Source organism: Paracoccus haeundaensis (assembly GCF_006239215.1).
Lineage (GTDB): Bacteria > Pseudomonadota > Alphaproteobacteria > Rhodobacterales > Rhodobacteraceae > Paracoccus > Paracoccus marcusii.
Genome location: NZ_VDDC01000009.1, coordinates 57672 through 115342, shown reverse-complemented (window position 1 = coordinate 115342; position 57671 = coordinate 57672). Strand labels below are relative to the sequence as shown.

At 67.9% G+C, this 57671-nt stretch carries 49 protein-coding genes (2 of these 49 cut by a window edge); 17 read left to right on the top strand and 32 right to left on the bottom strand.

Features of this window, described 5'->3' with window-relative positions; all coding sequences use genetic code 11:
- Positions 1-618, top strand: the 3' portion of a protein-coding gene (gene cysW, locus FHD67_RS05480; protein ID WP_045999726.1) for a sulfate ABC transporter permease subunit CysW. The gene continues 189 nt to the left of window position 1, outside the view; only the last 618 of its 807 coding nucleotides appear in the window; its start codon lies beyond the left edge, outside the window; the stop codon is at positions 616-618.
- Between the two features lie 66 nt (positions 619-684).
- Positions 685-1809, top strand: a complete 1125-nt coding sequence (locus FHD67_RS05475; RefSeq protein ID WP_139598092.1) for a zinc-binding dehydrogenase — start codon at positions 685-687, stop codon at positions 1807-1809.
- Here FHD67_RS05475 and FHD67_RS05470 read toward each other — a convergent pair.
- The 3 genes from FHD67_RS05470 to coxB are packed head-to-tail and all read right to left on the bottom strand — an operon-like array spanning position 1806 to position 5328.
- Positions 1806-2114: a hypothetical protein gene (locus FHD67_RS05470; RefSeq protein ID WP_139598091.1), complete on the bottom strand. Its 309-nt coding sequence runs from the start codon at positions 2112-2114 to the stop codon at positions 1806-1808. The two genes, FHD67_RS05475 and FHD67_RS05470, sit on opposite strands and share 4 nt — an antisense overlap.
- Positions 2111-4675 carry a cytochrome c oxidase subunit I gene (locus FHD67_RS05465; protein ID WP_246071238.1) on the bottom strand — a complete coding sequence of 855 codons (2565 nt, stop codon included), beginning with the start codon at positions 4673-4675 and terminating at the stop codon, positions 2111-2113. The genes FHD67_RS05470 and FHD67_RS05465 overlap by 4 nt, the downstream gene beginning before the upstream one ends.
- Positions 4672-5328: a cytochrome c oxidase subunit II gene (gene coxB / locus FHD67_RS05460; RefSeq protein ID WP_232303274.1), complete on the bottom strand. Its 657-nt coding sequence runs from the start codon at positions 5326-5328 to the stop codon at positions 4672-4674. The genes FHD67_RS05465 and coxB overlap by 4 nt, the downstream gene beginning before the upstream one ends.
- Positions 5329-5379: 51 nt before the next feature.
- On the opposite strand from coxB, the gene FHD67_RS05455 reads away from it, so the two are divergent.
- On the top strand, positions 5380-5904 hold the full coding sequence (locus FHD67_RS05455; protein WP_045983237.1) for a DUF2231 domain-containing protein: 525 nt from the start codon (positions 5380-5382) through the stop codon (positions 5902-5904).
- Between the two features lie 8 nt (positions 5905-5912).
- Here the strand turns inward: FHD67_RS05455 and FHD67_RS05450 are convergent, their stop codons facing one another.
- Together FHD67_RS05450 and FHD67_RS05445 are read right to left on the bottom strand one after the other, a co-directional pair.
- Positions 5913-6425, bottom strand: coding sequence for a CopD family protein (locus FHD67_RS05450; protein ID WP_218062276.1), 513 nt, complete (start codon positions 6423-6425; stop codon positions 5913-5915).
- Positions 6422-7150: a cytochrome c oxidase assembly protein gene (locus FHD67_RS05445; protein ID WP_139598089.1), complete on the bottom strand. Its 729-nt coding sequence runs from the start codon at positions 7148-7150 to the stop codon at positions 6422-6424. Before FHD67_RS05445 ends, FHD67_RS05450 begins: the two co-directional genes overlap by 4 nt.
- A gap of 121 nt (positions 7151-7271) precedes the next feature.
- Here FHD67_RS05445 and FHD67_RS05440 point away from each other — a divergent pair, with 121 nt between their 5' ends.
- A complete protein-coding gene (locus tag FHD67_RS05440) occupies positions 7272-8663 on the top strand; it encodes a ferredoxin reductase family protein (protein WP_052715147.1) in 1392 nt (463 codons plus the stop codon).
- Between the two features lie 87 nt (positions 8664-8750).
- On the opposite strand, the gene FHD67_RS05435 is transcribed toward FHD67_RS05440, so the two are convergent.
- Both FHD67_RS05435 and FHD67_RS05430 read right to left on the bottom strand, forming a co-directional pair.
- Entirely contained in the window at positions 8751-10040 is a 1290-nt protein-coding gene (locus FHD67_RS05435; protein WP_139598133.1) for a PQQ-dependent sugar dehydrogenase, read from the bottom strand.
- A gap of 89 nt (positions 10041-10129) precedes the next feature.
- The gene (locus FHD67_RS05430) at positions 10130-11944 is read right to left on the bottom strand and encodes a methyl-accepting chemotaxis protein (RefSeq protein ID WP_176695064.1); all 1815 of its coding nucleotides are present in this window, start codon (positions 11942-11944) and stop codon (positions 10130-10132) included.
- 132 nt (positions 11945-12076) lie between these two features.
- Here FHD67_RS05430 and FHD67_RS05425 point away from each other — a divergent pair, with 132 nt between their 5' ends.
- Together FHD67_RS05425 and FHD67_RS05420 are read left to right on the top strand one after the other, a co-directional pair.
- Positions 12077-13036, top strand: coding sequence for an acetamidase/formamidase family protein (locus FHD67_RS05425; protein ID WP_139598087.1), 960 nt, complete (start codon positions 12077-12079; stop codon positions 13034-13036).
- Complete coding sequence (locus tag FHD67_RS05420) at positions 13033-13599, top strand: pyridoxamine 5'-phosphate oxidase family protein (RefSeq protein WP_139598086.1); 567 nt, start codon at positions 13033-13035, stop codon at positions 13597-13599. The genes FHD67_RS05425 and FHD67_RS05420 overlap by 4 nt, the downstream gene beginning before the upstream one ends.
- On the opposite strand, the gene FHD67_RS05415 is transcribed toward FHD67_RS05420, so the two are convergent.
- From FHD67_RS05415 to FHD67_RS05355, 13 genes are all read right to left on the bottom strand, one after another.
- A complete protein-coding gene (locus FHD67_RS05415) occupies positions 13596-15398 on the bottom strand; it encodes an ABC transporter ATP-binding protein (RefSeq protein WP_218062275.1) in 1803 nt (600 codons plus the stop codon). The two genes, FHD67_RS05420 and FHD67_RS05415, sit on opposite strands and share 4 nt — an antisense overlap.
- Position 15399: 1 nt before the next feature.
- The gene (locus tag FHD67_RS05410) at positions 15400-17181 is read right to left on the bottom strand and encodes a gamma-glutamyltransferase family protein (protein ID WP_045999733.1); all 1782 of its coding nucleotides are present in this window, start codon (positions 17179-17181) and stop codon (positions 15400-15402) included.
- 17 nt (positions 17182-17198) lie between these two features.
- Positions 17199-18059 carry an ABC transporter permease gene (locus FHD67_RS05405; RefSeq protein WP_045999734.1) on the bottom strand — a complete coding sequence of 287 codons (861 nt, stop codon included), beginning with the start codon at positions 18057-18059 and terminating at the stop codon, positions 17199-17201.
- Positions 18056-19003, bottom strand: coding sequence for an ABC transporter permease (locus FHD67_RS05400; protein ID WP_045999735.1), 948 nt, complete (start codon positions 19001-19003; stop codon positions 18056-18058). The genes FHD67_RS05405 and FHD67_RS05400 overlap by 4 nt, the downstream gene beginning before the upstream one ends.
- A 54-nt stretch (positions 19004-19057) precedes the next feature.
- Complete coding sequence (locus FHD67_RS05395) at positions 19058-20566, bottom strand: ABC transporter substrate-binding protein (RefSeq protein WP_218062274.1); 1509 nt, start codon at positions 20564-20566, stop codon at positions 19058-19060.
- A gap of 22 nt (positions 20567-20588) precedes the next feature.
- Complete coding sequence (locus FHD67_RS05390) at positions 20589-21290, bottom strand: FadR/GntR family transcriptional regulator (RefSeq protein ID WP_198143093.1); 702 nt, start codon at positions 21288-21290, stop codon at positions 20589-20591.
- A 1059-nt stretch (positions 21291-22349) separates the two neighbouring features.
- A complete protein-coding gene (locus FHD67_RS05385) occupies positions 22350-22994 on the bottom strand; it encodes an NrsF family protein (RefSeq protein WP_139598084.1) in 645 nt (214 codons plus the stop codon).
- A complete protein-coding gene (locus FHD67_RS05380) occupies positions 22991-23536 on the bottom strand; it encodes a sigma-70 family RNA polymerase sigma factor (RefSeq protein WP_139598083.1) in 546 nt (181 codons plus the stop codon). The genes FHD67_RS05385 and FHD67_RS05380 overlap by 4 nt, the downstream gene beginning before the upstream one ends.
- A 77-nt stretch (positions 23537-23613) precedes the next feature.
- Complete coding sequence (locus tag FHD67_RS05375; protein WP_139598082.1) at positions 23614-24018, bottom strand: DoxX family protein; 405 nt, start codon at positions 24016-24018, stop codon at positions 23614-23616.
- A complete protein-coding gene (locus FHD67_RS05370; protein WP_176695063.1) occupies positions 24015-24761 on the bottom strand; it encodes an HvfC/BufC N-terminal domain-containing protein in 747 nt (248 codons plus the stop codon). Before FHD67_RS05370 ends, FHD67_RS05375 begins: the two co-directional genes overlap by 4 nt.
- A complete protein-coding gene (bufB, locus tag FHD67_RS05365) occupies positions 24751-25596 on the bottom strand; it encodes an MNIO family bufferin maturase (protein ID WP_139598080.1) in 846 nt (281 codons plus the stop codon). The genes FHD67_RS05370 and bufB overlap by 11 nt, the downstream gene beginning before the upstream one ends.
- Before the next feature lie 56 nt (positions 25597-25652).
- On the bottom strand, positions 25653-25898 hold the full coding sequence (locus tag FHD67_RS05360; protein WP_369799420.1) for a BufA1 family periplasmic bufferin-type metallophore: 246 nt from the start codon (positions 25896-25898) through the stop codon (positions 25653-25655).
- A gap of 90 nt (positions 25899-25988) precedes the next feature.
- On the bottom strand, positions 25989-26219 hold the full coding sequence (locus FHD67_RS05355; RefSeq protein WP_139598079.1) for a hypothetical protein: 231 nt from the start codon (positions 26217-26219) through the stop codon (positions 25989-25991).
- Here FHD67_RS05355 and FHD67_RS05350 point away from each other — a divergent pair.
- From FHD67_RS05350 to FHD67_RS05335, 4 genes are read left to right on the top strand one after another with little or no spacing between them, the layout of a single operon-like run.
- Positions 26218-28236, top strand: a complete 2019-nt coding sequence (locus tag FHD67_RS05350) for an HAD-IIB family hydrolase (protein ID WP_139598078.1) — start codon at positions 26218-26220, stop codon at positions 28234-28236. The two genes, FHD67_RS05355 and FHD67_RS05350, sit on opposite strands and share 2 nt — an antisense overlap.
- Positions 28229-29389, top strand: coding sequence for a glycosyltransferase (locus FHD67_RS05345; protein ID WP_139598077.1), 1161 nt, complete (start codon positions 28229-28231; stop codon positions 29387-29389). The genes FHD67_RS05350 and FHD67_RS05345 overlap by 8 nt, the downstream gene beginning before the upstream one ends.
- Positions 29386-30354 (top strand): glycosyltransferase family 2 protein, encoded by a 969-nt coding sequence (locus FHD67_RS05340; protein ID WP_139598076.1) that lies wholly within the window; start codon positions 29386-29388, stop codon positions 30352-30354. The genes FHD67_RS05345 and FHD67_RS05340 overlap by 4 nt, the downstream gene beginning before the upstream one ends.
- Before the next feature lie 26 nt (positions 30355-30380).
- Positions 30381-31517 (top strand): glycosyltransferase, encoded by a 1137-nt coding sequence (locus FHD67_RS05335; RefSeq protein ID WP_246071237.1) that lies wholly within the window; start codon positions 30381-30383, stop codon positions 31515-31517.
- Here FHD67_RS05335 and FHD67_RS05330 read toward each other — a convergent pair.
- Entirely contained in the window at positions 31499-33907 is a 2409-nt protein-coding gene (locus FHD67_RS05330) for an AI-2E family transporter (RefSeq protein WP_139598075.1), read from the bottom strand. The two genes, FHD67_RS05335 and FHD67_RS05330, sit on opposite strands and share 19 nt — an antisense overlap.
- 206 nt (positions 33908-34113) lie before the next feature.
- On the opposite strand from FHD67_RS05330, the gene FHD67_RS05325 reads away from it, so the two are divergent.
- A complete protein-coding gene (locus FHD67_RS05325) occupies positions 34114-34704 on the top strand; it encodes a phosphatase PAP2 family protein (protein WP_045999746.1) in 591 nt (196 codons plus the stop codon).
- A gap of 88 nt (positions 34705-34792) precedes the next feature.
- Entirely contained in the window at positions 34793-35458 is a 666-nt protein-coding gene (locus FHD67_RS05320) for a YciE/YciF ferroxidase family protein (protein WP_139598074.1), read from the top strand.
- Positions 35459-35497: 39 nt separating this feature from the next.
- On the opposite strand, the gene FHD67_RS05315 is transcribed toward FHD67_RS05320, so the two are convergent.
- The 5 genes from FHD67_RS05315 to FHD67_RS05295 form a co-directional block, all read right to left on the bottom strand.
- The gene (locus FHD67_RS05315) at positions 35498-36544 is read right to left on the bottom strand and encodes an extracellular catalytic domain type 1 short-chain-length polyhydroxyalkanoate depolymerase (protein ID WP_139598073.1); all 1047 of its coding nucleotides are present in this window, start codon (positions 36542-36544) and stop codon (positions 35498-35500) included.
- Positions 36541-36966, bottom strand: a complete 426-nt coding sequence (locus FHD67_RS05310; protein ID WP_045999747.1) for a CopG family transcriptional regulator — start codon at positions 36964-36966, stop codon at positions 36541-36543. Before FHD67_RS05310 ends, FHD67_RS05315 begins: the two co-directional genes overlap by 4 nt.
- A 76-nt stretch (positions 36967-37042) precedes the next feature.
- A complete protein-coding gene (locus FHD67_RS05305; protein WP_139598072.1) occupies positions 37043-38629 on the bottom strand; it encodes an FAD-NAD(P)-binding protein in 1587 nt (528 codons plus the stop codon).
- A 49-nt stretch (positions 38630-38678) separates the two neighbouring features.
- A complete protein-coding gene (locus tag FHD67_RS05300) occupies positions 38679-39752 on the bottom strand; it encodes a sensor histidine kinase (protein ID WP_139598071.1) in 1074 nt (357 codons plus the stop codon).
- 755 nt (positions 39753-40507) lie between these two features.
- Complete coding sequence (locus FHD67_RS05295) at positions 40508-41341, bottom strand: 4'-phosphopantetheinyl transferase family protein (RefSeq protein ID WP_139598070.1); 834 nt, start codon at positions 41339-41341, stop codon at positions 40508-40510.
- Here FHD67_RS05295 and FHD67_RS05290 point away from each other — a divergent pair.
- On the top strand, positions 41316-42155 hold the full coding sequence (locus FHD67_RS05290) for a glycosyltransferase family 2 protein (protein WP_246071236.1): 840 nt from the start codon (positions 41316-41318) through the stop codon (positions 42153-42155). The genes FHD67_RS05295 and FHD67_RS05290 overlap by 26 nt on opposite strands.
- A 409-nt stretch (positions 42156-42564) precedes the next feature.
- Positions 42565-43245 carry a sugar transferase gene (locus FHD67_RS05285; RefSeq protein WP_045999750.1) on the top strand — a complete coding sequence of 227 codons (681 nt, stop codon included), beginning with the start codon at positions 42565-42567 and terminating at the stop codon, positions 43243-43245.
- Between the two features lie 57 nt (positions 43246-43302).
- Here the strand turns inward: FHD67_RS05285 and FHD67_RS05280 are convergent, their stop codons facing one another.
- Positions 43303-44571 carry a glycosyltransferase family 4 protein gene (locus tag FHD67_RS05280; protein ID WP_176695062.1) on the bottom strand — a complete coding sequence of 423 codons (1269 nt, stop codon included), beginning with the start codon at positions 44569-44571 and terminating at the stop codon, positions 43303-43305.
- Positions 44572-44748: 177 nt separating this feature from the next.
- Between FHD67_RS05280 and FHD67_RS05275 the strand changes: the two genes are divergently transcribed.
- Together FHD67_RS05275 and FHD67_RS05270 are read left to right on the top strand one after the other, a co-directional pair.
- Positions 44749-45927: a glycosyltransferase gene (locus tag FHD67_RS05275; RefSeq protein ID WP_139598069.1), complete on the top strand. Its 1179-nt coding sequence runs from the start codon at positions 44749-44751 to the stop codon at positions 45925-45927.
- A 205-nt stretch (positions 45928-46132) separates the two neighbouring features.
- On the top strand, positions 46133-47329 hold the full coding sequence (locus tag FHD67_RS05270; protein WP_176695061.1) for a calcium-binding protein: 1197 nt from the start codon (positions 46133-46135) through the stop codon (positions 47327-47329).
- A gap of 56 nt (positions 47330-47385) precedes the next feature.
- Here FHD67_RS05270 and FHD67_RS05265 read toward each other — a convergent pair whose 3' ends face one another.
- On the bottom strand, positions 47386-48765 hold the full coding sequence (locus tag FHD67_RS05265) for a GumC domain-containing protein (RefSeq protein WP_139598068.1): 1380 nt from the start codon (positions 48763-48765) through the stop codon (positions 47386-47388).
- A gap of 60 nt (positions 48766-48825) precedes the next feature.
- A complete protein-coding gene (locus FHD67_RS05260) occupies positions 48826-49509 on the bottom strand; it encodes a P-loop NTPase family protein (RefSeq protein WP_139598067.1) in 684 nt (227 codons plus the stop codon).
- Between the two features lie 58 nt (positions 49510-49567).
- On the opposite strand from FHD67_RS05260, the gene FHD67_RS05255 reads away from it, so the two are divergent.
- Positions 49568-50563, top strand: a complete 996-nt coding sequence (locus tag FHD67_RS05255; protein ID WP_045999754.1) for a glycosyltransferase family 2 protein — start codon at positions 49568-49570, stop codon at positions 50561-50563.
- Positions 50564-50598: 35 nt separating this feature from the next.
- On the opposite strand, the gene FHD67_RS05250 is transcribed toward FHD67_RS05255, so the two are convergent.
- The 3 genes in view from FHD67_RS05250 to FHD67_RS05240 are tightly spaced (each overlapping or abutting the next) and all read right to left on the bottom strand, a layout consistent with a single transcriptional unit that may run on beyond the window.
- The gene (locus FHD67_RS05250; RefSeq protein ID WP_139598066.1) at positions 50599-55191 is read right to left on the bottom strand and encodes a MupA/Atu3671 family FMN-dependent luciferase-like monooxygenase; all 4593 of its coding nucleotides are present in this window, start codon (positions 55189-55191) and stop codon (positions 50599-50601) included.
- Positions 55188-56165 (bottom strand): glycosyltransferase family 2 protein, encoded by a 978-nt coding sequence (locus FHD67_RS05245; protein ID WP_139598065.1) that lies wholly within the window; start codon positions 56163-56165, stop codon positions 55188-55190. The genes FHD67_RS05250 and FHD67_RS05245 overlap by 4 nt, the downstream gene beginning before the upstream one ends.
- Positions 56162-57671, bottom strand: the end of a protein-coding gene (locus FHD67_RS05240) for a type I polyketide synthase (protein WP_139598128.1). 4796 nt of this gene lie beyond the right edge of the window; the window shows 1510 of its 6306 coding nt (coding positions 4797-6306); its start codon lies beyond the right edge, outside the window; the stop codon is at positions 56162-56164. The genes FHD67_RS05245 and FHD67_RS05240 overlap by 4 nt, the downstream gene beginning before the upstream one ends.

The following is a 57671-nucleotide window of genomic DNA, read 5'->3' as shown; positions in this document are numbered from 1 at the left end:
GCGCTGATCGTGGTGCCGATCAACATCGCCTTCGGCATCGCCGCCGCATGGGCGGTGGCCAAGCACCGCTTCTGGGGGCGCGGCATCCTGGTCACCATGATCGAGATCCCGTTCTCTATCTCTCCGATCATCGCGGGGATCTGCTATCTGCTGCTCTATGGCCGCCAGGGGCTGCTGGGGCCGTGGCTGCGCGAGGTCGACCTGCAGGTCATGTTCGCGCTGCCGGGCATCGTGCTGGTGACGCTGTTCGTGACCGCACCCTTTGTCGCGCGCGAGGTGCTGCCCCTGATGCAGGCGCAGGGGACCGATCAGGAACAGGCGGCGGTGACGCTTGGCGCGTCGGGCTGGCAGGTGTTCCGCCGCGTGACCCTGCCCAACATCAGGTGGGCGCTGCTGTACGGTGCGGTCCTGTGCACGGCGCGCGCGGTGGGCGAATTCGGGGGCGTGTCCGTGGTGTCGGGCAACATTCGCGGCCAGACCAACACGCTGCCCCTACATATCGAGCTGCTGTTCAACGACCTGAACGCGGTGGGCGCCTTTGCGGCGGCCTCGACCCTGACCCTGCTGGCGCTGGTCGCGCTGGTCCTAAAGGCGGTGCTGGAGGGGCGGCGCGGCTGAGGGCCCCGCTTGCCCCCGCGGGGCGCCGGGCATAGCGTGGGGTCCAACGCATCAGCCGAGGACATCATGACCCATCACGGCCAGGAACTGAGATCGACGATCACGCCCGACGGAACGCTGCGGGTGCATCTGGAGCCCGTCACCCATCCCGACCCCGGTCCCGGCCAGCTGCTGGTGCGGATCGAGGCGGCGCCGATCAACCCGTCGGACCTGGGGCTGCTGTTCGGGCCCGCCGACATGGACAGCCTCGCCGCAGGGGGCACCCCCGACGCCCCGGTCCTGACCGCCACGGTTCCCCCCGCCGCGATGCCCGCGATGAAGGCCCGCATCGGCCAGTCGCTGCCCGTGGGCAACGAAGGCGCGGGCACCGTCATCGCCGCCGGCCCCGACCTGTCCCATCTGGTGGGCAAGCGCGTGGCGATGATCGGGGGGGCGATGTATGCGGACCTGCGCCTGATCGGGCTGGAGGCCTGCATCGTGCTGCCCGACGGCGCGACCGCGGAACAGGGCGCGTCGCTGTTCGTGAACCCGCTGACCGCGCTCGGCTTTGTCGAGACGATGCGGGCCGAGGGGCACAGCGCCATCGTCCATGCCCCGGCCGCGTCGAACCTGGGCCAGATGCTGGTGCGCATCTGCAAGGATGACGGGATCGGGCTGGTCAACATCGTGCGCAGCCAGGACCAGGTCCGGCTGCTGCGCGATCTGGGCGCGGTCCATGTCGTCGACAGCAGCAGCGACAGCTTTCGTGCCGATCTGGAACAGGCGATCGAGGTCACCGGCGCGACGCTGGCCTTCGATGCCATCGGCGGCGGAGAGATGACAAGCACCATCCTGAACGCGATGGAGGCGGTGGCCGCGCGCAAGATGGACAGCTATGACCGGTACGGGTCGGACGTGATGAAGCAGGTCTATGTCTATGGCGCGCTGGACACGGGGCCGACGGTGCTGCGCCGCGGATTCGGGTTCAGCTGGCGCATCGGCGGCTGGCTGCTGTTCCACATGCTGCGCCGCACCGACACGGCGATCACCCAGAGGATGCGCGAACGGGTCGCGGCGGAAATGACCACGACCTTTGCCAGCCATTATTCCGAACGCCTGACCCTGCGCGAGGCGCTGTCGCCGGATGCGGCCCGCGCCTATGTCCGCAAGGCCACGGGGGCCAAGTACCTGATCACCGGCCCGCGCCCCTAGGCGCAGGTCGAGGTCGCGATCACCGGGAACAGCGTCACCAGGGTCGAGACGAACCCGATCCAGGCCCCCATGGTGATCAGCTGCCGCGGGCGCCCCCGGCCCGCGGGCATGACCCGGATCAGCACCAGGTGCAGGATCAACCCCGTGCCCCATGCCAGCCACATCGCCATGTGGTGCCAGTCGGCGATGGGGGCGGGGCGGTCGGTCCAGCCCAGGTTGCAGCCCGCGCCGTGCAGCGCATAGACCAGCAGGAACATCGCTGCCCACAGGATCGGCCCGGCCAGGGCGCGCCACAGCCAGTTCATGACAGCACCTCCTGCGCGGCGACCAGGGTCAGCGACACGGCCGAGGTGCCCAGCCAGAAGGACTGGAACAGCTGCCAGATCGGGGCGGCGCCTCGGCGCGCCCAGCTGGTGCGGCCACCGCGGGCATCGGCCAGGCTGCGCAGGGCCAGCATCGCCGTGACGACGCCGTGGAACACCGCAAAGCCCAGGATCACCGCGCGCAACGCGTCGCGTGCGTGCCGGCGCGGGTCATCCAGCCCCAGGGCCAGCCCCGCCAACGCCACCAGCGCGACCAGGCAGGCGGCCAGTCCGATCCCGGCCCATGTGGTGCCCGCCGCCCGGTCGCGCAGCGCCTCGGCCCGGTGGGCGGCGATCAGGCCGACCGCCATCGCCGCCAGGGCCAGTGCCGCCATGACCGCCATCGGCAGGGTCGACAGGCCGCTGGCCGGGGCCGGCCATGCGGGGGCCACGACCGACAGAAAGCCCACCCCGAACAGCAGCGATGCGTACAGCGTCCCGTCCGCCAGAAGCAGCGCCACCGTTCCCGTGCGGGCCAGTGTGTTGCGGGTCTGCCAATGCAGCGGCAGGGTCAGGCCCGGTGCCACCCGAACGTCGGGGTGATCGGTCGTCGATCCCATGATGTCGCCCCATTTCCATGCCGCGATCAGGGTCAGCACGATGCCCACGGGCGCCAGCCAGTAGAGCCCGGCCAGCACCGCCCCGAAGAAGCTGCCGATGGCGGCAGAGGTGAACAACGGCAGCATGGTGCTTTTGGCCAGGACGGCGACGTGGTCGGGCCGACCGCTGCCGGCGTCCAGGGCCAGTGTCTCTCGCAGGTCACGCGGCGCGCCGGGCAGCAACCCCTCGCCCCGCGCCAGGGGCAGCAGGGCCGAGGAATCGGGCTGGCGCGGGCCGGGCAGCGAGGCGAAGTTGTAGGACGGGGCGGGCACGGGCATCGCCCAGTCCAGCGTGGGCGCGCCCCAGGGGTTGCGCCAGCTGCGCCGCCCGAACAGCCACTGCATCACCACGTCGAAGGCGAACAGCGCAAAGCCCGCCGACATGATCATGCCGAAGATCGACGAGATCAGGTTCAGCCATTCCCATTCCGGGTTGTTGGGATAGACCGCGACGCGGCGCGGCATGCCCAGAAGGCCGGTCAGGTGCATCAGGAAGAACGTACCGTGAAATCCGATGAGGATCAGCCAGAACGCCGATTCCCCCAGGCCCCGCACCCGCCAGCGCCCGCAGATCAGCGGCATCCAGTAGCTGACCGCGGCCAGCATCGGAAAGACGAAGCCGCCGACCAGCACGTAATGAAGGTGCGCGGTGACGAAGGCGGTGTCATGCGCCTGCCAGTTGAACGGCACCATGGCCAGCATCACGCCGGTCAGCCCGCCCAGCACGAAGGTCAAGAAGAACCCCATGACATACAGCATGGGCAGGCGGAAGCTGACCTTGCCGTCCCACAGCGTGCCGATCCAGGCAAAGACCTGGATTGCCGTGGGGACCGCCACCAGAGCCGATGCCGCGCTGAAGAAGGCCAGCGCCATGTGCGGAATGCCCACCGTGAACATGTGGTGGACCCACAGGCCAAAAGAGAGGAACACCAGCCCCGCGATGGCGGCGACGATCGCGCCGTATCCCAGGATCGTGGTGCGCGACATGATCGGGATGATCGTGGACAGCGCGCCCGCGGCGGGCAGGAAGATGATATAGACCTCGGGGTGGCCGAACAGCCAGAACAGGTGCTGCCACAGCAGCGGGTCGCCACCCCGCGCGATGTCGAAGAACGGCCAGTCGAAGGCGCGCTGCACCTCCAGCAGGATCGACCCCAGGATCAGCGGCGGAAAGCCCACCAGCATCATCACAGCCGTGCCCAGCAGGTACCAGCCCATCAGCGGCATCCGGGTCAGCGGCATATGCGCGGCGCGGCAGCGCAGGATGGTCACGGTGATCTCGACCGCGGCGGCCATGGCGCTGATCTCGACGAAGGTCACGCCCAACAGCCAGACATCGGCGTTGATGCCCGGGGTGTGGGTGCTGTCGGCCAGTGGCACGTACATGAACCACCCGCCATCGGGGGCCACGCCCGCCACCAGCGACAGCACGATCACCGTGCCCCCGAACAGATAGCACCAGTAGCCCAGGGCCGACAGCCGGGGGAACGCCATGTCCCGTGCGCCCAGGATCTTTGGCAGCAGCCACAGGGCCAGCCCCTCCAGCATGGGGATGGCGAACAGGAACATCATGATGCTGCCGTGCATCGTGAAGATCTGGTTGTACAACTCGACATCCAGGAAGGCGCCGTCGCGGGTCGCCAGCTGTGCGCGGATCAGCATCGCCAGAACGCCGCCGATGGCGAAGAACACGAAGGACGTCGCCATGAAACGCAGGCCGATCGTGCCGTGGTTGACCGAGGTGAAGAACCCCCGCCATCCCGGCTCGTCCGACCAGGTGCGGTCCAGCTGACGGTGCAGGGCCAGCGCGCGCTGTGGCGCGTTGGGGGCCACGTCGCTGGCGGGGTCGAACATCGGGTCCATCGGGGCGATGGTCCGGCCGCCCTGCGGCTGCGGATCGGTCATGGGCGGGTCTCCGGGATCAGGGCGCCCGACATGTCGGGCATCGGGCCGTTCGGGTCATAGGCCACGACGGTGAAACGCATGAAGCTGTGCCCGGTGCCGCAGAATTCGGCGCACAGGCCCTCGTAGGTGCCGGGCTGGTCGGCGCGCAGGCGGTGGATGTTCTGGTGGCCGGGGATGGCGTCCATCTTGCCGCCCAGTTGCGGCACCCAGAAGCTGTGGATGACGTCCTGGGCGGTGATGACCACGTCGAAATCCTGTCCCGCCGGCACATACAGCGTATCGCGGGTCTGCACGATGGCGCCGTCGGGACCGGGCTGGTCGAACCGCCATTCCCATTGCGCGGCATGGGCCTGGACGCGGGGGACGTCGTCGGCGCGCGCCAGCATCCCCTCTCCCAGCCACAACGAAAACCCCAGGAGGACGACCAGCACCGACATCGAGAACCCGAGGCCCCAGCCCCAGATCCACGTCCGTTCCGACCGCCGCGCGCCGTTGTTGCGCACCGCCAGGACCAGCAGCCCGAAGACCAGGACGCAGATCAGCGCCGAGCCCGCCAGCATGATCCACCACAACAGCGCGATGTCGCGCGCCGCGGGGCCCGCCGGGCTCAGCGTGCTGTGCCCGCCGCCGCATGCGGCCAGCAGCGGAACCACGGCCCCCGCCAATGCCTTGTGCCAGAAGCCCCTGACCCAACGAGAGTGCCCATGCGCCAGAGACGCACCTGGAAACAGCGACGCCGCCTTGCCGACCCGATCGAGGAACATGTCGCCTTCAACGACACCGAGACCAAGATCGCCCTGTCCGGCCATCCGCTGCACGCGATGATGGTGGCCTTTCCCATCGCGCTGGCCTTCTCCACCTTCGGGGCCGACGCGATGTACTGGCTGACCGCCGACGAATTCTGGCCGCGCGTCGCGCTGTGGGCGACCGGGGCTGCCTTCGGCCTGGGGGTCCTGGCCGGGATCACCGGCACGATCGAGTTGCTGATGGTGCCCGGCATCCGCATCCGGGCGGCAAGCTGGACGCATTTCATCCTCGCGGTGATGCTGTTGTCCCTGCTGGGACTGAACTGGGGGTTCCGCCTGCCCGATCCGCAGGACGTGGTGCTGCCCTGGGGCATCCTGCTGTCGGCGCTGACGGCGGCCATGACCGGGATCACCGGCTGGCATGGGGGCAAGCTGGTCTTCGATTATCAGATCGGCACGAAAAGCGACGGGGCGGGCGGCTAGGCGGGCCGTCATGGCTGGCCAACCGACTGACCGCGGGGGGCCAGCATGAAATCGGGCATCCAGTCCGCGACCCAGGCCAGGTCCGGCTTGGCCAGCACCAGCCACAGCACGCCCATCATCAGGGGCAGCCCCAAAACCAGCGCCCACAGGGCCGACGGCATGTTCTGCAGCCCGCGATGTTCCCCAGATGTCAGGATCAGGTGACCGATCCAGGCATGGACCAGCGCCATGCCCGCGACCAGCGTCAGCTTGGCCACGAACCACAGGTCGAACACCTGATCGGCAAAGATCAGGCCGGTCCCGGCCGCGATGGCGATGACCGCCGCCGGCGTCGCAAAGCCGACATAGCCGAAATGCGTGATCAGCCGGAATTCGGCATAGCGGGCCTGGGTCTGGCTGCTGTCGGCCTTGCCGCGCCAGATCTGGCCATAGAAATGCAAAAGCAGCGGCAGCGCCACCAGCGATGCGCACCAACACAGCATGGCCGCCAGGTGCAGGTACTTCAGCCCCGCGACCATCATGCGGCGAACCCCCGCCGCCAGGCATGCCAGACCATGCGACCCGCGATAGCCGCCACGGGGACAAAGCCCGGCACCCACATGATCAGGCCTGCCAACTGCTGGTCCGCCAGGGGCGACATGCCCCAGGCCATCGCGCCGCCCACATGCGGGAAATACAGGATGTCGGGGGCAAAGGTCAGGATCGCGCCCAGAAAGCCCATGATGCCGGCCAGCCCGCCGATCAGCACGGCGCGGCGCATCGCCTCCTCGGCTCCGAAACCGGGGGCCAGGACCGCCGACCAGAACGCCCAGGCCGGAAGCAGCATTGCCGCCTGCATCACCCAATACAGCGTGTCCGAAGCCCAGATGGCGTCATAGACCCCGGGCAGGTGCCACGCGATCATCGCCGCGCTGACCACGGCCAGCGACAGCCCGGCCGGCAGTCGCGGCAGCAGCGGCAGCGCCGCGGCCAGCGCCGGCGCGGCCAGCGTGATCAGCACCAGATGATGCGCCGCCCGCGCCGAGAACAGCGCCACAGTCAGCGCACAAAGGGGCGACACGAACGCCACGACCAGCGCCCCCACCGCCAGGGCCGCGGGGCCGCGACGGTCGGGCACCGCCTTGCGCGCCAGGACCAGCGCCAGCGCCGCGATGCCGATCAGCACCCAAGGATCGAGGTTCCAGCTGGACCACAGCTGGTCCGGCGCCGGTGCCGGGCCGCAATAGGGCATCAGCGCCTGTGTCATCGTCTCTCCTTGGTTGCGGATCGCGGGCGGGCGCGCGCAATGTCGTTCCCCAACAATGGCCTGCGCCCCGGGTTCCATGCAAGCATTCGGAACTGCGTGCAAGCGGTGGCGTTGGCCCCCCATGACCGTCGCCCCAAGCCAGAATCCCGACGCGCATATCCGCCCCGGCGACCGCACAGGGGCCGTGCGGTTGCAGGCCGCAGTCTGGATCATGCTGGCGCTGGCGGCCCTGATCCTGCCCTTTGCGGTGATCCTGGCCGGCGATCCACCACGGGATGCGGCCTTCACGCAGACGATGGCCTTTGGGCTTGGCTTCGGGGCGCTGGCGCTGGTCGGGCTGCAATTCGCGTTGACCGGACGGCTGAAGCCGTTGCTGCGTCCGTTCGGTGCCGACATCATCCCGGTCTTTCACCGGTTCCTCAGCTGGGGGGCGGTGGCGCTGATGCTGGGGCATTTCGCGATGATGTACATCTGGCACAAGGACGACATGGGTGTCCTGAACCCGCTGAAGGCCGATCCCTACATGACGGCGGGTCGGGTTGCGCTGGTCTGCTTCGGGGCGATGGTGATCACGTCGGAATTCCGCAAGCGACTGCGGCTGGACTATCTGTGGTGGCGGTACCTGCATGTCGGCCTGGCGCTGACCGGCTTTGCGGCGGCGATCTGGCATGTGCTGGGGGCGGGGCATTTCACCGGGGCCGACGGGACGCAGGGGCTGTGGCTGGCGATCACGCTGGCTTGGGTCGGGCTGATCGCCTACACCCGCCTGCTGCGCCCCTGGCGACAGTCGCGCAACCCGTGGCGCGTGATCGAGAACCGCGACGAGGGCGACGGCATACGCACCCTGATCCTGCGCCCCGAGGGGCGTGCGCTGCGCAACTGGCGGCCGGGACAGTTCGCATGGCTGGCCGTGGGCGGCACGCCCTATTCGCTGCGCGAACATCCGTTCTCGATCTCGACCGCGCCCGACAAGGGGCCGGACATCAGCTTTTCCATCAAGCCCCTGGGGGACGACAGCCGCCGCCTGTCGCGGACGCCGGTGGGCAGCGTGGCCTGGATCGACGGGCCCTATGGCGTCTTCACCATCGACCGCGAGGCCCATGCCCAAGGGTTCGTGATGATCGCGGGCGGCGTGGGCATCACGCCCATCCTGGCCAACCTTCACGCGCTGCAGGCCCGCCGCGATCCGCGCACCATCCACCTGCTTTATGCGAACAAGGACTGGGACGACGTGCCGTTCCGAGATCAGCTGGCCCGCATCGCCCAGGACATCGACCTGCGCGTGACCCATGTGATCGAGGAGCCGCCCGAACCCTGGGACACGGGCGGCCACGTGGCGGTCAAGGGGCGGATCGACGCCGCGATGCTGGACCAGGTGCTGCCCGACCGGACGCGTCACTGGCCGCACATGATGTGCGGGCCTGCGCCGATGCTTGCGGCAATTCGTGCGGGGCTGGCGGGCAGAGGCACGCCCCTGTCCGCGATCCACGCCGAAATCTTCGAGATGGTGTGACCGATGCGCCCGCGTCTTGCCTTGGCCTTGGCCATCCTGCTGATCGCCGTGACGGTGGCTTGCGCCATCGTCATGGCCAGCCTGACATCAGGCGGCGGTGACGCGCCAGATGATGTCGCCCACGTCGTCGGCCACCAGAAGCGACTTTCTGTCAGCGCCGATGGCGACGCCCACGGGACGGCCATAGGCGGTCTTTTCGTCATCCGACAGGAAGCCTGACAGGATGTCGCGCGGCGGGCCCGACGGCTTGCCGCCCTCGAACGGCACGAAGACCACCCGGTACCCGCTGAGGGTCGAGCGGTTCCACGACCCGTGCTGGCCGATGACCATTCCGTCGGGAAAGCCGGGCAGGGTGCCCGCGGGCATCCAGCACAGACCCAGGGAGGCGGTATGCCCGCCCAGGGCATAGTCCGGCGTGATGGCGCGGGCGACCAGCGCCGGATCCTGCGGCACGCGGTCGTCGACGGTCTGGCCCCAATAGCAGTAGGGCCAGCCATAGAACCCGCCCTCGCGCACGGATGTCAGGTAATCGGGCGGCGTCTCGTCGCCCAGGCCGTCGCGTTCGTTGACCACCGTCCACAGGGTGCCGGTCGACGGCTCCCACGCCATGCCGACCGCGTTGCGCAGCCCCGAGGCGAAGATGCCGGCCTGTTCGGTCTCCAGGTCCAGACGCCAGATGGCGGCGCGGCCCTCCTCGGCTTCCATGCCCTGATCGCCGATGTTGCTCAGCGATCCGACGCCGGCATAGAGGCTGGTACCGTCGGGCGACACGATCAGGCTGCGCGTCCAGTGGCCGTTCGGCTTGAACGTGACCAGCCTGCGTCCCGCCGCGGTGATCGTCGTCTGCCCCTCCTGATAAGGGAAGGCCACGATCCCGTCCGTGTTGCCGACATAGAAGGTGTCGCCCACCAGTGCCATGCCGAAGGGCTGGTTCTGCCGCTCCAGGAAAACCTCGCGTGTCTCGGCCACGCCGTCGCCGTCGGTGTCGCGCCACAGCGTGATGCGGTTCGCGCTGGTACCAATGGCGCGGGCGCGGCGCATGGTGGCCTGGGCCGCGTGGTCCATCAGCGTCTTGGGCGGATTGGGCTGCTCCTTGGATTCGGCCACCAGCACATCGCCGTTCGGCAGCACCTCGATCCAGCGGGGATGCTCCAGCCCCGAGGCGAAGGCGTTGACCCCCAGACCCGGCGCCGTGTCGGGGACATGGCCCGGGGCCCAGCCCTTGGCGGTCGGCATCTTCAGCGTCATGATACCCTGGCGCTTGGCGTCGGGAATGGTCGGTGCAGTTCCGACCGCCTGAACCTTGGGCGCGCCGAACCGCCTGATTGCCACCATCGTGCCGCCCACGACCGCCGTCGCCCGTGCCAGAAAATCCATCATCCGCCCCCTTGCTGTCGAAGCCGCACCTTAGCGACCCCTGCCGGGGCGTCAAACGCTGATGGCGTCGCAACCCCGACGGCGATGCCCTACCAGCCCGCGGCGCGCCGGGGTTCGACGGCTGCGGGACGCAGGGCCTGCTGAGGCGTGGTGCGGAACTGGCGCGCCTTGCTTGCCAGCTGATCGGTCTGCTCCTCAAGCGCGCGGGCGGCGGCGGTCGTCTCCTCGACCATGGCGGCGTTCTGCTGGGTGACCTTGTCCATCTGGTCGGCCCCCGCCGACAGCGCGCGCAGGCTTTGCGACTGTTCGCGCGCGCTGGAGGCGATCATGGTGATGATCGTGCGCACCGCCGACACCTCTTCGACGATCGTGACCAGCGATGCGCCCGAGCTGCGCACCAGGCCCGCCCCCTCGCGGACATGGACGGTCGAGGCGCCGATCAGGTCCTTGATCTGATGCGCGGCCTCGGCGGTCTTGTGGGCCAGGGCGCGGACCTCGTGGGCGACGACGGCAAAACCGCGCCCGGCCTCTCCGGCGCGCGCGGCCTCGATGCCCGCGTTCAACGCCAGCAGGTTGGTCTGGAACGCGATCTCGTCGATGACGGTGATGATGGTGCCGATCTGGCGGGTCGATTCCTCGATCTCGCCCACGGCACCCACGGCCTTCTGGACGATCTCTCCGCCGCCTTGGGCATTGCGCTGCGCGGTTTCGGCGCTGGTCTGGGCGGTGGACACGCCCTCGGCGGCCTGATCGACGCCGCGCGAAACCTCGTTCAGGGCGGCCACGGTCTCCTCCAGGTTGGCGGCCTGCTGTTCGGTGCGGTGCGCCAGGTCATGGGCGGCGGCGCTGATCTCGGCCAGGCCGCCGCGGATGACGGCCACGCCGTCGACCACCAGCCCCAGGGCCTCGTCCAGCTGACCGAGCGAGGTGTTGAACTGATCCTTGACCGCATCGAACTCGTGCGCGACCGGGTCGGTGATGCGCACCGTCAGATCGCCCCGGCTGAGCCGGTCGAAGCCGGTGCTGATCGCCCCCACGAAATGCTGCAGCTGGGCGGCGCGCAGGTTGGTCTGTTCGACCATCTCGGCCTGCCGCGCGTTCACGGCATCTGCGTCGCGCGCCAGGCGGTCGCGGTCGATGGTGGCGGCGCGGAACGTCTCGACCGCGCGGGCCATGGCGCCGATCTCGTCCCTGCGGGCGGCGCCGGGGACGGTGTCGTCGGTCTGGCCCTGGGCCAGGCGCCCCATCATCGCGGTCAGCGCCTTGATGGGCTTGCTGATGCTGCGCGACAGCGGGATGGCGCAGGCGATCAGCGCCAGAAGCAGCAGTCCCGACCACAGCCCGCTGCGCCGCATCTCGGCCATGAAGTCGGCGGTTATGTCGTCCACGTAAAGGCCCGCGCCGACCGTCCAGCCCCAAGGCGCGAATAGCGTGGAATAGGACAACTTGGGCAGCGGATCGCCCCCCGACAGGCGCGCGACGAAATACTCGGTAAAGCCGCCCCCCTCGCGCGCGGTCACGATCATCTCGCGGATGTGCAGCTTGCCGTTGGCATCGGTGGCTTCCCAGGCATTCGTGCCCTCGCGTTCGGTATCGGGGTGCATGACCCGCAGACCCTGGGGGTCGTAGATGAAGACATAGTCGTCGTCGCCATAGCGGATGGCGCGGGCGGCCTCCTTGGCGCGGTGCTGGGCCTCGTCCAGGGTCATCGCGCCAGACTGGGCCTGGGCTGCGAAATGGGTCAGTATGCTGACCGTGCTTTCGACCTGGGTCGCAATCAGCTCCTTGCGGTCCTTCCACAGAAGGTGGTGCAGCGAGGACAGCTGCAGCGACATCGCAAGGATGCTGAGCGCGACCGCAACCCCGGTCAGCAGGGTCAGTTTACGTGAGATTCCAAAGGTCATGCAGTGGCCTTCCCGGTGTGATCCGACAAGACATAGCGGCGACACATGAACGGATCGTTGACGCCGGCAGGGAATTGCACGTCGTGCGAATTGCGCCGACAGTGGCGGCAGACCGACACGGGGGACCAGACGATGTGCAGACAGTGCAATTATACCATCCATGCGGCGCAGCATCACCTGGGCTGGGACAACGCGATCGCCCCGGTCCAGACTGTGGCGCCGGGATCGACGATCCGCTTTGCCTGCATGGAGGCGTCGGGCGGGCAGCTGAACCTGTCCAGCACCGCGGACGACATCGCCACGCTGGATTTCGGGCGCATCAACCCGGTCAACGGGCCGATCCATGTCGACGGGGCCGAACCCGGCGACGCGCTGAAGATCACGCTGGTCGATTTCGCCCCGCAGGCGCAGGACGGGCAAGGCTGGGGCTGGACCGCGAACATCCCGGGGTTCGGTCTGCTGGCAGACCAGTTCCCCGACCCCGCCCTGACGCTGTGGCGCTATGATGCGGCGACGCTGGCGCCGGCGCTGTGGGGCAGTCACGGCCGGGTCGGGCTGAAGCCCTTTGCCGGGACCATCGGCGTGGCCCTGGCAGAGCCGGGTACCCATTCCATCGTCCCGCCGCGGCGCACGGGCGGCAATCTGGACATCCGCGACCTGTCGCGCGGGGCCGAGCTGTATCTGCCGGTCGAGGTGGCGGGCGCGCTGTTCTCGGTGGGCGACACCCATGCCGCGCAGGGCGACGGAGAGGTCTGCGGCACCGCCATCGAAAGCCCGATGGACGTCACGCTGACGCTCGACTTGGTCAAGGACGCGAACCTGGCGATGCCGCGGTTCACCACGCCCGGCCCGGTCACGCCGCACCTGGACGCCAAGGGGTACGAGGTCACGACCGGCATCGGCCCCGACCTGATGACCGGCGCGCGGCAGGCGGTCGAACAGATGGTCGATCTGCTGTGCGCGCGCCACGGCATGCCCGCGGTCGAGGCCTACATGCTGGTGTCCACCTGCGGCGATCTGCGGATCTCGGAGATCGTCGACATGCCGAACTGGGTCGTGTCGTTCTATTTCCCGCGCTCGGTCTTCGAATGACCGACCTGCATCCCTGGGCCGCGGGGCTGGACAGCCTGTACGACCAAGTCTGGCTGCGGTTGCAACGCGGCGTGGCCGACCGCCATGCGCCCGCCCGCCACCCGGTGCTGGCCACCGTCACGCCGGGCGGCATGCCGCAGGCGCGCACGGTCGTGCTGCGCGGGGCCGACCCCGACGAAGCCGTGCTGGAGGTTCACACCGACCTTCTATCCGCGAAGGTGGGCGATCTGCGCGTCAACCCGATGGCGGCACTGCATGTCTGGGACGCGGGCACGCATCTGCAGACGCGGATCGAAGCCCGGGCCATGATCCTGACGGGCGCGGCGGTCGCGCAGGACTGGGCGCGCGTGCCCGACCCGTCGCGACAGAGCTATGGCTCTCAGCCGCCGCCCGGCACGCCCATCGACGATGCGCTGGCCTATGCGAAACGCCCGGACGTCGCCTGTTTCGCGGTGCTGCGCCTGACGGTGCTGGCCATCGACGCGGTGCATCTGGGCCCGCAGCACCGCCGCGCGCGATACACGCGCGAGACAGGCTGGCGCGGACAGTGGCTGGCGCCCTAGACCATCACGAAATGGCGATCTGCCACCTGACGCCAGTCGCGCTTGGGCGGTTCGAACCCCATCGGGCGGACGGGGCTTTTCAGCTCATCGACCTGCATGGCGCGGCGCAGGCCCCGGCGCGCGGGGTCCGGGACCGGCACGGCCGCGATCAGCTTCTTCGTGTAGGGATGCTGCGGGTCGGCAAAGATCGCCTCGCGCGGACCGATCTCGACGATCTCTCCCAGATACATCACCGCGACGCGGTGGCTGACGCGTTCGACTACCGCCATGTCGTGGCTGATGAACAGATAGGCGATGCTCAGACGCTCCTGCAGGTCCATCAGCAGGTTGCAGACCTGCGCCTTGATCGACACGTCCAGCGCGGACACGCTCTCATCGGCCACGATCACCTTGGGGTTCAGGCCCAGCACGCGCGCAATCGCCACGCGCTGGCGCTGCCCGCCGCTGAATTCATGCGGATAGCGGTCCAGCATCGACCCGTCCAGCCCGACCTGGGCCAGCAGTTCGGCGGCACGCTCGCGCGCCTCAGCCCGGCTGGCCAGCTTGTGCGCCAGGATCGGCTCTGCCACGGTCTGGCCCACCGTCATGCGCGGGTTCAGGCTGGAGAACGGATCCTGAAAGATCATCTGCCCCGACCGACGCATCCGGCGCAGATCGGCCGGGCCGGCCTTCAGCACATCGAACCCGTCCAGCGTCACCTGACCTGATTCCGGCTGGACCAGCCGCAGGATCGACCGCCCCGTCGTCGATTTTCCGCAGCCGGATTCGCCGACCAGCGACAGCGTCTCTCCCTGCCACAGATCAAAGCTCAGATCCTCGACCGCGTGGACCTTGCCCGTCGGGCGGCCCAGAAGGTCCGACCCCGCGGCAAAGCGCGTCACCAGGTTCCTGACCGACAGGACCGGGGTCGCGCTGCGGTCCACGGTGTCGACCACCGCGGGCTGCGCCGCGATCGCGCCGCTGGCCATGTCGACCTTGGGAAAGCGCAGCGGCCAGCGCTGGCCCGCCATCTGCCCAAGCCGCGGCACCGCAGCCAGCAGCGCGCGGGTATAGGGGTGGCCCGCATCCTGGAACAGGCCCGCGGTGGTGCCGGTCTCGACGTGATCGCCGCGGAACATGACCACGGTGCGGTCGGCGATCTCGGCGACCACGCCCATGTCATGGGTGATGAACAGGACGGCCATGCCCTGCTCCTCCTGGATCTCCTTGATCAGGTCCAGGATCTGGCCCTGGATGGTCACGTCCAGCGCCGTCGTCGGCTCATCGGCGATCAGCAGGCGCGGGCGCGCGGCCAGGGCCATCGCGATCATCACCCGCTGGCGCATGCCGCCGGAAAACTGATGCGGATAGTCCCTGATGCGCGCCGCCGCATTGGGGATGCGCACGCGGTCCATCAGGCGCAGCACCTCGGCCCCGACCTGGTCGCGGGGCACTTGGCCATGGCGGATCAGCAGTTCCGCGATCTGGTCTCCCACCGGAAAGACCGGGTTCAGCGAGGACATCGGTTCCTGAAAGATCATCGCGATGTCGTTGCCGCGGACCCGGCGCATCTCCGGCTCGGACAGGCGTGTCAGGTCGCGCCCGCCCAGGAGGACCTGTCCCGTGACGCGGGCGCGCTTGTCCAGAAGGCCCATGATCGCCAGCGATGTGACGCTCTTGCCCGATCCGCTTTCGCCGACGATGGCCACGGTCTCTCCGGGGGCCACGTCGAAGCTGATGTTGCGCACGACCTCCTTCATCCCGTCGTCGGTGGGGAAGGAGACGGACAGGCCGCGCAGGCTGAGGATGGGATCCGTCATCCTACCGCCCCGCCGCATAGGCCTGCATCAGCCGCGGCGTCGCGGCCGCGCGCAAAAGGCCCTGCGCATCGCGGCTGGCGGCGGTCAGGCGGCCGATGTCCCAGGGGCCGGTGACGGTCACGTCATGACCGCGACGGCGCAGCTCGTCGATGGTGGCCTGGCCCACGCGATCCTCAATCAGCATGCCGCCCGGTGCCGCGGTGCGCGGGTGGAATGAGGCCGGGAAATGCGTCGAATGGAACAGCGGCGCGTCGATGGCCGCCTGCAGGTTCGGCTCGAAATGGACATGGCGCAGGAAGAAGACCAGTTGCCACTGGTCCTGCTGATCGCCGCCGGGCGTGCCGAAGGACAGATGCGGCACCCCGTCGCGCAGCGCAAGCGACGGCGTCAGCGTGGTGCGCGGCCGCCGCCCCGGCGCCAGCGACGTGGGCAGGCCGGGCTGCAGCCAGAACATCTGCGCCCGGCTGTTCAGGCAGAAGCCCAGATCGGGGATGATCGGCGAGGATTGCAGCCAGCCGCCCGACGGCGTGGTCGAGACCATGTTCCCCCACCGGTCGATCACGTCGATATGCACGGTATCGCCGCGCTTTTCTGACAGATGCGCCATGGTCGGCTCATAGACCGCGCCCTTGCCCAGCCCGTCCAGCAGGGACAGGGTGCGGGCGCGCTGATCCTCATAGCCCGGCACGGTGCCGGGGCGCAGATCCAGCGACGCACGGTCCCCGATCAGGGCGCGGCGGTCGGCGGCATAGGCGTCCGACAGCAGCGCCTCCATCGGCACGTCGTGCATCGAGGGGTCGCCGTAATAGACCTCGCGGTCGGCATAGGACAGCTTCATCGTCTCGATGACGGTATGGACGAAATCGGGGCCGTTCGGGTCCATCGCGGCGATGTCGATGCCCTCCAGGATCTTCAGCCCCTGCAGCAGTACCGGCCCCTGACCCCAGGGCCCGGTCTTGGCGATGGACCAGCCGTGATAGTCGGCCCAGGTGGGCTCCTCCGTCGTGGCGGCATAGCCCGCCATGTCGCCGGCGCTGAGCACGCCGCGATGTTTCGCGCCGCTGCCGTCCATCACCTCGGTCGTGCGGCAGAAACGGTCGATCGCCTCGGCCACGAAGCCGCGATAGAAGGCGTCGCGAGCGGCCTGCACGCCCGCCTCGCGCGTGGGGGCGCCCTCGGAGGCTTCGACGATGCGGCTGTAAGTGTCTGCCAGCGCTTCGTTCTTGAACAGCGCGCCCGCCTGCGGAGCCTGCCCGCCGGGCAGCCAGGTCGCGTGCGACGTGGGCCATTCGGCGGCGAAGAAATCGGCCAGACCGGCGATGCTGTCGGCCACGCGGGGCAGCATCGGATGGCCGTGACGGGCATAGTGGATGGCGGGGGCCAGAACTTCGGCCACGCTCATCGTGCCATGCTCCTGCAGCATCAGCATCCAGCCGTCGAAGGCCCCGGGGATGACGGTGGACAGCAGCCCGTTGCCGGGGATCAGGTCGATCCCCTCGGCGCGGTAATGCTCGATGGTGGCACCGGCCGGGGCGGGGCCCTGGGCGCAGATCACCTGGGTCTTGCCGGTCTTGGCCGAATGGATGATCGCGGGCAGATCACCCGCCGGGCCGTTCAGATGCGGCTCGACGATCTGGAGGACAAAGCCCGTCGCGACGGCGGCGTCGAACGCATTGCCGCCCTTTTCCAGGATCGCCATGCCCACGGCGGTCGCGATCCAATGGGTCGAGGTGACGACGCCGAAGGTGCCGGTGATCTCGGGGCGGGTGGTGAATTGGGTCATGACGACTCCTTGCAATGTCAGTGTTCGCGCGGGTCCAGCGCATCGCGCAGCCCGTCGCCGATCAGGTTGAAGCCGATGACGACCAGAAAGATCGCAGCCCCCGGCCACCAGGCCATCCAGGGCGCCTGCGTCAGGAAGTTCTTGGCCACGTTCAGCATCGACCCCCAGCTGGGCGCGGGGGCCTGCTGGCCCAGGCCCAGGAAGGACAGCGACGCCTCGGCGATGATGGCGGTGGCGATGGTCAGCGTGGCCTGCACGATGATCGGCGGCACGATGTTCGGCAGGATGTAGCGGCCCATGATCGCCATGTGACCCAGGCCGATGGCACGGGCGCCCTCGACGTAATCCTCGGTCTTGACGGACATGACCTGCGCGCGCGTCAGGCGGATGAAGATCGGCATGGCCGACAGGCCGATGGCGATCATGGCATTGGTCAGGCTGGGCCCCAGAAATGCGGCCAGCGCGATCGCCATGATCAGGAAGGGCATCGCCAAGAGCGCATCGGTGAAGCGAGAGATGATCGTGTCGGTCCAGCCGCCGAAATAGCCCGCGATCAGCCCGATGGGCACGCCGGTGACGACGGCGATCGCCACAGAGATCACCCCCGCCATCAGAGAGGCCTGCGCGCCCCAGATCATCCGGGACAGGATGTCGCGGCCGATCTCGTCCGAGCCCAGCCAGTATTCGGCCGAGGGCGGCAGCCGGATCGCGGTCCAGCTGGTGGCCAGCGGGTCGGCGATGGGCAGGATCGGCGCGGCCAAGGCCAGAAGGACGAAGAAGGCCACGATGATGCCGCCGACCAGGGCCGCGCGGTTGCGCCGGAACTTGCGCCAGAAGCGGCTTTTGGCGCGGGGGGCGGGCATGTCGATGGCGGTCATAGGGCGGCCCTCATCCGGGGGTTCAGCATCACGGACAGCACGTCCGCGACCAGGTTCATCAGCAGGAAACCGACGGCGGTGCACAGCACGACCCCCTGCACCACGGCATAGTCGCGGTTGAACACCGCATCGACGATCAGCTTGCCGAAACCGGGGATGGTGAAGATCTGTTCGGTCAGCACCGCGCCCGCCAGCAATTCGCCGAACAGCAGCGCGGTCAGCGTGATGACCGGCAAAAGCGCGTTCCTGAAGCTGTGCTTCAGCACCACCTGGCGGCCGGTCAGGCCCTTGGCCCGCGCCGTGCGGATATAGTCCGCCGACAGCACGCCCAGCATGGATGACCGGGTGTGGCGCATCAGCGTCGCGGCCAGCCCCGTACCCAGCACGAAGGCCGGCATGATCATCGTCTGCAGCGAGCGGACCGGATCGACGAAGATCGATTCATATCCCGATGCCGGCAGCCAGCCCAGGTTCACCGAGACCAGCAGGATCAGCATGATCCCCAGCCAGAAGTTCGGGATGGACAGACCCGACAGCGCCACGAAATTGGCCAGCCAGTCGGTCACGCTGCCCTTGCGCACCGCCGCGATGATGCCTGCGGGAATGCCGATCAGCATCGCGAAGATCATCGACATGACCGCCAGCTGGATGGTCACCGGCAGCTTCTGCACGATCAGCTGCGACACGGGCTCCCCGGTCCGCAGCGAGGTGCCCAGATCGCCCGTCACCACGCCCCCCAGCCAGCGCAGGTACTGGACCGGCACGGGGTCGTCCAGGTGCAGCTGTTCGCGGATGCGGGCCAGGGTCTCGGGGTCGCGCTCCTCTCCGGCCATGGCCAGGACGGGATCGCCGGGCAGCAGCATCTGCAGCCCGAAGACCAGCATCGACACGATCAGCAGCGTCGGCAGGGCGACCATCAGCCGCTTGGCGATATAGATCAGCATGGGGGTCCTTTCACCATCGGTGCGGGGGCGCGGCGGGCGCGCCCCCGGTCATGGTCACTCGGCCAGGGTGACGTCCTGCAGGCGGATCATCCCGTCGGGCAGCGCCTTGAAGCCCTGGACCTTGTCGTCCAGCGCAAAGATGTAGGTTTGGTGGCCCAGATAGATCACCGGCAGGTCCTGGTTCAGGATCACGCCAGCCTCGTCGTACAGCGCCTTGCGGGCGGCGGGGTCGGTGACGGCGCGCGCCTCGTTCAGCAGGCGGTCGACCTCGGGGTTGCAGTATTTCGGGTCGTTGATCCCGCCCTCGCAGGTGACGAACTGGTGCAGGTTGCCGTCCGGGTCGGGACGCCCCGACCAGTCCGACCGCGACAGCTGGAAGTTGCCCGCCGTCTGCTCCGACAGAAGCGTCGCGAATTCGGTCGCGCGCAGGGTGACGTCAAAGCCCGCCTCGGCCACCATCGCCTGGACGACCTGCATCATCTGGGTGACGACGGGGTTGTTGGCATGCTGGATCTCGACCGCGACGCGCTCCTGTCCGGCCTCGGCCAGCAGGGCCTTGGCGGCCTCGACGTCGCGGGCGGGAACGGGCAGATCCTGGTTGTACCATTGCGAGGTCGGCGGGAAGGGCTGGTTGCCCGCGCGCGCCGTGCCGTCGAATACGACCTGGTTCAGCGCCTCGCGGTCGATGGCCAGCGAGAAGGCCTGGCGGACGCGCGCGTCCTCTCCCATCGGGGTCAGGGCGCGGTCGCCGTTGCCGATGTTGGCATAGATCGCCATGTAGCCCAGGCCCACGACCTCCTGCAGGCTCAGCCCGTCGGTCTGGTTGACGGTGCCCACGTCGGTGGCGGCGATCCGTTCGACCATGTCCAGCTCTCCGGACTGCAGGTTGGCCAGGCGCACGGTGGTGTCTGGAATCGGGCGATAGGTGACGCGTTCGATCTTGATGCGGTCCGCGTCATAGTAATCCGCGAACTTTTCCAGCACGATGCGGTCCTGCTGGATGCGTTCGACGAACTTGAACGGACCCGAACAGACCGGGTTCTGGCCGAAATCGGCGCCTGCCGCCTCGGCCGCGGTCGGAGAGATCATCATTCCTGCCCGGTCCGACAGCTGCGCGATCAGCGACGCGTCCGGCGCAGTCAGCGTGAAGGTCACCTGCAGCGGTCCCGTCGCCTCGACCGAGGCAACCGAGGACAGCTCGGACTTGCGCCGCGATTCCGGCAGGGTCATCGACCGGGTGATGTTGGCCACCACCGCATCGGCATCGAACGCCGTTCCGTCGTGGAACACCACATCGTCGCGCAGGTTCATGACCAGCTGCAGCCCGTCGTCGGAATAGGTCCAGTCCGTCGCCAGCATCGGGATAATCTGCGCGTCGGCGTCCAGGTCGACCAGCTTGTCGCACAGGCCCGCATAGACGATGCGGCCCACGAAGGTGCGCGACTGGTCGGGGTCCAGGATGTCCGCATCGTCGCCCAGGCCGATGCGCATTTCCTGTGCGGCGGCGGGTAGGGCGGTCAGCAGCGCGGCAAGCGCGGTGGCGGTCAGCATATGGCGAGTCATGGGATGTCCTTCCTGATGGGGGTCAAGCATGGGCCGGTTGGTCCGGCCTTCCGGTATCGGTTGCGGGCAGGTCGGCCGATCCAAGGCGGATCAGCTTTTCCTGAAGCATCAGCAGATGCAGGCGCATCTGTTCGGCGGCCGCCTGCGGGTCGCGGGCGGCGATGGCGTCGACGATGGCGCGGTGCTGGGCCACGGGCAGCGCGTGACCGGCCAGGCCACCCCGCGCGCGTTCGCGCACCGCCTGCCAGGCGGGGTCCTGGCGGATGCGGTTGACCACGTCGAACAGCGACAGGAACAGCGCATTGCCGGCGGCCTCGGCGATCTGGCGGTGCAGGGTGCCATCCCACAGCTCTCCCTCGTCGGCGTCGACGCATTGCGCGATGCGGTCCGACAATTCGTGCATGCGGGCGATCTGGACCGGCTTTGCGCGCAGCGCGGCAAGGGCCGCCAGCTGCGGCTCCAGGCGCAGGCGCACCTCCATGATCTCGAAGAAATCGGTCGCGGGGGCGGCGCTGTCGATCTGACCACCGACGAAGGTTCCGGCGCCCTGGCGGCGGGTGATGCGGCCCTCGGCCTCCAGCACCTCCAGCGCGCGGCGGATCGCGCGGCGGCCGATGCCCATCTGCTCTGACAGCTGCCGTTCGGTCGGCAGGCGGGTGCCGTTCGGATGACCCGGATCGTCCACCCAAGCGCGCAGCTGTTCCAGCGCATAGGCAGAGGTCATGTTTCCCTGACCCCTAGCGGGACCGTCATCGGCAAAGGGAAGATCAGGCATGTCCATGAAGCGAACCAATCCGTTATTGGTTCATGCTGTCACAAATCTGCCGTCACGCAAGCACGATGACGCGTGATCGACTGTGATTCAGCGGTTGCGCAGCGGATACTGGTTCTCGCGCCCTTGTTCGGTGGGTCAGAAATGCGAACCATTACAGTGCAATGGTTTGCCCGTGCCCCAACAATGACGTCGACTGCCCGAAGTTTAAGCGTTCCGTTAAAATGCAACTTTATGACAAGGCGAATCCGCCGACCTGCCTGTCTGGAAGGTCTGACGTCCGGGAATCAGGTGCTATGGGCCTCTCCCCATGGATAGAGCGTGGCGTCGTTACGACTTGTCCCCGCGCGGTCACGTTAACCAAGACGTTGACCCTGAATATTCGGCATGCAGACGTCATGTGCTGGACGATCCCGCGCGTTCGCGTGGATGAATATGCCCTACTGGCATCGTCCGACCGACCCGTCGCGTCGATCTCCGGCGGCCAAGCGATTTATTTGCGTCAGAGGTCGCGCAGGAGGCGTGCGAAAAGCGCCAGCCTGCCGAGTGACAATCGCAGCGCGATGCGAATTATGGAGGAACGCGGTGTTACGTCATCAGCAGGCCGGGGACGGTGCCTGGCCGCCGCATTCGGTTCGCCAAGCGGTTCAAACATGCATCTCGACGGCCCGCGGCGAAGCCGTGCAGTCCACTAGGCAACCATCGGATGCTTGGTGTCACCGATCTCACCCCCTCAAAGACGATGGTCATGCAAACCCGCGGCGCCACCGTTATTGGCCATCCTGCTGCGGCACTCTCACCTTCGGACTTGCCACCATGAACGCGGGGATTGGTGAGCAGCATCGGCGCGTAGCGTTGGATGCGAACGGAGATTCCTCAGGGCACCGGCGTAGGTTGGTACCACTGTGCCGCTACTTGGTGGCATGACAGGTGCAGCGGTCAAGGTCCTGCCACAACAAGATTTTCTACGGTTACCCCCGGAACTGTCCCCGGAAACTGTGGATAACTGGATCACCAGCGCAGCAGCTTGTGACCCGCCACGGCCCCGGCAACGGATGCCAGCACGATCGCCGCGCCGTACCAGAACACATAGAACAGCGGCGAATCCTCGGTGCAGGACAGGGCATAGCCGGTCGCCGCACCGGCGCCTGCCGCAAGTCCGATCAGCGCGCCGGCCAGGACGGGATGCGTGCTGGCGCCGCGACGCATCAGCCGCACGCCTGCAAACAGGGGCGCCGCCGACAGGGCCAGCACCGCGGGCACGCAGGTATCGGCCGAATGGCCCAGCCAGTCATGGGCCAGCCGATCGACGGGCGTCGCGACCAGTGCCCAGACCGCCAGGGCCAGCGCCAAGGCCGCGGGCACCGCCAGCGGCCACAGCCCGATACGCGCGCCGGGCCGTGCCAGCCGCACAGCCATGGGCCAGGCCAGCATCAGCACCATCAGCGGCAGCAGCGGCTTGGCCAGGGTTACCGGCGCGGCCAGCGATGCGGCCAGATCGGGGCGCGGCCCGGACAGCGCCATCTGCAGCGCAAGGCCCAGCAGTGCCGTCCCGGCCATCGTGGCAATCATCCGCGCCGGAGAGAACCGGGTCGAGGGCAGGGGTTCGGCCGCCAGTCGCGCAATCAGCGCCTCGGTCGAGGAGGGTTGTGTCATTCGCGTGTTCCCAGTCCGATGGCGGACAGCTTCTTCATGGCGCGGTGCAGGGCGACCCGGACCGCGCTGTCGGTCATGCCAAGGCGGGCAGCGACGTCGTCGGCGCTGTCCCCCTCGATGCCCATGGCGCGGACGATGCCCGCGGACCGCGCGTCGATGCGCGCCAGCAGCACCCCCAGGTCGCGGGCGGCGGTGGGGTCGTCGGTGCGGCTGTCGGCCATGATCTCGGCAAAGTCGTGGATGGGCAGGTGGACGCGGCTGCCCCGCCTGCGGAACGCGTCGATCACCTTGTAGCGGGTGACCGCATACAGCCAGGGACGCAGGGGTGTGTCTGGCTGCCAGCTGTCGCGTTTCACGTGGATGGCCAGCAGCACCTCCTGGACGACATCCTCGTGCAGGTCGCGGGGCAGGCTGCGCCCGCGGGCCCGCACCACGGCGCGGATCAGCGGCGTGACCTGAGTCAGGAACCGGGCCATGGCGCGGCTGTCGCCGGCCTGCGCCGCCGCCAGAAGTGCCGCCCATTCGGTGCCGTCCTGCTGCATGCCCCGCCTCCGCGCGCCTGTCCTCAGGCTAGCCGCAGGGATGCCCACCCCGCAAGGCACGATGGCGGGAACGGCGATCATGCCGGCACCCGGCGGGTCTGCAGGACGTGGTCCAGCGACCACCGCCCCGGTCCATGCGCGATCAGCGCCAGGAAGGCGGCGGCCCACAGCCCGTGCGTGATCCAAGCCGAGGGGTAGACGAAGATCTGGATCGTCGCCGTCATCGCCAGAAGCGCCAGCGCCGACAGCCGCGTCATCAGCCCCAGGATCAGCAGCACCGGTAGCAGGTGTTCGGCCAGGGTCGCGGCCACCGCTGCCCAGTCCGACGGGATCACGGGCAGCGCGTATTCGTGTTCGAACAGGAACCAGGTGCTGTCCTTGATGGACAGGCCGTCGACCTTGGTGCGGCCCGACTGCCAGAAGACCGCCGCCGGAAACACGCGCAGGGCCAGCCCGGCAAGGTCGGTCAGGATGGGGGTCATGGCACGGTCTCCTGGTCGGTCAGGCTGCCTGACCGCATCAGGTGCAGCAGCAGCGGTTGGGGGTTGTGGTCGGCCTGCACCGCCCGCGCGGCCCGGGCGGCCTGCGTCAGCGTTCCCGCAGGCAGGGCCGCGATCATCGCGGCGTCGGCGGGGCTAATCGCGGTGACCGGAACGTCCCAGGACGGATCGCGCAGGATCAGCGCGATCTGGGGTCCCGCGGGGACAGGGCCGGGGGTGGCGCCGGGCTGGTTCATCGCCCAGACCGCGACGCCCGCATGGTGCAGCGGCAGCACGATGACCGACGGGTGCAGGCCCAGCCTCAGCAAGTCCGGGTCGGCGCGGGTCAGGCGGTCCGGGCGGACCGGGACGGCGTCGGCCGCGTGAAAGGCCAGCCCACGGGCATGTTCGATCCGCGCGACGTCGGCCATCCAGGGCCAGGCGGCCAGCGGCGGGAAACCGGCCAGAAAGGCCGCGAACCCCGCGCCCCATTCGGCCATCACCGGCGACCGGGGGCGGTCGGTCGCGACGAAGCTTGCGGCCAGCGCGGCGAAATAGTCGGCCCCGACCAGCCGGCGGATGACGGGAAAACGCTGTGCCAGCGCGGCGGACAAGCCCACCGCCACATTGTTGCGATAGACGGCGAAACGGCGCTCGGCCTCGGGGCCGGTCACGCCGGGGGGCAGCGGCCCGCCGCGCAGCGCGACGTCGAAGGCCGTGATGAAATGGGCGTGCTCAGACGGCATGGGCCAGCCCCGCATGCCGCAGGATGGCGTCGGCCCGCGCGGCCTCGGCCGCGAGGATGGGCCAGTCGGGCAGGTCGTTGTCCCATTCGACCAGCGTCGGCAGCGGGCCCTGGCGCGCGATGACCTTTGCATAAAGCGCCCAGACCGGGTCGGCGACGGCACTGCCGTGATCGTCGATCAGCAGCGGCCCCGAGGGCAGGTCCTCGGCCGCGTGGCCGCCCAGGTGGATCTCCTGCACAAGGTCCAGAGGAAACGCGTCTAGCCATGCCCAGGGATCGCGCCGATGGTTCACCGCCGAGACATAGAGGTTGTTGACGTCCAGCAGCAGCCCGCAGCCGGTGGCCTGGGCGATGGCCTGCAGGAACTGGGTTTCGGGGATCTCGGACTGCTGGAACAGCAGGTAGGTGGCGGGGTTCTCCAGCAGGATGGGACGCGCCAGCGCGGTCTGAACTTGGTCGACATGATCGATGATCAGCGCCAGGGTCTGGGGCGTGTAGGGCAGGGGCAGCAGGTCGTTCAGGTATTCGGCCCCGTGGCTGGACCATGCCAGGTGTTCGGAAAAGCTGTCCGGCTGATACCGGTCGCACAGCGCGCGCAGCCGCGCCAAGTGATCCCGGTCCAGCCCATGCGGGCTGCCGATCGACAGGCCCACACCGTGCAGCGATAGCGGGAAATCGGCACGCAGCGCGGTCAGTTGCGCGTGGGGCAGGCCGCCCGCGCCCAGATAGTTCTCGGCATGGACCTCGAAGAAGCCGACGGGGCGGGCGTCCTGGCGGATCGCCGCGAAATGCTGGGGCTTGAAACCGACGCCGGGGGTGGCGGGAAGGCGGGACATGGCATCACCCTTTGGGAATGGCCGCGCGGGACGATCCCCGCGCGGTCCGTGTCGGATCAGGCGGGCAGGTCGCGCATCTGTTCCTCCAGCATGCCCATGCGGGCGGTGCCGTCGGCCTGCGCTGGCAGCTCCATCGTGGTGCAGGTGCCGGCGGGGACCAGCGTCCAGGCGTTCCCCTGATAGTCGACGGTCGAGGTGCCGGCGCAGGTCGTGCCCGGCCCCGCGGCGCAGTCGTTCTGCCCGGCCAAGGCGACGCCGAAGCATTTCTCCATCTCTTGCGCCATGACGGGGGTGGCGGCCATCGCACCAAGCGCGCAGGCCAGCGAGGCGCCAAGCGAAAGGCGGGTCGTGAATGCGGTCATGATCATCTCCATTCTGATATCGAAGGCGCGTCAGCCCGCCTTCATGCAGATCAGATCGCGGCGGGTGGGGCGCGCGTTACAGCGCCACGGTGCTTTTTTCGCACCGACATGCTGCCCATCGGCAAGGCACCGCCGGGAAGAGGAGAGTTCATCTTTCTTTACTTGGTCGCTTTCCGGTGAACCCGCGGCGGTGTGGCGTTGTTCGCTGTGCGATGGCCGCATTGCACGGTCTGCAGTCAGTTTGCCGAAAGGCGCAATCATGCACATTCTTCACCTTGCCTTGGGCGGCTGCCTGAAGGCTGCCCCCGTGCGCTATGGCGTGACCGAGGATACCGGCGGCCACATCGCCTATGTCTTGGGTGCTGCCATGGCACAGGCGGCGCTGCCGCAGGTGGCGTCGGTCGACATCGTCACCCGTGCGTTCGACGGCATGGACCCCATCCACGCACAGGCCATGGAGGAGGTCGCACGCGGCTGCCGAATCCTGCGCCTGTCGACCGCCAATCGCGCCTATCTGGCCAAGGAGGCCCTAGAGGCCGAGCTGCCCGCCCTGGCCGAGGCGTTCTGTATGATGCTTGGCGGGATGGCGCAGAAGCCCGACGTGATTCACGCGCATTTCGCCGACGCCGCGCGCCTGGCCCGGACGGCGCAGAAGCGGTTCGGCATTCCCTGGATCTATACCCCCCATTCGCTCGCCCTGCAGAAGGACCCTGCCGCCGCCAGCCGTCCCGATCTTCGCGACCGGATCGCGGCCGAGCGGTCGGCCGTCGAGGGCGCCGCCGCGATCATCGTGTCCTCGCGCGACGAGGCCGAGCGCCAGCTGCGCCCCTATGGCAAGGCGGCCGAGGGGCGCAGCCATTGCGTGTCCCCCGGCGTGACGCTGCTGCCCGATACGGGCACCGCGGCGGCCGATGCGCTGCTGGCGCCGTTCCTGCGCAGGCCGGATCGTCCCATCGTTCTGGCGGTGGCCCGTCCCGTGGCCAAGAAGAACCTGGCCGGGCTGGTCGATGCCTATGCCGCGTCGCCCGAGCTGCAGGACCGCGCCAATCTGGTGATCCTGGCCGGGCTGCGCGAAGGCATCGATGGCGGGCCTGCCGAACAGGCGCAGGTGCTGCGCGGACTGTTCGACCGGATCGACCGCCATGGCCTGTGGGGCAAGGTCGCCCTGCCGCCCCGCCATGATGCGGGTCAGCTGCGGGCGCTGTACGCGCGGGCAGCGCAGGGAGGCGTCTTCGTGAACCCGGCGCTGCACGAACCCTTCGGATTGACCCTGGTCGAGGCGGCGCAGGTCGGCGTCCCCGTGGTTGCGACCCGGAACGGCGGCCCCGTGGACATCGTGGCACAGCTGGGCCACGGCGCGTTGGTCGATCCCGGCGACGCGGCGCAGGTCGCCGCAGCCTGCCTGCGCATGATGGACGACCCGCAGGGCGCGATCCGCGCGCAGGCCCGCGCGCTGGAGGCCTTTGACTGGCGGGACTGGGCGCGACGGTCGGTGGCGATCTGCCGGAACCTGCAGCGCGCCGCCCCCCTGCCGCGTCGCGCGGTGCGCCGCATCCTGGCCAGCGACATCGACGGCACGCTGACCGGCTGCCCTGTGGCCGCTGCACGGTTCGTCGATTGGCACGCGCAGCGAGACGACGGGTTGCTGTTCGCCGTCGCCACCGGGCGGTCTGTGTCGCAGGCGCGTCGGGTGCTGGCCGATTGGGCCCTGCCGCGGCCCGACCTGTTCATCACCTCGGTCGGGTCCGAGATCTGGCGGTGGGGCGCGGGCGACCGGCTGCACCCCTGCGCCGACTATGCCGCGCTGCTGGACGCGGACTGGGACCGCGATGCGGTGCAGGCCGTGCTGCAGGCACGCGCCCCCGTCTGGCAGGCAGGCTATGAGCAGCGGCGGTGGAAGCTGTCATTGCTGGGTACCGCCGCGCAGGCCGCGGGGATCGAACGCGATCTGGCGCGCGCCGGGTTGGCGGCGCGCGTCATCGCCTCGCACGGAGAGTTCATCGACGTGCTGCCGCAGGCGGCCGGCAAGGCCGCCGCCCTGCGGTTCGAGGCCACGCGCCGCGGCCTTGACCTGCGCCACTGCATCGCCGCGGGAGACAGCGGCAACGATGCCGACATGCTGGCGGCCAGCGGGGCGTCGATCCTGCCGTCGAATGCCTATGCCGAACTGGCGCATCTGCGCGGCCGGGGCATCTATCAAAGCCGCTATCACCACGCTGCCGGGGTCATCGACGGTCTGGCGCAGCTTGGGCTGGCACGGCAGGCGCAGCATGCGTGACCTGGTCCCCGACGACACCGCAAAGCGGCCCTTCGGCTATTTCGTCCACCACCAGGGACGGGGCCACGCGGAACGCTGCGCGGCCATCGTCAACGCGCTTCCCACCGATCGGCCGGTCACGATCTTCTGCGCCCGGGACGACATCTTTCCGCCGCTGCCGGCACGGGCGCGCATCGTCACCATCCCATCGCTGTTCGAACGGACGGGCGGCGAATGCGACATGGACCACGTGCCCACGCCCGACACGCTGCACTGCGCGCCTCTGGGCTGGCCGGGCATCCGTCAGGCGATGGGCCGGATCGCGGGCTGGTTCGCCAGCGATGATCCCGCACTGATGATCTGCGATGTCAGCGCCGAGATCGCACAGCTGTCGCGCATCTGTTCGGTCCCCCATGTCAAGATCCTGCAGCATGGCGACCGCGGCGATCAGGGACACCAAGCCGCCTATGCGGGGGCCGTGGGCCTTCTGGCGCCGTTCTCTGCCGCCTTGGCGCAGCCGGATTGGCAGCCACTTGCAGACCGCATCCATTATGCCCCCGGCCTGGGCATTCCCGCGATCACGCCTCCGGACCGGGCGGAGGCGCGGCGGGCCTTGGGGCTGGACCCTGACCGCCCCGTGGCGCTGTTGGTGTCGGGTGCGGGCGGCACCGGGTTCGCGCAGGCGCCGATGGGCGTGGCCGCGCGGGCCTTTCCCGACTGGCACTGGATGACCATCGGCGCGACCCAGCCCGACTGGCATGCGACGCAGGGCGGCAACCTGACCCACCGGGGCTGGGTCGACAACCCGGCGACCCATGTGGCGGCGGCGGATCTGGTGATCTCGTCGACGGGCAACACCACCTGCGCGCAGGTTCTGGCTGCCGGGCGGCCGTGGATCGTGGTGCCGGAATGGCGCTATTTCGACGAACAGCGCCTGAAGGCCGAAGCCTTGGCCCGCGCGGGCGTCGCGCTGCACCTGCCGCATCTGCCGTCCAGCGCACACGCCTGGCGCGCGGCGGTCACGCGGGCGATGGAGGGTCACGACCCCGCGGCACAGGCGCGCCTGGTCACCGCCGATCCCGCGGCCGACACGGCCCGATGGCTGGAAACCCTGGCGCGCGACCTGTGGTCCGCCGCCCCCCCGACACGTATCCCCGAAGGAGCCCCTGAATGATCCACGTTTCCGCCCTGACCATCGCTGCGGGCCGCGAGGCCCATTTGCGCAATGTCGTCGCAGGCTTTCAGGCCCAGCATCACAAACCGTCGGAACTGATCATCGGCGTGATGCAGGACGCCGACTATACCGACCTGCCCCGAACCGACTTTCCCATCCGCCAGATCCGCGTGTCGGCACCCGAACTGCCGCTGTCGGCGGCGCGCAATGCGGTGGCCGATGCGGCGACGGGCGACATGCTGGCCTTTGTCGATGTCGACTGCATCCCGGCGCCCGATTTCATCAACGGCTATCTGGACCGCATGGCGGACCGTCGCGGCCTGTTCATGGGTGAGGTGATGTACCTGCCCCAAGGCGGCACCGACGGGGGGCTGGATTTCGACCGCTTCGCCGACATCGCCGTCAAGCATTCCGACCGCCAGGGCCCCCCTGCCTCCGGCGTGGCGGCCTGTGCCGACTACCGATGCTTCTGGTCGCTGAACTTTGCGATGTGGCGCCAGGATTGGCTGGACGGCCCGCGTTTCGACGAGAGCTTTTCCGGATATGGCGGCGAGGATACCGATTTTGGTCGCGCCTGGTCGGACGGCGGCGCCCCTATCTGGTGGATCGCGGGGGGCCGCGTCTATCATCAGTACCATCCGCATTGCATGCCCCCGGTTCATCACCTGCACTCTGTCCTGCGCAACACCGAGATCTTTGCCCGCAAATGGGGTCACCGCACGATGGAGCATTGGCTGTATGCGTTCCAGCTGATGGGCCTGATCCGCAACGCGCCCGAGGGGTTGCAGCTGCTGCGCGAACCCGGCCCGACGGAATTCGCCCTGTGCGAACAGCAGGGGCACATGCCCTATGCCAATTCCCGCCGTGTCATCGACCACCTGCACCGGCTGGCCGAAGACGACCGCATGACGACCGAACGCGTTGCCCGCGAACAAAGCGCCCTGTTGATGCCCGCCGCCGAATGACCGCTCGCCCGTTGCGGATCGCGGTGATGGCACATTGCCGTCACCCCATCGCGGCCCCGTTCATGGGCGGGATGGAGGGTCATGCCCACCACCTTGTCCATGCCCTGCGGGCGCGGGGGCATGACGTGACCTTGGTCGCGGCGGGCGACAGCCGGGTGGACGTGCCGCTGTTGCCCCTGATGGCGCAGCATTACGACCGTGATTATCCGTGGCACCAATATCACGGCACCGAACCGCTGAACGCCCATCTGGACAGTCACCATGCGGCCAGCCTGGCGACGCTGGCGGACATGGATTTCGACGTCATCCACAATAACACGCTTCATCGGTTTCCGCCGCGCTTTGCGCGGGCGGCGCGTGTGCCGATGGTCACCTCGCTGCACGTGCCGCCCTTTGACGCGCTGCGCCGGGCCGTGCGCGACAGCGTGGCCCCGTGGCATGTGGCGACAGGATGTTCGCGCAGGCATCTGGCGGCCTATTTCCCCGAAGGCCCGCCCGCATCGGCGCGGGTGGTGCCGAACGGCATCGATCTGGCGCAATGGCCTTATTCGCCGCGGGGTAACGGGCAGGCGGTCTGGGCGGGACGCATCACGCCGAACAAGGCACCCCATCTGGCGATCGCCGCCGCGCGTCGCGCGGGCGTCGCCCTGACGATCTTTGGCAGCATCGAGGATGGCGATTACTTCGACGCGCAGGTCCGCCCGCAGTTGTCGGGGGACATCCGTTTTGGCGGGCACTTGGCGGGACCGGATCTGGCCGCGGAATACGGTCGTGCATCGGCCCTGCTGTTCACGCCGCAATGGGACGAGCCCTTCGGCCTGACCGCGATCGAGGCAATGGCCTGCGGAACGCCCGTGGCCGCCGTCGCGATGGGCGCGGTACACGAGGTGCTGGGTCCGGCCGGGCGGTTCGCCGCCCCCGATGGAGCCGGGCTGGACCGCGCGCTGATCGAGGCGATGCAGATCCCTCGCGACGTGCCGCGCCGGCATGTGGCCGGCCACTTTGGGTTGGACCGCATGATCGACACGCTGCAGGCGCTGTACGTCGAGGCGATCGACCGGCGGCACGATCCCGCGCCGCCGGTCGATTTTCTGCCCGTCGAACTGCCGCCGTCGCTGGCGGTGCGCGGGGTCGAACCGGCGCTTCAGTCCGGGATGCGCTGACCCAGGACGCCGCGGGGGGCGGGCGGTTCCTCGCGCCGCGGCTCGGTCGGAACGGCATCCTGGTCGGTCATCACCGCCACGACATCGGCGGCGATCTTGTCCAGCAGGTCCAGTTCCGCATCCTCGATCTGGCGCGGTTCGCGGTCCATCAGGCACAGGGCGCCCAGCACATGGCCGTCAGCCGTGCGCAGCGGCGTTCCGACATAGAACCGTCCCTGCCACTGGCGCACCGCCGGGTTGTCCGAAAACCGCACGTCGCGGTCGGTGTCAGGCACGACCAGCGTGTCGTCGGCGGCGATGACGTGATTGCACATCGCCTCGGCCCGCGGCATCCAGTTCATGCGCGGCTCGGTCTCCGTGCGGCGGCCGGGCAGGTCCGCGCTTTGCCCGACGATGTATTCCGCATCGGCATCGATCGCGGAGATGAAGGCCAGGCTGACATCGAACACATCCGCCGCACGTTTCGCCAGATCGTCCAGATCCTCGCGCGCGCGGCCGTCCAGGACCGCGGTCTGGGCAAGGGCGTCCAGGCGCGCGGCCTCGTCCGCGGGGGGCGGGGGGGCCTGCATCGCGGCGCGGTCTGCGTGGGCCGGGCTCAGCCGCTGGACGGCCTCGTCCATGGACAGCACGATCTGATCGACGCCAAGCGCCTCGGCCCGGTCGGGGCCCGCCTGATCCTCGGGGGCGTTCCACAGCGCCAGGACGATCCGAAGGTCGGGCCAGCGACGGCGCAGACGTCGGACGAAACCGCGCACGGCCGCGTCCGGATCGCGGCTGAAATAGCCGATGCAGACGGTGTCGATCCCCTCCAGGTCCAACCCGTCGACATAGCGCGCGGTGACCGTGCCGGTCGCGCGCTGGATTGCGGGAATGTCGGCCAGCGCCAGGGCGTGAACCAGCATCTCGGCCGAAATGGCATCGACCTGCCACTTGCCGCCGATGCAGGCGACGCGCGGGGTGCCGGCGGGGGTGGCCGGGTGATCCTCGCGCAGGTCTTCCAGCAGCTGGTCCATGCCGTCGACCACGCGCAGCCGATGCTCGACCCGTGCATTGGCGTGGTAATCGTCGCTGGCCTGGCGCAGGACCTCCATTCCCGTCGTGTTGTAGAACGCGGCGATCCCGGTCGTGCGGATGGCATCGGACGCGATTTCATAGGCTTCGTCGGGATCGTTGGCGATCAGGCGCTGATAGATGCGGGTGGGCAGGTCCAGCGCCGGGGTCGACCCCAGCAGCGTGTCGAAGAAGGCCAGCTGCGGCAGGTTGCGGCCCACGACCAGCAGGCAGACCGTCAGGGGCGTCGACAGGATCAGGCCAAGCGGCCCCCACAGCGCTGTCCAGAAAGTCGCCGCCGCGATCAGCGACAGCGCCGACAGGCCGGTCGAGGTGCCGTACAGCATCGGCTCGACGATGTTGTTGCTGACCAGTTCCAGGAACACGATCAGCGCCAGCGCCATCAGCACCATCTGCCATCCGGGATCGACGGCGAAGGCCAGGGCCAGCGGAAAGATCGCCGACAGCATCGGCCCGACATAGGGAATGAACCGCATGATCGCGGCCAGCGTGCCCCACAGGATCCAGCCCGGCACCCCGATGGCCCACAGGCCAAGCGCCATCGGAATGCCGTAGGTGACGTTCACCACCAGTTGCATCAGCAGGTACTTGGAGATCCGCTTGCCCGCCTCCTCCAGCGCGTCGGTCGAGCGGTGCAGGTTGCCGCCCAGCAGGCGGATCAGACGGTCGCGCAGATCTCCCCGGTCCAGAAGGACAAGGAACACGAAGACGACCACGATGCCCAGGGTGGCCAGCGGCGCCAGGGCGGGGGCCAGCCAGGCGCTGGCGGTGGCAAAGGGGGACGGGCCGTCGCCCACGACCGTCACGGCCAGCGGGTCGGCCACGGCGCCGGGGGCGTCCTGCAGGGCGGTGGCCAGCTGTTCCTGGACGGTGGCGATGGTCTGGAACACGCCGTCGAACAGGCCCGGCCCCTCCATCTGCTGGCCCAGCCCCTGGATCTTGGCGCGGATCGTGGACTGATAGGCGGGCAGTTCGGCGCTGAGCACACTGACCTGCGACGTGATCAGCAGGCCCAACCCCAGCAGCATCGCGATGACCGTCAGCATGACCACTGACACCGCCGCCACCTGCGGAATGCCGCGACGGACCAGAACCTTGACCAGCGGCCCCAGGGCAAAGCTGATCAGAAAGGCGATCGCCAACGGGATCAGCACCTCCTGTCCGTAATACAGCAGGCCGATGATGACCGTGCCCACGACCAGCCACGCAGCCATGCGCACGATGTCGACCCGACCCTCGGGCACGGCGACTGCGGCATTGGCATCCGGCCCCAGCAGGTCGTGCGGGGCCTGACGCGGCCCCGAAGTGTTCAGTGTCATGATGGTCCCCCGACATGCCCCCTGCACGGGGGCGCTGGTCAACACGGCACGAAGGCCCCGGTTCCGTCGCTGCGGGCGGATGCCCGCCGACGGCCATCCGTCCTGCCGCACGCATCATATGATACCGGAACCGGGTGCGTCACGCGCCGTTGCGCTGCCGACCGGCCCAAGGGTGGGCCGGTCCCGAACAGACGAGAGTTTTCCCGATGAACACCACGATCCGCACCCCCGGCGCCGATGATGCGGGCCCGCTGGAGCAGGCCGACAAGGAGGCCGCTGCCCAAGCCGCGCGCCACCGCCACCATCCGGTCGTCAAGGCCGTCGGCACGCTGAGCGAGGTGGCCGACCAGGTGCCCTTGTCCCTGGTTTGCGGCAGCGTGATCCTGGGCGGGGCGTTGTCGGGGCAGGATCATGTCGCGCGCACAGGCCTGCGGATGATGGCGGCGCATGTCCTGGCCAATTCGGTCAAGCGGGTGATCAAGAACCGCTTTCGCCGCACCCGCCCGGTCGAGATGATCAAGCGGCAGGACTATCGCTGCGAGCCCGGCGAAAGCCGGGGCGGCCACGAGACGTCCTTTCCTTCGGGGCACACGGCGGGTGCGGTGGCGGTGGCCGTCGTCGTCGCGCGCGATCTGCCGCACATGGCCGTGCCCGCCCTGGGGGTCGCGGCGATGATCGCGGGAATCCAGGTGCCGCGGGGCAAGCACTATCCGGGCGATGTCGCGGCCGGTGCGGTTCTGGGTCTGGTCTCGGCGCTGGTCGTGCGCCGGCTGTGGGACAGGGCCGCGCGCGACTGAACTTATGTCAACGGAACGTGGCGTCACGACCGCCCGTTTCATCGACAGGATACGGCCCCGCGATCCTGCCGGGCCAGGGAGAGACATCATGGCGACCGCCTCCGACGACACCAAGACCAAGACCGCGACCAAGAAATCCGCCCGCGCGGCAGGACAGAAAACCGCGAAACCCACAGCTGAGGCCCGCACCAAGCGGTCGCAGGCCGTGGCTGCGAAATCAAAGGCCAAGACCGCCAAGCCCGCGGCGACGGACAAGGGCCTTGCGGATCTGTTCGAACACGCCTTGGCGGACATGTATTACGCCGAGAAGAAAATCTATAAGACGCTGCCCAAGATGATCAAGGCGGCCGACCATCCCGACCTGATCGCCGCCCTGACCGCGCATCGCGAGGAGACCGCAGGCCAGATCGAAACCTTGGAGGCGATTTTTGAACTGCTCGGCAAGCGCGCCAAGGCCGTGAAATGCGACGCCATCGACGGCATCCTGGAAGAGGGCGAAAGCCTTTTGGAGGATTTCGGTGACAGCGTTGCCGCCGACGCCGCGATAATCTTCAGTTGTCAGGCGGTCGAGCATTACGAGATCACGCGCTACGGCTCGATGCGCGCCTTTGCCGAGGCCTTGGGGATGGATGAGGCCAAGACCCACCTGGAGGGGATCCTGGCCCAGGAAAGCGCGGCCGACACCAAGCTGACCGAACTGGCCGAGGATTCGGTGAACGACGCGGCCGCCGAATACGACGACCACGACGCCTGAGCGTATAGGACGGCCCCCGCGATCCGGGGGCCGTGTTCGTCACACCAGAAAGAATGCCATCATCGCATCAGTGGCCAAGGGGCCAGGAGCGGTGTGGCTGCCGGTTGGCTGACCACCGGACCACGCGTGACCCAGTCCTTGAACCCGCCACGTCTCGATCCGCAGCGTGCCCGCGTCATCGCGGTATCGGCCGATATGCACGGCACGGTCATTCAGCCGTGCATCCGCAGCGCGTCGGATCAGGCCGGGTTGCCGCCGCAGCGCCTGCGCCACCACGGCATCGGCGTTGCGCGGCGACACGGTCTTGTCGGTCGCGCCATGCACGACGAACAGCCGGCAGCCCACGCCCTGACCCCGATCGGAACCGCCCTGCGACATCGCCTGGAACGCGCCCGCCATGTCCATAGCCGCGCCGTTGGGAAGGCCCGAATGACAGGCCACGGCACCGAAATCGTCCGCAAAGACCGCGCCCAGGATCACCGCCATCGCCCCGCCGGCCGACAGCCCTGCGGCAAAGCGCCGGTCGGGTGCCACGGAATGGTCGTGGGCGACGCTGCGGGTCAGGTCGACCAGAAAGGCGGCCTCTCCGCCGTCGCGGGCGGCATGACGGGCCTCGAACCAGTTCCAGCAGCGGTTCATGTTGGCCTGTGACGCCTGTGCGGGGGCCACGACGATCATCCGATGGCGCTCTGCCGCCGCCATGATGCCAGTACCGCGGGCGAAATCATCCGGATCCTGCGTGCAGCCGTGCAGCAGCAGCAACAGTCCTGCAGCCGGGCGCCCCTCCAGCGACGCGGGCAGATACAGGCGATAGTCGCGCGACTGCCCTGCCGCCTGATGCTGGTGGGTGGTCCAACTGGCACCCTGGGGCATATCTATCAGCGTGCTGTCGCGCATGGCCGCACCTGCTGGAAAGCCCGCCGGCATCCGGGGCATCTGCGGCATCGACAGGCCGCCACCCGGCATGCGCGGCATCGCGCCCCCGCCCAATCCCGACTGGATCATCTGCGTGGCTTGCGCCAGATCGCCCGACCGCATCAATTCGGTGATGCGGGCCATGTTCATCGGCATCTGTTCGGTCATCATCGTGTTCCCTTGTTCGTTCGGCAGGCGTCCAGCGCCGCCTTGACCCCGGCATCCGCCTGGATGGTGCCCAGAACCTCGATCGAGCGGATCGTGGCGGTGATCAGGTCCGGGGGAATGTCGCGGGCAAAGCGGGCAAGCCCGATCACCCGTAGGTCCAGCATCTGGTTCGCGGCCTGCAGGGCCTCCAGTTCGGCCCGGGACAGATCGCGCAGACCCATCACGAAATCGTCGCGCACGATGGCCGGGGCCACCGAGGCGTCGTGTCGGTCCAGCTGCGCCCGGATCGCGGTGCGGATCAGGTCGCTGCGACTGGCATAGAAGCCTTCGCGCACCAGCAGGTCGATCCGTCCCAGATCGACGAAGCCCAGATTGATGGTGATCTTTTCGGTATCGGCCGTCCGGGCCGGAGAGGCGGTCGCCATGATTGCTACCCCTTCCTTATACCATCCATATGGATGTCTAACGGAAGGATTGCGACCTGATCTTTGTCAGTCGGTTCTATGACACCAGCCTGCGACGGCGTCCGGTCGCCATGCCCCGCGCGATGGCCTCTGCGATGTCGGCACAGGCCGTGATCCCCTGAACGAACGGGCGGTCGTGCATCAGGTAGGGGATCGCCGCCAAACACAGCCTGCCACTGAACGGACCTGCGCCCAGCAGGCTGTAATCCTGCGCCACGTCGGGAATTTCGTGATCCGCATCCAGCAGTGCGCGCCGCAACGTCGGGAAGGGCAGGTCTTCGGTGCTGAGGGGCTTTTGCCCCCGTGCATCGATGAACACGGCAAAGCGTTCGGTGCGGTCGTCATGGACGATGACGGTCTCTGCGCCATCGCGGGTCATGTCGTAATCCTCGCCCAAGGGCATGATCGACAAGATGCCGGCATCGCGCAGCGCCAGGACGCGCCGGATCGATTCCGACGGGACTGCGGCATAGTTGTCGACAAACACCTTCTTCAGACCCCTGTCGAACCGGTCGCGGTCGTCGTCGGACAGGTCCGGCACGATCTCCTCGACCTGTTCATGCATGCGCAGCAGGGCATAGCGCCAGGCGACGGTGATCTTGTGCGCCTTGTTGTGTTCGACCTCGTCCAGATTGGCGCGGGCCCACTTGAACGGATCGGCGGCCTCGCGCGCGGCGAAATAGGCATCGGCAAAGCTGTCCGCGTCCAACCCGCCCAACCCGATCCTCAGCGCAAAGGCCGGGTCGGCCTGCATGATCTCGGCCCGGACCAGATCGAAGGCCGCATCCAAGGGCGCCGGGGTCGACAGGCAGGCGGCCAGCGCCGGGGCGGTGGCGATGGTCAGGGGTTCATAGGGGATGGGGCAATAGAAGTCGGCCTCGGGCAGGACGCCCGACCGCGACATCATCACGATCCGCAGATCCGCCGATGCCGGGTCCAGATCAAAGCGCAGGTCATCACCCTTGCGGCGGAAACGACCGTGCTGGTTCACCACCGCCATCGCCGCGTCGATCGAACTGAGAGAGGTGCCCATGATGCCGACCCGCACGGCGGGAATGTCGGCCTCGATCAGTCCGGACCAGGGACTGGGGAAATAGCTGCGGGTGGCCTCGTCCTCATCGGGGAAGGCGTGGCCTGTGGCGACGATCACGCGGTCGAAGGGACCGTCGCACCCATCCGCCGTCATCACGCTCAGGCCTGTATCGTCGGACTGGATGTCCAGAACCTCGGTCGCCTCGCGGATGTCGATCCGGTAGCCCCGTGACCGCGCCCGATCGACCAGCGCCATCAGCTGATCGCGGAAATATTCACCCAGCAGCAGGCGCGGCGTGAACTGACGCTCGTCCAGGTCCTGGGGGTCCAGGCCGTAGGATCTCAGCCGCGCATCCGGCTGATCCTGCAGCCAGTCCAGATAGGTGGTCGCAATGGGCGGTATCTCGATGCTGGCGATGTTGGCCAGCATCGCGCGGTTCGACATTTCGGGTGAATAGGGCATGCCGATCCCGGCACGCGGTCCCTTTTCGTACAGCGTGACCGCCAGGGGCAGGCCAGTGTCCAGAAGGTGCAGCAGCGTATAGATGCCGGTCGGGCCGATGCCGACGATCGCGATGGTCCTGGCGGTCATATGTGTGTCCATGGGTTTGAAACGCCGCCCGTGGGCGTCCGTTCCGGCATCAAATGCTGGTCGGGTCGATCAGAAAGTCCAGCCGCGCCACCGTGCCGCCGTCCTTGCCTTTCGCCAGCGTCAGTTGGCCGTTCAGCGCCGTCGCGAACTGGCGTGCGACGATCAGTCCCAGGCTGTCCGACGTCTCCAGATCGAAGCCTTCGGGCAGGCCAGGGCCCTGGTCCACGATGCGCAGCGTCGCGGGGATGCGTCCGTCAGGGCTGGCCGCGTCGACGGTCAGCCTGACGGTGATCTCCGTGTCGCGGCCTTCGGGGGCGCCGTGTTCGATGGCGTTCATCACCAGTTCGCTGGCAATCAGACCCAAAGGGACGGCCGTGTCATGCGGCAGCGGCAGGCTGTCGGCGCTGAAGTCCAGATCGACGTCGCCTGCGCCCGTGACCTCCACCACGTCATGCAGCACCTCGCGCAGGTATTCGGCCGCGTCCAGCGTTTGCAGGTCCGGTGAATGCAGCCGCCGCTGCAGCAGCGATATCGACCGGATGCGGGTCTGCGACGCGACCAGCGCCTGGCGCGCGGTCTCGTCCGCGACCAGCTGGGACTGCAGGCGCAGCAGCGCCGCGACTGTGGACAGGTTGTTCGAGATCCGGTGCTGCAGTTCAGAGAACATCAGGCTGCGTGATGTCGCCAACGCGTTGGCGCGTTGTTCGGCGGCCATGCGCTGTTCCAGGGCCCGACCGGCGGCGGTGATGAACACCACGTCCGTGGCAATGATCAGCGCATAGAGCAGCAGCGCGACGATGGCTCCCGGCGTGATGGCCAGGCTGCGCACCGGTTCGATGAAGAAATACCACGCGATGACCCCGCAGGCCACGCCCACGGCCAATCCGGACCGCAGCGACGAGAAGACCAGCGTCAGCATGACGGCAGGAAAGAAGGTCAGGAACGGAAATCCAGGCGGTAGCGCATCGTTCAACGCAAAGCGCAGCGCAGTCGACAGCACGATCGCCGACAGGGCGAACACCACCTGATGGCGCAGAGACCTGCGGGCCAGAAGCGCCGCGCCCAGCCCCTGCATCAGCTTGTCGGACAGCGTCCGGCGGTCAGGCGCTGCAGCGTTCGTCACGTCATGTCCCGTCTTGTCCCCGCGGCCGGCCAATGCCGGACCATCCGCACCTTAGCAAGAATAATGCGGTGGAAAATGGCAGAAATGACTGATGTTTGACGGAGCTTTTGGATTGTCGGTACGGCAGCCGTCGGAAGGGCGGTCAGCGCGGCGAGGCCGCGGTTCAACGGCATGGGGTGAAGGTGTCGATCAAATCCGCCATAGGGTAGCGGTTGGTGGCGTTTTTCATGAGCAGAGCGGTTTCTTCGACATCGTTTAAGATAAAGTATTCAAACGGTTATACGTCGTATCATCTCGACGCTGCAGGGATTGAGGAGCGCCAGCCGCCACGGCTTCGTCAACACGTAAGGCCAGCCTTCGCAGACGTGCCAGACCTTACGGCCCGACTGAGCGGCCAGACCCGATCATCACAAATCAACAGCATCGACGAGACCAACAGGCGATTTTTTGGTTGGCCGCGATGTCATTGGACGTAACGGTATCCAGGTGCCCAAGCGCCGTAAAACAAATTAGTCCTTAGCGCGATACAATAGCGGTTTGAAATTGCGTGGCGTGGCTTTCTCGATGAAGTGAACAGCATGCAAAGAGTTTTTGCCAATTTAGAAACTTCAATTCTAATAATCGGAAGATGTGTTTTCATCAATTGTCAACAAAAATGCGATAAAATTGCAAATATTGTTTATTAGCAGATCGCCCTGCTGGATCACTGTCTCCCCTCAATGTCATAGAACAATATTGGAGTTTCAGACTGCGCGTCAGACACTCCAAATGCCTTCGCCTAGCCTCAATGCGTCGGCATGCTCCCTCCCTATCAGGACCGTTGTTGCGAACAGTTCGCCTGCACGTCGCCAGTGGCCGCTCAGAGGGACGCCTTGCACGCTGAGGGTGAAACCGTCGGCCGTAATGGTCAGCGGTACTTGGCTATAGTCGATCCACAACCCGGTCAGTGGAAACTGGGCCTTGAACGCAGCTTCCTTGGCACTGAACAGTAGTGTCGCTGCCAGTGGTTCGGAGAGCACCGGATCGACATGGTCCAGCGGGTGGCGGATCAGTTCCGCCATGTCGTCCGACATCGGCTCCGCCCGCTCCAGATCCAGACCGATGGCCGGCCAATCCGCTTGCCGTGACACGACGGCCGCGGCGATCCGCGCTGTGTGGGTGATGCTGCCCGACACGCCCGGCGGCCAGGCCGGTGCCCGCGCTGCGGTCGTGGTGACGGCGCCAGGCATCAGGCCCATATCGGTCATGGCCAGTCGTGCGGCCGCGCGGCCCGCAGTGAATTCGCGGATGCGCGAGGGGACCGCGCGCCGTACCGCCGCCTCCTCTTCCGGCCAGAGAGGCGGCTGCGGGACGTCGATATCGCACACGGCCAGTCCGACGCCCTGCGGCAGCATCGCCCGAATCGCCTGCACGACACTGGTCTGTTCCCCCGTTTTCATGGTCCGATCTAAGCCTGCGGCGGGGTTTGCGGCAATGGGATAAGGCTGCATCGTCACGGCATTGCCAGAGCGCAACCCACGGGCGATAAGGCGAAGGCACGGGGCATGGATAGGGATCACTGCGATGGATATTGATGGTATCAGCGTCATCCTGCCCGCCCATCAGGAGGAAGCCGGCATCGGCGCCTGTCTGCGCGGGCTGTGTGCGCAACGTCTTGTGCCCGGCGTGTCGCACCAGATCGTCGTGATCGCGAATGGCTGTACAGATGCCACTGCACAACTGGCCCGCGATGCCGCGCCCGCCCTGACGACGGCGGGCTGGCAGGTCTCGGTGCTGGAAACCGCCATCGGGAACAAGATCGCCGCACTGAACATGGGCGACGCTGCGGCGACAGGTGGAACGCGCATCTATCTGGATGCCGATGTGGTGATCGGACCGGGCATGATCGAGGCGCTGCATATCACCCTGTCGGGGCCGGGTGCGCGCTATGCGGGGGCCAGGCTGATCGTGCCGCCGGCCCGGAACCTGCTGTCGCGGGCCTATGCGCGGTTTTGGCAAAAGCTTCCTTTTGTGGCCACTGGCGTGACGGGGGCCGGCCTGTTCGCAATGAACGCAGAAGGGCGCGCGCGGTGGGACCAGTTTCCGCCCGTGATCGCTGACGACGGGTTCGCACGGCTGAACTTTTCCCCGGCCGAACGGACGCGGGTCGAGGTTCCGTACGCTTGGCCCATCACGGAAGGGTTTCGCCGCCTGATCCGCGTTCGCCGGCGCCAGGATGCGGGGACCGCGCAGCTAGCGGAGCGCTATCCCGACTTGCAGCAGAACGCATCGGGCGACCGCCCGTCCCTGGGTCGTATGCTGCGGCTCGGCCTGACCGATCCGGTCGGGTTCGCAGTTTACGCTACGGTCACCGCTGCGGTCCGCCTTGGCCGCCCATCGCAGGGTTGGGATCGCGGCCGCTAACACGGCCCTGCGCATCTTTCGGTTGCAGGAATGCAATGACCGCCTGAGCGCACCCGCAGGGAGTGTGCCCCAAGGCCGATCTTATATGTTGGTTAATAGATCAAATTGAATTGATCCAGAATTTGACTTTCCGGACAACATTTGGGTCGTTTTAAGGGAACCCGGGAAAACTTGGCCGTCAAATGCTGTCATGCGGGTGAAAACACCCGTGATTCACAACCTTAGCGTGCAAAATCGCATTGGCCCTTAAATCAAAAGGTGAAACCGCAGCGGCGGACCATCTTTTTGTACAACTTGTATCTATATTGGTGCGTTGGATAGAAGCGGCCCATGGGCCTTCGCGACGGTTCGCCGGGACCTTTAGTTAAAAGTTTATCGATTTCTTTGTCACGAGTGCGGAGATACGCAGATGCTACAGTCGAATGACGGCCACGAGCTCGGCTCCTCGCAGGCCACCAACCCGGTCGCCGGGATCGAACTTCCCAAAGTGTATGATAACGGTGGCAAGCGTCTGCTTGACCTGTCCTTGATCCTGCTTGCGCTGCCGTTCCTGATCCCGGTCATGGTCCTGGTCGCGCTGGCGGTCATGCTGGACGGCGGGTCGCCGATCTACACGCAGAACCGTCTTGGCCGCGGGTGGAAATCGTTCCGCCTGTACAAGTTCCGCACCATGAAGCCCCAGGCGGATCAACTGCTGGAGGCCCATCTGGCGGCCAACCCCGCCGCCCGCGCAGAGTGGGATGCCGATCAGAAGCTGCGCAACGATCCGCGCGTCACCAAGATCGGTGCGTTCCTGCGCAAGAGCTCGCTCGACGAGCTGCCGCAGCTGATCAACGTGATCCTGGGCCACATGAGCCTGGTCGGTCCCCGTCCGATGATGCCCGAACAGCGCGTCCTGTACCCGGGCGTCTACTACGCGGCGCACCGCCCCGGCCTGACCGGCCTGTGGCAGGTCTCGGTCCGCAACGGATCGACCTTTGCGACCCGTGCGGTGTTCGACGAACGCTACTCTCGGGAAATCAGCCTGGCGCTGGATGTGTCCACGATCATCCGCACCTTCCAGGTCGTTGCCCGCTGCACCGGGTGCTGATCTCCGCCTCGTCGTGACAAGAAGGTCCACCATCCTTCCGGATGGTGGGCGCTTTCGTCAGGGTTTCAGCACATCCCGGTACATAGCGATGATCTGCGCGGCCTTGGCATCCCAGGTATAGTGATCCTGCACCATCCGCCGGGCGGCCGCGGCCATCGTGGTCAGTCGCGTGGGGTCGCGCAACACGTCCGCCAGCGCCTGTTCCATCCGCGCCGCGATCTGCTGGCGGGTCCCGAGGGGGATGGCGAAACCCGTCTCGGCCGTCACCAGTTCTCCGGGCCCGGCATAGTCGACGACCATCGGGACGACGCCCAGGGCCATCGCCTCCAGCACGACCCCGCCACCGAATTCGCGGATCGAAGGGAAAGTCAGCAGGTTTGCGGTGGCCAGGATCTGCTGCACCTGCTGGTGGGGAAGGTGGCCGTGGAATGTCACCGTGTCGGCAATGCCAAGGCTGTCGGCCTGCGCCGTCAATTCGGGCAGCATCGGCCCCTCTCCGATGACATCCAGCACCATCTGACCTGACCGCGCAAAGGGTGCGATCGCGTCCAGCAGGATGTGCGGCCCCTTGTAGGGCACCAGCCGACCGACAAAGCAGGCGCGCAGGGGCAACGTCGTGTCCTGTGGCGCGACCAGGTTGAAGCGCGTGGGATCAATGGCGTTTTCGGGCAGCCATACGACCTTGTCCTGAAAGCGCTCGGGGATCTCGCTGGCGGTGTGGCGCGATCCGGCGATGATCAGTGCCGCGGCCGCATGGGTGCGGCGCAGCTGCGGGTTCAGCTTGTAGATGCCGCGGACATAGGACAGCCATTCGCGTTCGCGCCGCCGTTCCGCATCGAAGCCCCTGGGCCAAGGCACGCCGCCGTTCAGCGGCCCCAGCACGAAGGGCACGCCCGCCGCCGCCACCTTGGGCGCCAGGGTCGAGGCCGTTGTGGGCGACAGCGGCGTGACGCGATGCACGATGTCGAACCGCTTGGCACGGATGTCATCGCCGAAACGCTTCCAGACAAGGCGTTCGAAATAGGGATAGCTCAGCGCGGCGATGGCGGTGACGGTAGTCCAGCCGCGACCCTTGCCCATGCGCAGAACCTCGGCGGCGCGGTACATGGGGGCAGCGACGGCCTCGCTGTCGATGGCGGTAAAGTCGCGACCTTCGACCATGCCGGCGCGCAGGAAAGCGTCGCGATTGCGGATCTGGGTGACGATATGCACGTCGGTCTGGCGATGCAGCGCCGCGGCCAGCGACCAGCCGACCAACGGGACCGAGACCCATTCCGGGTTGGCCGCTTCGGCGATCACCAGGACCCGTGGTCGAGACAGGGACATCCAGAGGCCTCTTCGCTAGATCTTGAACGCGCCGGGGCGATGGCCGACAACAGGGAAACACTAGCCGACTCGGACGGTCTAGGCCATCGGCCTGATCGAAAGATTGCACCGATTTTTACAGTCCCGCGCTGTGGATAGCGGCAACGGGCTTCGCGCGGGCAGCAGGGAGACGCGATCTTGGCACTGGGCTATGTTGTTCCCGAATTTCCGTCGCAGACCCATGCGTTCTTCTGGAGAGAGATCGGCGCGATCGAGGATGCTGGCACGCCCGTCCGCCTGTATTCGACGCGCCGCCCGCCCGCGGGGTCGTGCCCCCATGCCTTCGCCGAACAGGCCGCGGCGCGCACGACCTACCTGTTTCCACCCCGCATCGGTGCGGTGCTGCGTCTGCTGGCGCATCCGGTCCGTACCGCGCGTGCGGTGGGCTATCTGGCGGGCCTGTCGCAGACGTCGATCGCCGGCAGGCTGCGGCTGCTGGCGCTGCTGCCCTCGGCGGCAGATCTGGTCCGGGATGCGCGACGCCACGATGTGCGGCACCTGCACATTCATTCCTGCGCCAATGCCGCGCATCTGGGTGCATTGGCTGCGATCCTGGGCGACCTAACCTACAGCCTGACACTGCATGGGGATCTGCCGGTCTATGGTGTGGACCATGCCGCCAAGATGGCACGTGCCAGCTTTGTCGCCGCGGTGACCCTGCCCTTGGCGCAGCAGATTGCGGAGGTCAGCCCCGCGACCCCGAACCCGGTGATCTGGATGGGCGTCGATTGTGCGCGCTTCACCCCGTCGGATCGTGCGCCGGGGCAGGATTTCACCGTCGCAACGGTGGCCCGTCTGAACCACATGAAGGGCCACCGGTTCTTCCTGCAGGCATTGGCCCAGCTGCGGCAGCAGGGCATTTCCATCGCCTATCGCATCGCAGGTGAAGGCCCTGAACGGGACGCGATCCTGGCCGAAATCGATCGGCTCGGCCTGCAGGACCAGGTCCAGATGATGGGGTCGCTGGACGAATCGCGCGTGCTGGATCTGCTGCGCAGCGTCGACGCGCTGGCCCTGTCATCCATCGGACAGGGCGAAGCGGCCCCGGTCACGGTGATGGAGGCGATGGCCTGCGGCCTGCCGGTGATCTGTTCGCGAATCGGCGGGACGGGCGACATGATTCGCGACGGCGTCGACGGGTTTTTGGTCCCGCAAGGCGATGTTGCGGCCATCGTCGACCGGCTGCGCCGGCTGCAGTCGGACCCGGAATTTGCTGGCGCAATGGGTCAAGCGGCCCGCCAGTCCGCCCTGGTTTCATTCGACCATCAAACAAACGCGCGGCTGCTTCTGAGTCGGATCGCAGAAGCCCAAAAGTAGCATTGGCAGAAAGACAAGCGGAAAATCGCTGCCAACCCCAAAAATTACGTGATACGCCTGCACAAATGCGGGGATCCGCTCAAGGTAATACGGCAATTGCAAAATCTTGCTGCTGATAGGGAACCTTTTCAGTTGGGGATAATAAAGCCTTAATCTTGATCGCATAATGCTGCCGTACATCGGGCAACACGAATGGGATCAAGGGATGCCGACAATCAGAGGATCGAATGGCGACGACGCCATGCGTGGCAGCGGGCAGTCAGACGAAGTCTGGGGTCTTGGAGGATTGGATACGTTCTACTGGCGGCCGGGCATGGGCAATGACCGCTATCACGGCGGTACCGGCAGCGAACGCTTTGATGCTAACCCCTATACGCCCGGCAATCCCGGCGGCGACAGGCTGTATCTGGAAGGCAGCGCGGGTGCCCGCATCTCCCTTCGGTCGACCGAGGACGGCGTGGCCCGGATCGGGAACGAACGGGTGGAGTTCACCGGCATAGAGCGCATCCATGGCACTGCCGGCAACGACATCGTCTCCGCGGCGAATGCATCCATGAACACCGTCGGCGGCGGCAAGCCCGGCCATGGCGTGTCGATCTTTACCGGGGCGGGGAACGACCGCATCGCCGGATCGCGCTATGACGACGTGCTGGACGGCGGGTCGGGCAACGACACGATCAACGGCGGCGCCGGCAACGACTTCATCCATTCCAGCACGGGCAACGACCGGATCAACGGTGGCGCGGGCCAGGACAACATCCGGTGGGGCAATGGCGATGCCAATCACAACCCCGGCCATGACACGATCAACGGTGGGGCAGGCGACGACTTGATCAACATCTGGATCAAGCGCGGCGACATCTGGGGCCATAACGAGGATGTCGGCATCGCAGGCGTTACCGTCACAGTTGACCGCGTGCTGTCGAACGGCGCGTTCTCGGGCAATGCCAGCACCACTATCGGCGGTGACGCCAGCCTGCGCTTCGTCAATTTCGAACTGGGCTGGACCCATTCGGGCAATGACGTCATCGATGCATCGCGGGCGCGAGTGTCCGACAGCGGCGACGGCGTGAACTTCAACACCCGGTGGGGCCATGACCGTCTGACCGGCAGCAGCGGTGACGACACGCTGGACGGATCGATGGGCAAGGACACGGTCCGGGGCGGTCAGGGCGATGACAGCATCTGGATCGGCGACGGCAACAACGGCGATGGCGATCGTGACGTGCTGATCTTCCGCGCGGGTGACGATGCCGATACCGTCTACGGGTTCGAAACGGGTCGTGACGTCCTGGATCTGGGCGGTCGCAGCTATTCCGCGACGGAGGTCCGCGATGGCACACTGCTGAACTTTGGCGGCGGCGATTCCGTCCTGTTGCACGACGTCTTCGATTTCATCTGACGTCATGACACGATCTGCGCGCATCGGCCCCGATCCGGGCCGATGCGCGCAGAACACTAGCGGTTCAGCACCAGGATGACCCCGACCACGACACCGGCGATCAGGATCACGAAGCTAGCGGCATTTCGCGTCCGTTGAACCACCTGTTCCCGAGCCGTCGGCCGGAACGGGATCGACGCGATTGGGGCCACGCCCAGATATTTCGTCACCATGGCCTGCGTTCTTAGCACAGGGCGTCGCACCTCCAGCAGGAAGCCGGACAGCAGCGCCAGACCCAACCCCAGGACGACACCCAGCATCGCCAGACGCTTGCGGCCCGAACTGAGCGGGTATTCCGCCTCGGTCGCGCTCTCCAGCAGGATCATCTGCTGACCATAGTCGCTGGTCACAAGGCTCTGGTCCAGGCGCGCCTGCGACAGGCGTTCGGCGATGGCCATGCGCGGTACCTCCAGCGCGGCAAGCCGGCGGGTATAGTCCGCCATCGTCTCCGACACCTCGGGAATGCCGGCGACATTCGCGGCGATCATCGGCAGGCGGCGGTCGATCGCAGCCACTTCCAGCTGCAGCGACTCCTCCTGCTGCCGGATCAGGTCGATCTGGCGGCTTTGGCCGACCGACATCTGCTGTCCGTCGCCTTCGCGCAGGGCGTCGATCTGCGCCTCCAAGCGCTGCACTTCGGGGTGGTTCGGGGCCAGCGTGCGCCGGGCTTGGGCCAGATCGACCTCCAGGATGCGGAGCTGCTGGGCCAGCGGTTCCTGGCGGCCCAGTTCGGATGTCCCCACCTCCAGCGCCAGGCGCTCGCGTTCCAGCGCCTGCAGGGAGCGGATCAGTTCGGTCCGCTGGCCTTCCAGGCGGGTTTGCTCTGCGGCCAAAAACTCTAGGTTCTCAGGCATCCGGTCGGTGTTTTCCGTGCGGAAGGCCGCCAGGTCGGCCTCGACCGCGGCAATCGCCTCAAGCGCGCGGCGGTCCTGCGTCTCCAGCGTGCCGATCAGCTCGCTCAATCGCTGGTCGCGCTCTCTCAAGTTGCCGGTCTGGATCTGGTCGACAATGTCATTGGCCAGATTGGCGGAACCGGCGGCGGTGCCGGTCTGCGCCGTCACCTGGATGGCGGACACCTCCTCCATCGCGCCGGCAGAGGCGGTGACGCCCGCGACAAAGTTGATGCGCACATCCTGGCGGAACTGCGCGACCTTTTCATCCTCGCTCAGCGGCGTGTCGTCGTAGAGGTTGAAACGGTCGATCATGTCCAACACGTTGTTGCGGGCCATGATCCGCTGTTCGATGGTGCGCAGGCGGGTGGCGGTGTCGCCGCTGTCGACGCCGCCGGTCAGGACGGTCGGCTGGACCTGCAGCACGGCGATCGATTCAAACGCCCGGGGCAACGCCAGCGCCTGTGCCAGCGCGACCAGCACGCAAACGACCAGAAGCGCGGCCATCACCGGTCCCCGGCGCGACAGCATCCCGATAAATTCGCGTATTCCGACAATCGGTCCCATTCAAGCCTCGGCGTTATGAAGAAACAGCCCCAGCACGGGGCAATGACGGGTGACATGCGCCTCGCAGCGGCGCAGATCCGCCGCAGTGTCGCGGCGTCCGTCGATCGTCAGCAAGACCGTGTCGACCAGCGGCAGCGCCGCCAGGCCGGCATCGTCGGACAGGCAAGGGGGCAGGTGCAGGATGGTGACATCCGCGGCCATCCCCATGATCATCTCGGACAGGGCCTGCTGGAACTGCGGCGACAGCAGCGTGATCGCGGCCATGTCGGGCGCGGCCTGCACGGTGGCAAAGGCAAGCCGCGGCGTCACTGTGCAGGCGCGAAACAGCGGACCGGCTGGCGCCCCGGCTTGGCCGAACCGGGCCAGGACCGGTTGATGCGCAATGTCCAGATCGATCAACAAGACGTGGCGGTCCGGTCGGCGTGCCTCGGACAGGGCCAGGTTCAGCGCGGTCAGCGACGATGCCGGGCCCGGACTGGCCTGGCTGACGCCGATGCGCGTCCAGCCGCGTTCGGTCACCTCGGGCAGCATCCGCGTCCGCAGCAGGTCGTAGGATCTGCTGCGTTCAGACCCGTGATCGTCCGCGATCAATGCACGAAGTGCGGCCTTTTGCGGCATCTCAATCTGGGGCAATGCCGACCATGCCGTCAGATGGTCGTGCCTGCGGGCGCTGGTACCGTCCATTCTCAAATTCTTTCTTCCGTCTCGACGCCGTTTCGTATCATATCATCGGGCACATTGCATGAAGCAGATCGACTTGTCCGCACATTCCGACAGCTCCCTTCCGCACTATCCCGTCACCGCGATCGTCATCGGACGGAACGAGGGGGCACGCCTTCAGGCCTGTCTGCGCGCCTTGTCGCAGCAGCTGTCCCGGATTGTCTATGTCGATTCGGGATCGACCGATGGCAGCGCGGATTTTGCTCAGGCGATGGGCGTTCAGGTCGTGCATCTGGATATGGGCCTGCCATTCACCGCGGCGCGGGCCCGCAATGCAGGGTTGAAAGCCATTGCCGCCGACCCGACCGAATTCGTCCAGTTCATCGACGGCGATTGCATGCTGCAGCCGGAATGGCTGCCTGCCGCCGTCCCGGCCCTGCAGGCAGATACCCAACTGGCGGTTGTCGCCGGACGGCGCAGGGAGCTTTATCCAGAACGATCGGTCTATAACTGGCTGTGCGATCTGGAATGGGACACGCCGGTCGGCGACGCCCGCGCCGTGGGCGGCGACATGCTGATTCGCCATCATGCGATCGCCGCCGTCGGGGGTTTCCGCGAATCGCTGATCGCGGGAGAAGAGCCCGAGATGTGCGTCCGCCTGCGGGCGGCCGGGTGGCGCATTCGCCGGCTGCCCGTGGAAATGACGCTGCATGACGCGGACATCACCCGGTTCGGGCAATGGTGGCGGCGCAGCAAGCGCGCGGGGCATGCCTTTGCCGAAGGTGCGGCCCTGCATGGCGCGCCCCCCGAACGACACTGGACCGCGGAGACCCGGCGCGCCCTGATCTGGGGCCTGATCCTGCCGGTGGTGGCGGTTCTTGGCGCGCTGCTGGTGCATCCGGTGTTGCTGGCGCTGCTGCTGGTCTATCCGTTGCAGGCGATACGCCTGTCGCGGCGCTTGGGACGCAAGCGGGCGGTCTATACCCTGATGGGCAAGTTCCCCGAGGCCATGGGCGTGGCCCAGTTCCACCTGAACCGGCTGCGCAACCGCCGAGGCGCGCTGATCGAATACAAGTAGGTCGTCGGCCGGTTCCCCGGCCGACATATGCCGGGTCAGTTTTGGCCCGTGGGCCGCATGCGTGCGCGCAGAGCGCGGCGCGCGGCCATCATGTCGCCCGCGGCGGCGGGCTGGACCGCATCCGGGGTGGGAGAGGGGGCAGCGGCCACCGGTGCAGGGGTCGCGGGCGTGGCCCGTGTTCCGCCCAGATGCGCGGCCAGATCACGCAGCACCGGGAACCGGAAGATGTCCGTGATCGAACTCCGCGTTACTGCCAGCTCGTCCCGGATCGTCCGGTGCAGCTGCACCGCCAGCAGCGAGTGCCCACCCAGTTGGAAGAAGTTGTCATCCGCGCGAACCTCGGGCAGGCCCAGGATGCGGGCCATGATCTGGCCGATCCGCGATTGCAGGTCGTTGACCTCGGGCGCCGGGGCGGGGACCAGCGTGGCGGCCGCAACGGGCGGTGGTGCCGGCGGTGCGACCCGGGCCGTGGGCGGCGCGGCATCGGCCGCCGCCAGCGCCTTGCGGTCGATCTTGCGGTTGGGGGTCAGCGGCATTTCCGGCAGGACATGGATCTGCAGCGGCACCATGAAATCGGGCAGCTCGCGCGACAGCGCCGCGCGCAGCGCCGCGCCGTCCAGCCCTTCTCCGGTGGCATAGCCGATCAGTTGCCGATCGCCCGGACCCTGGCCCTTGGCGACGACCGCCACGTCGCGGACGCCGGGCAGGCGGGCCAACCGGGTCTCGATCTCTCCCAGTTCGATGCGATAGCCGCGCAGCTTGACCTGCTGGTCGATGCGACCCAGGAACCGCAGGCGCCCGGTGCTGTCGCGACGGCACAGATCGCCGGTCCGATACAGACGTCCCTGGTCGGTCTGCGGAAAGGCCGCATCGGTCTGCGCCTGACGGTTCCAGTAGCCGCGGGTGACGCCCGCCCCGCCGATCCACAATTCTCCCGCCACGCCGTCGGCGACCGCCTCTCCCTGCGGGTCGCGCAGGTGCAGGCTGGTGGCAGCGATGGGGTCACCCAGCCAGACATCGTCGGCCTGCGTGCCCAGATCGGCGACAGCCGACCAGATCGTCGTTTCGGTCGGGCCGTACATGTTCAGGACGCGCGCCGATCCGTTCCGTCGCAGATCGGCCAGCAGGCCCTGGCTCAGGGCCTCTCCGCCCAGGGCGATGGTCTTCAGCCCCGCCATCGCGGCACGCGACGGTGCGTCCTCAAGCAGCAGGCGCGCCATCGATGGGGTGGCCTGCAGGTGAGTGACCTTGTGCCGCGTGATCTGGGCCGCGATGCCGTAATCGGCGACCTCGGTCGTGACCGGGTTCACGCGGTCATGCAGCACCGCCAGATGCCGCAGGCTGTCCAGCACCATCGACGGGGCGATGCCATAGTCGATCAGGCAGGCGATCTCGGTCACGCCGATCTTGCGCAGGGCTGCGATCCGCGCCTCGGCATCGTCGACGGTCCCGAACAGGCCGCTGTCATTGAAATAGCGCAGGAAGGCGAAATCTAGGATGCCCTCCATCTCGTCCGGGTCCAGGTTCGACAGGTCCAGCGACATCGCGTCGGTGACGCCCGCGGGCTTCTTGAAGGCCGGGAAGGCCCAGGCATATTGCTTGACCAGCGCGGCGGCAGCGCGAAGGTATTCCTTCATCGGCTCGCGCGCGGTCTCCATCGCGGCCTCGCGCGTGTCGGCCAGATAACTGTGCAGCATCAGCGTGACGGTGAAATCCGCCGGATCGTGACCCGCCTCCCGCAGGGCTGCGTGATATTCCGGGATGCGGGCGGCGATGTCGTCCATGCTTTGACCCAGAAGATGGGTCAGCACGTTCGCGCCAAGCCGCCCGGCCTCGCGCCAGGTCTCGGGGTTGCCCGCGGTGGTCACCCAGATGGGCAGTTCCGCCGATACCGGCCGGGGCTGGGTTACGACGGCAAAGGGGGTGCCGTCGGCGCGCGGAAACTCGACCGCCTCGCCGCGCCACAGCCGGCGGACCTGGTCGATGGTCTGCAGCATCGCAGGTTTATTCGCGGGCGGCGTGTTCTGCGGGCGCAGCACGAAATCGTCCGGCTGCCAGCCGGAGGCCACGGCGATGCCGGAGCGCCCGTTGGTCAGGTTGTCGATGACGGCCCATTCCTCGGCGATGCGGGCAGGGTGGTGGAGGGGGCCGACGCACGACCCTGCGCGGACCGCGATGTTCTGCGTGACCGCCGCCACCGCCGCCCCGGTGACCGAGGGGTTCGGATAGGGGCCGCCGAAGGCGTGGAAGTGCCGCTCGGGCGTCCAGACGGCGACGAAACCGTGGCGGTCGGCGAATTTCGCACCCTCCAGCAGCAGTTCGTATTTCTTGGGGCCTGCCCCGTCGTCATTGCCCCAGTAGTACAGCGACATCTGCATGCCCTTGCGGCTGCCGGTGGCAGGCTCCGCCGTGGCACCCCCCAGAAGATCGCCTGCGATGACGACCTTCCAGCCACGGGTCAGCGTCCAGAAGATCTCCAGCACGGAAATGTCGAAGGACAGGCTGGTGACCGCCAGCCAGGTGCCCGGTTCGGGGGCATCCAGCGACCGGTCCATGCCGGCGAAGAAGTTTACCACGTTGCGATGTTCGACCATCACCCCCTTGGGCGTCCCGGTCGAGCCGGAGGTGTAGATCAGATAGGCCAGGTCCTGGCCCGATGCGGGCCGGGGGTCCGCCTCCGGTCCCTTGGCGTCCAGCGGCAGCACGCGCGCCTGATGCGCGGGCAGGCGCGACAGGATCGCCGGGTCGGCCACGACCACCGGCGCACCGCTGTCGGCGATGTAATGCTGCAGCCGGTCAGCCGGATAGTCCGGATCCAGCGGCACATAGGCGCCGCCCGCCTTCAGGATCGCCAGCGCACCGACGACCAATCCCAGCCCGCGCGGGGCGAACAGGCCCACGGGCACGCCGGGGCCAACACCCATCGCGGCCAGCTGTCGCGCCAGATGGGACGCGCGTTGATCCAGCTGGGCATAGCTCAGCCGCTCTCCGCGAAAGATCAGCGCGTCTGCATCGGGGCGTCGGGCGACCTGTGCGGCGAACGCGTCCTGGATCGTCGCAGGCGCGCCCGGGCCCGCATCGCGGTCGTCGCGGGCCACGGTCGCCGTGGCATGGGCCGGCAGAGTCGGGGCCTTGTCCAGCGGCAGGGACGGATCGGCCGCGGCCAGGGCCTCGGTCACGTTGGCGATGGCGCGCCATGCGGCCTGCGACAGGCGCGTGCGGTCCCACCAGACCTGCACGCGCGACTGCTCGCCCTCCTCAAGCGCCACGCAGATCGCGGCGCCGGTCGGCGCATCCTGCGGTCCCGCGGCCAGGATCAGGCCGGGTGTCCCCGGACGCCCCAGTTCCGGCGCGCGGGCGATCAGGTCGGCCAGCACCGGCGCCCGGTCCAGCAGCGCGCTGCGATCGCGGTCAAGGGCTGCGGCCAGCGCCTGCAGCGTCTCGCCATCGGCATCGACGGGCAGCGGGCGGAACCCCAGCATGTGGTCGCGCACGCCGTCCGGCAGATGCGGCGCCAGCCCGATGTCGAAGGCCGACGATCCCGTCATCCGGACCAGCGCGCCCACGAGCGCGGCCAGAACCGCCGCGGCGGGAAGCGGGCGGGGCAGCGTCAGGCCGTCGGCCTGCCAATCCGCGGGCGCGTCCGACAGCGCGGCTTCGGGAACGACCACGGGGGCAAGACGCGCCATGCGCTTGCGCCAGAACGGCTCGTCCCGGGCGGCGTCGCGGATGGCCGCATCCAGGGCCGGATCGGCGGGGCCGGTCGGCAGTCGGTCGCCCACGGACAGCCCATGCGCCACGGCCTGCCCGTCCGTGCCGTGCAGGCCCGACAGGCGCAGCGCGCCGCCCTGTGCCATGGCGACCAGAATATCGTGGTCGCGGACCTCCAGCACCTGTCCGGGCTGGGCCGACGGCTCGCCCTGCGCGGCTTCCGCCCCGCCCACCAGCACGATGCCACGACCGGTCCGCAGGCGCGGGCGCAGCATCGGGTTCCAGTAGGGGCCGTGGTCCAGTGCACGGACCAACCGCGCCTGGCTGTCGGCATCCTGCGCCGGGTCCAGCGTTGCCGCATGCGCAGGGCGGTCGATCCGCATGTGGCGTTTCACCGGCGCGTGGGGCTGAGCCGAGCCCTGATCGTCGCCCCGTTCCAGCATGTCGATCAGCTGGGGCAGACTGCTCAGCGCTGCTTCCCAGCAGCGGGCGTTCAGGGTCAGGGCGGTGTCGTCGGGTGCGATCTGGACCGGCACGCGCAGCAGGACCGGACCTTCGTCCACGCCGCCGCTGATGCGGTGCCAGGTGATCGCGTGGCTTTGCACCCCCTCCAGCAGCGCCCAGATCGGGGCGTTCAGCCCGGCCCGTTCGGGCAGCGGACCGTCGTGGAAATTGACCGCCCCCCGCCGCGCCAGGGCCAGCGTCTGCGCCGGAATGACGGTCAGGTTCGCCACGCTGAGGATATAATCGCATTCCGCCACAGGACCCACCGGCAGGCCCTGCGCCCGCGCCGCCGCAGCCAGGGCCGGATCCTCGACCGTGAACGAGCGCAGGACATGGCCGCGCCCGGTCAGGATCCGCGCCGCCTCCAGCGCAAGCGAGGCGTTGCCGATCAATGCGAAATCAAGCTGGGTCACGGTCTGTCTCCGGGTCGGAAAATCTGTCGGGGTCGGCTTGGGGCCAGCGCGTGGCGGATCAGCGCGCGCGCCTGCCCCTTGGGCATGGTCTGGTCTTCGCGGCGGATCGCGCGCAGGCGCCGCACGGTCAGGCCGGCCAGATGGGCCAGCACCGCCGCGACGGCATAGGCGCGGCCGTGGTTCTTGCGGAAGTAATGCTCGCGCGAGGCGAACCAGTAATCGGGCGGCAGGGTCCATTCCCGCATGCCCGTGCTGACCGACCCGATATGCATCACGCGGGCATCCGGCAGGTAATGCGTGGGCCAGCCCGCCTTTGCGGCGCGCAGGCACAGGTCGGTTTCCTCGAAATAGAGGAAATATGCCTCGTCAAAGCCGCCGATCGCGTCCAGGACGTCGCGGCGGATCATCAGCGCCGCACCGGCGGCCCAGTCCACCGGCGCGGCGACGGGCGGCATCGGCATGGTGACGACATGGCGCGCCAGCAGGCGTGAGATCGGCCCGGTGCGGGCCGCGTCCTCCAGCTCGCTGGCGGCGGTCGGGAAGCGGAAATGCGTGGTGTGGTGGTTGCCGTGCTCGCCCACGACCCGGCACCCCAGCAGGCCGATGGCCGGATGCGCCAGCATGTGCGCCCGCATCCGCGCGATCGTGTCGGGTTCCAGGAATGCATCCGAGTTCACGATCAGCACCAGATCGCAGGGTCGATCCGTCGGCACGCGCAGCGCGGCATTGTTGCCCGCACCAAAGCCGCCGTTATGGCCCGACTGCAGCACCCGCAGGCGGCCGCCTGCGGTCCAGCCGCGGTCGGCCGCCTCCCGGCTCATCTCCTCGAAGCTGCCATCGCCGGAATCGTTGTCGATCAGCGAGATGACACCCTCGATCCCCTCCATCGCGATGACGGCAGCCTCGGCCGAGCGCAGAGACATCTGCGCGCTGCGCCAGTTCAGGATGATCACATGCACGGCGCCCACGCTCATTCCGCGGCCCTCCGGAGGTCAGCCTTGTCGCCCTCTGCCAGATCCTTGCGCATCCGGTCGGCCAGCACCCTGACGCAGGGCTCCAGCACCATCGAATCGTGGTCCCCGGGTACCTCGACGACGGTCAGCTCCGGCATCCAGGGCGACCACAGGTTGTCCTCGAAGACGTATTCGCGCGCGGTGCTGACATGCATTCCGCCCGACACCTTGAACTGCCGGTCCAGCCGCGGCCGGTACAGGGTCACCGGACCGTCCCAGACCCGCATCTCGAACTGCGGCAGCGCGCCCAGGAAGGCGGCATGGATGGCGGCGTTGTGGAAGCCCGCGGAATCCGCCTGCGGCAGCTGCTGGCGACGCGACCGTTCATAGGCCAGCCGTTCCCGCAGCCAACGGGACAGGAAGCCCGGCCCCTCGCGGCGGATCTCGGCGGCCCGGATCATCAGGCGGTCCTTGCGCGTCAGTGTCGGGCGCATGGGCACGGGCGTGTCCAGCATGACCAGACGCGCCACGCTCTCTCCATCGGCCTGCAACTGACGCGCGATCTCCAGCGCGGTCAGGCCGCCGCCGGAAAAGCCCGCGACCAGATAGGGGCCTTGCGGCTGGATCTGGCGGATCTCCTCGATGCAGCTGGTGGCGGCCTCGGCCAAGGTCGCATGCGGGGCGGCATCGCCGAACAGGCCGCGCGCCTGCAGGCCCCAGACCGGACGGTCGGGCGACAGGCGCTGCGCCAGCGCGCGCAGGTTCAGCACGTTGCCGAACATCCCCGCGACGATGAACAGCGGCGTCCCCCCGCCCGCGGCGCCTTGGCTCATCGGCACCAGATGGGTGAAGCTGGCGGTCTGCGCCTGTGCCAGCGGCACGACCTGACCGGGGCTGCTGTCGGGACGCGGACCGATCCGCGCCTCGATCAGGGCGGCCAGGGCCGCGACGTTCGGGGCCTCGAACAGCGTCGCCAGCGGCAGGTCGATCGCATAGGCCTTGCGGATCATCGCGAACAGCCGCACCGCGATCAGCGAATGGCCGCCTAGGTCGAAGAACCCGTCATCGACGCCCACCTGCTGCACGCCCAGCAGGTCGCGGAAGAACCCCGCGATGCTGCGTTCCAGATCGGTTCGCGGTTCGACATAGTCGCTGTCCAGGTCCGGACGCTCGAAGCTGGTGCTGGCGCCGGCGGCGCGGGCACGGCTGCTGCGGGTCTCCTGCGCGATCAGCTGCGGCAGGTCCATGCTGGAGATGGCGATCTGCGGCAGCCCGGCCTGCAGTGCCTGTTCCAGAAGCACGGGCCCGCGGCCGGGCGGAATGCCCTGCGCGACCATGCGCGCCAGACGCTCCTGTCCGGGGCGGGTGGGCTGCGCCATGTCGGGACCGCGCGCGGCCAAGCGCACCGCGGGGGCGGCGTCCAGGCGGCGCAGGGTCAACCCCTCGACCTCGACCAGAACGCGGCCCTGCGCATCGGTCAGCGTCACGTCGAAGCTGGCATAGCCGTCGGATGCGTTGGCCAGTCTG

Bases quoted from the DNA above. Each gene is read 5' to 3' on its own strand.
- FHD67_RS05475 (WP_139598092.1), top strand. From the start codon at position 685: ATGACCCATCACGGCCAGGAACTGAGATCGACGATCACGCCCGACGGA.
- FHD67_RS05470 (WP_139598091.1), bottom strand. From the start codon at position 2,114: ATGAACTGGCTGTGGCGCGCCCTGGCCGGGCCGATCCTGTGGGCAGCG.
- FHD67_RS05465 (WP_246071238.1), bottom strand. From the start codon at position 4,675: ATGACCGATCCGCAGCCGCAGGGCGGCCGGACCATCGCCCCGATGGAC.
- FHD67_RS05455 (WP_045983237.1), top strand. From the start codon at position 5,380: ATGCGCCAGAGACGCACCTGGAAACAGCGACGCCGCCTTGCCGACCCG.
- FHD67_RS05450 (WP_218062276.1), bottom strand. From the start codon at position 6,425: ATGATGGTCGCGGGGCTGAAGTACCTGCACCTGGCGGCCATGCTGTGT.
- FHD67_RS05445 (WP_139598089.1), bottom strand. From the start codon at position 7,150: ATGACACAGGCGCTGATGCCCTATTGCGGCCCGGCACCGGCGCCGGAC.
- FHD67_RS05440 (WP_052715147.1), top strand. From the start codon at position 7,272: ATGACCGTCGCCCCAAGCCAGAATCCCGACGCGCATATCCGCCCCGGC.
- FHD67_RS05435 (WP_139598133.1), bottom strand. From the start codon at position 10,040: ATGGATTTTCTGGCACGGGCGACGGCGGTCGTGGGCGGCACGATGGTG.
- FHD67_RS05430 (WP_176695064.1), bottom strand. From the start codon at position 11,944: ATGACCTTTGGAATCTCACGTAAACTGACCCTGCTGACCGGGGTTGCG.
- FHD67_RS05425 (WP_139598087.1), top strand. From the start codon at position 12,077: ATGTGCAGACAGTGCAATTATACCATCCATGCGGCGCAGCATCACCTG.
- FHD67_RS05420 (WP_139598086.1), top strand. From the start codon at position 13,033: ATGACCGACCTGCATCCCTGGGCCGCGGGGCTGGACAGCCTGTACGAC.
- FHD67_RS05415 (WP_218062275.1), bottom strand. From the start codon at position 15,398: ATGACGGATCCCATCCTCAGCCTGCGCGGCCTGTCCGTCTCCTTCCCC.
- FHD67_RS05410 (WP_045999733.1), bottom strand. From the start codon at position 17,181: ATGACCCAATTCACCACCCGCCCCGAGATCACCGGCACCTTCGGCGTC.
- FHD67_RS05405 (WP_045999734.1), bottom strand. From the start codon at position 18,059: ATGACCGCCATCGACATGCCCGCCCCCCGCGCCAAAAGCCGCTTCTGG.
- FHD67_RS05400 (WP_045999735.1), bottom strand. From the start codon at position 19,003: ATGCTGATCTATATCGCCAAGCGGCTGATGGTCGCCCTGCCGACGCTG.
- FHD67_RS05395 (WP_218062274.1), bottom strand. From the start codon at position 20,566: ATGACTCGCCATATGCTGACCGCCACCGCGCTTGCCGCGCTGCTGACC.
- FHD67_RS05390 (WP_198143093.1), bottom strand. From the start codon at position 21,290: ATGACCTCTGCCTATGCGCTGGAACAGCTGCGCGCTTGGGTGGACGAT.
- FHD67_RS05385 (WP_139598084.1), bottom strand. From the start codon at position 22,994: ATGACACAACCCTCCTCGACCGAGGCGCTGATTGCGCGACTGGCGGCC.
- FHD67_RS05380 (WP_139598083.1), bottom strand. From the start codon at position 23,536: ATGCAGCAGGACGGCACCGAATGGGCGGCACTTCTGGCGGCGGCGCAG.
- FHD67_RS05375 (WP_139598082.1), bottom strand. From the start codon at position 24,018: ATGACCCCCATCCTGACCGACCTTGCCGGGCTGGCCCTGCGCGTGTTT.
- FHD67_RS05370 (WP_176695063.1), bottom strand. From the start codon at position 24,761: ATGCCGTCTGAGCACGCCCATTTCATCACGGCCTTCGACGTCGCGCTG.
- bufB (WP_139598080.1), bottom strand. From the start codon at position 25,596: ATGTCCCGCCTTCCCGCCACCCCCGGCGTCGGTTTCAAGCCCCAGCAT.
- FHD67_RS05360 (WP_369799420.1), bottom strand. From the start codon at position 25,898: ATGGCCGCCACCCCCGTCATGGCGCAAGAGATGGAGAAATGCTTCGGC.
- FHD67_RS05350 (WP_139598078.1), top strand. From the start codon at position 26,218: ATGCACATTCTTCACCTTGCCTTGGGCGGCTGCCTGAAGGCTGCCCCC.
- FHD67_RS05355 (WP_139598079.1), bottom strand. From the start codon at position 26,219: ATGATTGCGCCTTTCGGCAAACTGACTGCAGACCGTGCAATGCGGCCA.
- FHD67_RS05345 (WP_139598077.1), top strand. From the start codon at position 28,229: ATGCGTGACCTGGTCCCCGACGACACCGCAAAGCGGCCCTTCGGCTAT.
- FHD67_RS05340 (WP_139598076.1), top strand. From the start codon at position 29,386: ATGATCCACGTTTCCGCCCTGACCATCGCTGCGGGCCGCGAGGCCCAT.
- FHD67_RS05335 (WP_246071237.1), top strand. From the start codon at position 30,381: ATGGCACATTGCCGTCACCCCATCGCGGCCCCGTTCATGGGCGGGATG.
- FHD67_RS05330 (WP_139598075.1), bottom strand. From the start codon at position 33,907: ATGACACTGAACACTTCGGGGCCGCGTCAGGCCCCGCACGACCTGCTG.
- FHD67_RS05325 (WP_045999746.1), top strand. From the start codon at position 34,114: ATGAACACCACGATCCGCACCCCCGGCGCCGATGATGCGGGCCCGCTG.
- FHD67_RS05320 (WP_139598074.1), top strand. From the start codon at position 34,793: ATGGCGACCGCCTCCGACGACACCAAGACCAAGACCGCGACCAAGAAA.
- FHD67_RS05315 (WP_139598073.1), bottom strand. From the start codon at position 36,544: ATGATGACCGAACAGATGCCGATGAACATGGCCCGCATCACCGAATTG.
- FHD67_RS05310 (WP_045999747.1), bottom strand. From the start codon at position 36,966: ATGGCGACCGCCTCTCCGGCCCGGACGGCCGATACCGAAAAGATCACC.
- FHD67_RS05305 (WP_139598072.1), bottom strand. From the start codon at position 38,629: ATGACCGCCAGGACCATCGCGATCGTCGGCATCGGCCCGACCGGCATC.
- FHD67_RS05290 (WP_246071236.1), top strand. From the start codon at position 41,316: ATGGATATTGATGGTATCAGCGTCATCCTGCCCGCCCATCAGGAGGAA.
- FHD67_RS05295 (WP_139598070.1), bottom strand. From the start codon at position 41,341: ATGACGCTGATACCATCAATATCCATCGCAGTGATCCCTATCCATGCC.
- FHD67_RS05285 (WP_045999750.1), top strand. From the start codon at position 42,565: ATGCTACAGTCGAATGACGGCCACGAGCTCGGCTCCTCGCAGGCCACC.
- FHD67_RS05280 (WP_176695062.1), bottom strand. From the start codon at position 44,571: ATGTCCCTGTCTCGACCACGGGTCCTGGTGATCGCCGAAGCGGCCAAC.
- FHD67_RS05270 (WP_176695061.1), top strand. From the start codon at position 46,133: ATGCCGACAATCAGAGGATCGAATGGCGACGACGCCATGCGTGGCAGC.
- FHD67_RS05265 (WP_139598068.1), bottom strand. From the start codon at position 48,765: ATGGCCGCGCTTCTGGTCGTTTGCGTGCTGGTCGCGCTGGCACAGGCG.
- FHD67_RS05260 (WP_139598067.1), bottom strand. From the start codon at position 49,509: ATGGACGGTACCAGCGCCCGCAGGCACGACCATCTGACGGCATGGTCG.
- FHD67_RS05255 (WP_045999754.1), top strand. From the start codon at position 49,568: ATGAAGCAGATCGACTTGTCCGCACATTCCGACAGCTCCCTTCCGCAC.
- FHD67_RS05245 (WP_139598065.1), bottom strand. From the start codon at position 56,165: ATGAGCGTGGGCGCCGTGCATGTGATCATCCTGAACTGGCGCAGCGCG.